General features: G+C 70.2%; 45 protein-coding genes and 1 pseudogene (1 of these 46 cut by a window edge). 23 read left to right on the top strand and 23 right to left on the bottom strand.

Features of this window, described 5'->3' with window-relative positions; all coding sequences use genetic code 11:
* The 3 genes from AWC03_RS18580 to AWC03_RS18590 all read right to left on the bottom strand — a co-directional run.
* Positions 1-947 carry the 5' portion of a glycosyltransferase gene (locus AWC03_RS18580; protein ID WP_244275513.1) on the bottom strand. 154 nt of this gene lie to the left of the window's left edge, so only the first 947 of its 1101 coding nucleotides appear in the window; the start codon lies at positions 945-947; the stop codon falls past the left edge of the window.
* 211 nt (positions 948-1158) lie between these two features.
* Positions 1159-1734 carry a hypothetical protein gene (locus tag AWC03_RS18585; RefSeq protein ID WP_142278432.1) on the bottom strand — a complete coding sequence of 192 codons (576 nt, stop codon included), beginning with the start codon at positions 1732-1734 and terminating at the stop codon, positions 1159-1161.
* 128 nt (positions 1735-1862) lie between these two features.
* Entirely contained in the window at positions 1863-2690 is an 828-nt protein-coding gene (locus tag AWC03_RS18590; RefSeq protein ID WP_085242186.1) for a GAF and ANTAR domain-containing protein, read from the bottom strand.
* Positions 2691-3005: 315 nt separating this feature from the next.
* On the opposite strand from AWC03_RS18590, the gene AWC03_RS18595 reads away from it, so the two are divergent.
* Both AWC03_RS18595 and AWC03_RS18600 read left to right on the top strand, forming a co-directional pair.
* Complete coding sequence (locus AWC03_RS18595) at positions 3006-3470, top strand: STAS domain-containing protein (protein ID WP_085242227.1); 465 nt, start codon at positions 3006-3008, stop codon at positions 3468-3470.
* Positions 3424-6429, top strand: coding sequence for an AMP-binding protein (locus AWC03_RS18600; protein WP_085242187.1), 3006 nt, complete (start codon positions 3424-3426; stop codon positions 6427-6429). Before AWC03_RS18595 ends, AWC03_RS18600 begins: the two co-directional genes overlap by 47 nt.
* 358 nt (positions 6430-6787) lie before the next feature.
* Here the strand turns inward: AWC03_RS18600 and AWC03_RS18605 are convergent, their stop codons facing one another.
* The 4 genes from AWC03_RS18605 to whiB3 all read right to left on the bottom strand — a co-directional run bounded on the left by AWC03_RS18605 (position 6788) and on the right by whiB3 (position 9116).
* Positions 6788-7441, bottom strand: a complete 654-nt coding sequence (locus tag AWC03_RS18605; RefSeq protein WP_085242188.1) for a DUF1345 domain-containing protein — start codon at positions 7439-7441, stop codon at positions 6788-6790.
* A 78-nt stretch (positions 7442-7519) separates the two neighbouring features.
* Positions 7520-7924, bottom strand: coding sequence for a styrene oxide isomerase (locus AWC03_RS18610; protein ID WP_085242189.1), 405 nt, complete (start codon positions 7922-7924; stop codon positions 7520-7522).
* A gap of 30 nt (positions 7925-7954) precedes the next feature.
* Positions 7955-8731 carry a superoxide dismutase family protein gene (locus tag AWC03_RS18615; RefSeq protein ID WP_085242190.1) on the bottom strand — a complete coding sequence of 259 codons (777 nt, stop codon included), beginning with the start codon at positions 8729-8731 and terminating at the stop codon, positions 7955-7957.
* Between the two features lie 76 nt (positions 8732-8807).
* Positions 8808-9116 (bottom strand): redox-responsive transcriptional regulator WhiB3, encoded by a 309-nt coding sequence (gene whiB3, locus AWC03_RS18620; RefSeq protein ID WP_085242191.1) that lies wholly within the window; start codon positions 9114-9116, stop codon positions 8808-8810.
* Between the two features lie 355 nt (positions 9117-9471).
* Here whiB3 and AWC03_RS18625 point away from each other — a divergent pair, with 355 nt between their 5' ends.
* The 3 genes from AWC03_RS18625 (at position 9472) to AWC03_RS18635 (ending at position 11707) form a co-directional block, all read left to right on the top strand.
* Positions 9472-10299, top strand: a complete 828-nt coding sequence (locus AWC03_RS18625) for a hypothetical protein (protein WP_090423390.1) — start codon at positions 9472-9474, stop codon at positions 10297-10299.
* A gap of 90 nt (positions 10300-10389) precedes the next feature.
* Positions 10390-10965: a sigma-70 family RNA polymerase sigma factor gene (locus AWC03_RS18630; RefSeq protein ID WP_085242193.1), complete on the top strand. Its 576-nt coding sequence runs from the start codon at positions 10390-10392 to the stop codon at positions 10963-10965.
* A complete protein-coding gene (locus AWC03_RS18635) occupies positions 10952-11707 on the top strand; it encodes an anti-sigma-D factor RsdA (protein ID WP_211279253.1) in 756 nt (251 codons plus the stop codon). Before AWC03_RS18630 ends, AWC03_RS18635 begins: the two co-directional genes overlap by 14 nt.
* A 13-nt stretch (positions 11708-11720) precedes the next feature.
* On the opposite strand, the gene AWC03_RS18640 is transcribed toward AWC03_RS18635, so the two are convergent.
* On the bottom strand, positions 11721-12128 hold the full coding sequence (locus AWC03_RS18640) for a DUF5319 domain-containing protein (protein WP_046186907.1): 408 nt from the start codon (positions 12126-12128) through the stop codon (positions 11721-11723).
* Between the two features lie 163 nt (positions 12129-12291).
* On the opposite strand from AWC03_RS18640, the gene guaB reads away from it, so the two are divergent.
* From guaB to AWC03_RS18655, 3 genes are all read left to right on the top strand, one after another.
* Entirely contained in the window at positions 12292-13890 is a 1599-nt protein-coding gene (guaB, locus tag AWC03_RS18645; protein ID WP_085242195.1) for an IMP dehydrogenase, read from the top strand.
* Between the two features lie 7 nt (positions 13891-13897).
* The gene (locus tag AWC03_RS18650) at positions 13898-15025 is read left to right on the top strand and encodes a GuaB3 family IMP dehydrogenase-related protein (RefSeq protein ID WP_085242196.1); all 1128 of its coding nucleotides are present in this window, start codon (positions 13898-13900) and stop codon (positions 15023-15025) included.
* Positions 15026-15156: 131 nt separating this feature from the next.
* On the top strand, positions 15157-16902 hold the full coding sequence (locus AWC03_RS18655) for a GMC oxidoreductase (RefSeq protein WP_085242197.1): 1746 nt from the start codon (positions 15157-15159) through the stop codon (positions 16900-16902).
* A 64-nt stretch (positions 16903-16966) separates the two neighbouring features.
* On the opposite strand, the gene AWC03_RS18660 is transcribed toward AWC03_RS18655, so the two are convergent.
* Positions 16967-17869, bottom strand: coding sequence for a TauD/TfdA dioxygenase family protein (locus AWC03_RS18660; protein ID WP_085242198.1), 903 nt, complete (start codon positions 17867-17869; stop codon positions 16967-16969).
* A gap of 60 nt (positions 17870-17929) precedes the next feature.
* On the opposite strand from AWC03_RS18660, the gene AWC03_RS18665 reads away from it, so the two are divergent.
* The gene (locus tag AWC03_RS18665) at positions 17930-18496 is read left to right on the top strand and encodes a TetR/AcrR family transcriptional regulator (RefSeq protein ID WP_085242199.1); all 567 of its coding nucleotides are present in this window, start codon (positions 17930-17932) and stop codon (positions 18494-18496) included.
* Positions 18497-18499: 3 nt separating this feature from the next.
* Here the strand turns inward: AWC03_RS18665 and AWC03_RS18670 are convergent, their stop codons facing one another.
* Both AWC03_RS18670 and AWC03_RS18675 read right to left on the bottom strand, forming a co-directional pair.
* A complete protein-coding gene (locus AWC03_RS18670) occupies positions 18500-20866 on the bottom strand; it encodes a glycoside hydrolase family 65 protein (RefSeq protein ID WP_085242200.1) in 2367 nt (788 codons plus the stop codon).
* Positions 20863-21603 carry a beta-phosphoglucomutase family hydrolase gene (locus AWC03_RS18675; protein ID WP_085242201.1) on the bottom strand — a complete coding sequence of 247 codons (741 nt, stop codon included), beginning with the start codon at positions 21601-21603 and terminating at the stop codon, positions 20863-20865. Before AWC03_RS18675 ends, AWC03_RS18670 begins: the two co-directional genes overlap by 4 nt.
* 60 nt (positions 21604-21663) lie before the next feature.
* Between AWC03_RS18675 and guaA the strand changes: the two genes are divergently transcribed.
* The 3 genes from guaA (at position 21664) to AWC03_RS18690 (ending at position 25824) form a co-directional block, all read left to right on the top strand.
* Positions 21664-23277 carry a glutamine-hydrolyzing GMP synthase gene (gene guaA, locus AWC03_RS18680; RefSeq protein ID WP_208859432.1) on the top strand — a complete coding sequence of 538 codons (1614 nt, stop codon included), beginning with the start codon at positions 21664-21666 and terminating at the stop codon, positions 23275-23277.
* A gap of 274 nt (positions 23278-23551) precedes the next feature.
* Positions 23552-24241, top strand: a complete 690-nt coding sequence (locus AWC03_RS18685) for a hypothetical protein (RefSeq protein WP_085242203.1) — start codon at positions 23552-23554, stop codon at positions 24239-24241.
* 38 nt (positions 24242-24279) lie between these two features.
* Complete coding sequence (locus tag AWC03_RS18690; protein ID WP_085242228.1) at positions 24280-25824, top strand: DNA polymerase Y family protein; 1545 nt, start codon at positions 24280-24282, stop codon at positions 25822-25824.
* A gap of 4 nt (positions 25825-25828) precedes the next feature.
* Here the strand turns inward: AWC03_RS18690 and AWC03_RS18695 are convergent.
* The 4 genes and pseudogenes from AWC03_RS18695 to AWC03_RS18705 all read right to left on the bottom strand — a co-directional run.
* Positions 25829-26247, bottom strand: a pseudogene (locus AWC03_RS18695) (alpha-hydroxy-acid oxidizing protein); the annotation flags it as partial.
* Positions 26220-26444 carry a hypothetical protein gene (locus AWC03_RS28345; RefSeq protein WP_420845682.1) on the bottom strand — a complete coding sequence of 75 codons (225 nt, stop codon included), beginning with the start codon at positions 26442-26444 and terminating at the stop codon, positions 26220-26222. The gene AWC03_RS28345 and the pseudogene AWC03_RS18695, both read right to left, overlap by 28 nt.
* A 45-nt stretch (positions 26445-26489) precedes the next feature.
* Entirely contained in the window at positions 26490-26948 is a 459-nt protein-coding gene (locus tag AWC03_RS18700) for a hypothetical protein (protein ID WP_085242204.1), read from the bottom strand.
* Positions 26929-27978: a nucleoside hydrolase gene (locus AWC03_RS18705; RefSeq protein ID WP_085242229.1), complete on the bottom strand. Its 1050-nt coding sequence runs from the start codon at positions 27976-27978 to the stop codon at positions 26929-26931. Before AWC03_RS18705 ends, AWC03_RS18700 begins: the two co-directional genes overlap by 20 nt.
* Before the next feature lie 39 nt (positions 27979-28017).
* Here AWC03_RS18705 and cmaA1 point away from each other — a divergent pair, with 39 nt between their 5' ends.
* The gene (gene cmaA1 / locus AWC03_RS18710) at positions 28018-28905 is read left to right on the top strand and encodes a cyclopropane mycolic acid synthase CmaA1 (protein WP_085242205.1); all 888 of its coding nucleotides are present in this window, start codon (positions 28018-28020) and stop codon (positions 28903-28905) included.
* 25 nt (positions 28906-28930) lie between these two features.
* Here cmaA1 and AWC03_RS18715 read toward each other — a convergent pair whose 3' ends face one another.
* The 3 genes from AWC03_RS18715 to AWC03_RS18725 all read right to left on the bottom strand — a co-directional run bounded on the left by AWC03_RS18715 (position 28931) and on the right by AWC03_RS18725 (position 32238).
* The gene (locus AWC03_RS18715) at positions 28931-29386 is read right to left on the bottom strand and encodes a 2OG-Fe dioxygenase family protein (protein WP_085242206.1); all 456 of its coding nucleotides are present in this window, start codon (positions 29384-29386) and stop codon (positions 28931-28933) included.
* A complete protein-coding gene (locus AWC03_RS18720; RefSeq protein WP_085242207.1) occupies positions 29379-31376 on the bottom strand; it encodes an SDR family oxidoreductase in 1998 nt (665 codons plus the stop codon). Before AWC03_RS18720 ends, AWC03_RS18715 begins: the two co-directional genes overlap by 8 nt.
* A gap of 148 nt (positions 31377-31524) precedes the next feature.
* Positions 31525-32238, bottom strand: coding sequence for a histidine phosphatase family protein (locus AWC03_RS18725; RefSeq protein WP_085242208.1), 714 nt, complete (start codon positions 32236-32238; stop codon positions 31525-31527).
* Positions 32239-32322: 84 nt separating this feature from the next.
* Between AWC03_RS18725 and AWC03_RS18730 the strand changes: the two genes are divergently transcribed.
* Positions 32323-33195 (top strand): MaoC/PaaZ C-terminal domain-containing protein, encoded by an 873-nt coding sequence (locus AWC03_RS18730; RefSeq protein WP_085242209.1) that lies wholly within the window; start codon positions 32323-32325, stop codon positions 33193-33195.
* On the opposite strand, the gene otsB is transcribed toward AWC03_RS18730, so the two are convergent.
* Both otsB and AWC03_RS18740 read right to left on the bottom strand, forming a co-directional pair.
* Positions 33192-34319, bottom strand: coding sequence for a trehalose-phosphatase (otsB, locus tag AWC03_RS18735; RefSeq protein WP_085242210.1), 1128 nt, complete (start codon positions 34317-34319; stop codon positions 33192-33194). The two genes, AWC03_RS18730 and otsB, sit on opposite strands and share 4 nt — an antisense overlap.
* Positions 34320-34360: 41 nt before the next feature.
* Positions 34361-35704 (bottom strand): wax ester/triacylglycerol synthase domain-containing protein, encoded by a 1344-nt coding sequence (locus AWC03_RS18740; protein WP_085242211.1) that lies wholly within the window; start codon positions 35702-35704, stop codon positions 34361-34363.
* Between the two features lie 167 nt (positions 35705-35871).
* Between AWC03_RS18740 and AWC03_RS18745 the strand changes: the two genes are divergently transcribed.
* The 3 genes from AWC03_RS18745 to AWC03_RS18755 all read left to right on the top strand — a co-directional run bounded on the left by AWC03_RS18745 (position 35872) and on the right by AWC03_RS18755 (position 40527).
* Positions 35872-39153, top strand: coding sequence for an error-prone DNA polymerase (locus AWC03_RS18745; RefSeq protein WP_085242212.1), 3282 nt, complete (start codon positions 35872-35874; stop codon positions 39151-39153).
* A 281-nt stretch (positions 39154-39434) separates the two neighbouring features.
* Positions 39435-39794, top strand: coding sequence for a hypothetical protein (locus tag AWC03_RS18750; RefSeq protein WP_085242230.1), 360 nt, complete (start codon positions 39435-39437; stop codon positions 39792-39794).
* Positions 39795-39882: 88 nt separating this feature from the next.
* Positions 39883-40527, top strand: coding sequence for a nitroreductase family protein (locus tag AWC03_RS18755; RefSeq protein ID WP_085242213.1), 645 nt, complete (start codon positions 39883-39885; stop codon positions 40525-40527).
* Between the two features lie 9 nt (positions 40528-40536).
* On the opposite strand, the gene AWC03_RS18760 is transcribed toward AWC03_RS18755, so the two are convergent.
* Positions 40537-41001: a tRNA (cytidine(34)-2'-O)-methyltransferase gene (locus AWC03_RS18760; RefSeq protein WP_085242214.1), complete on the bottom strand. Its 465-nt coding sequence runs from the start codon at positions 40999-41001 to the stop codon at positions 40537-40539.
* 17 nt (positions 41002-41018) lie between these two features.
* Here AWC03_RS18760 and AWC03_RS18765 point away from each other — a divergent pair, with 17 nt between their 5' ends.
* From AWC03_RS18765 to AWC03_RS18790, 6 genes are all read left to right on the top strand, one after another.
* Positions 41019-41624, top strand: a complete 606-nt coding sequence (locus AWC03_RS18765; RefSeq protein ID WP_085242215.1) for a class I SAM-dependent methyltransferase — start codon at positions 41019-41021, stop codon at positions 41622-41624.
* 250 nt (positions 41625-41874) lie between these two features.
* Positions 41875-44604: an ATP-binding protein gene (locus AWC03_RS18770; protein WP_211279255.1), complete on the top strand. Its 2730-nt coding sequence runs from the start codon at positions 41875-41877 to the stop codon at positions 44602-44604.
* Positions 44601-45023: a roadblock/LC7 domain-containing protein gene (locus AWC03_RS18775; RefSeq protein ID WP_085242217.1), complete on the top strand. Its 423-nt coding sequence runs from the start codon at positions 44601-44603 to the stop codon at positions 45021-45023. The genes AWC03_RS18770 and AWC03_RS18775 overlap by 4 nt, the downstream gene beginning before the upstream one ends.
* Positions 45024-45029: 6 nt before the next feature.
* Complete coding sequence (locus AWC03_RS18780) at positions 45030-45407, top strand: DUF742 domain-containing protein (RefSeq protein ID WP_085242218.1); 378 nt, start codon at positions 45030-45032, stop codon at positions 45405-45407.
* Positions 45388-45984: a GTP-binding protein gene (locus tag AWC03_RS18785; protein WP_085242219.1), complete on the top strand. Its 597-nt coding sequence runs from the start codon at positions 45388-45390 to the stop codon at positions 45982-45984. The genes AWC03_RS18780 and AWC03_RS18785 overlap by 20 nt, the downstream gene beginning before the upstream one ends.
* Entirely contained in the window at positions 45981-46544 is a 564-nt protein-coding gene (locus AWC03_RS18790) for a pentapeptide repeat-containing protein (protein WP_085242220.1), read from the top strand. Before AWC03_RS18785 ends, AWC03_RS18790 begins: the two co-directional genes overlap by 4 nt.
* A 2-nt stretch (positions 46545-46546) precedes the next feature.
* Here AWC03_RS18790 and AWC03_RS18795 read toward each other — a convergent pair whose 3' ends face one another.
* Entirely contained in the window at positions 46547-49075 is a 2529-nt protein-coding gene (locus tag AWC03_RS18795; protein WP_085242231.1) for an ATP-binding cassette domain-containing protein, read from the bottom strand.
* A 17-nt stretch (positions 49076-49092) separates the two neighbouring features.
* Positions 49093-51234: ATP-binding cassette domain-containing protein (locus AWC03_RS18800; protein ID WP_211279254.1), on the bottom strand; the 2142-nt coding region annotated here is incomplete at its 5' end.

A 51234-nucleotide genomic window follows, 5' to 3' on the forward strand; every position in this document is an offset into this window, starting at 1 on the left:
GATACCAGCGCATCGGAATCGTCGTGATCGACGACGATGCCCGCCCCGCTACCGAGGAGTTCGACGGCGTGGGGGAAGGCGGTGGCGACGACCGGCCGCCCGCTTGCGATTGCGTCGACCAGGACGCCGGAAGTGACCTGATCCCTGGAGTCGTAGGGCAGGACGACCACGGCCGAGGACTGAACCAGCGCAGTCAGCGACGACACGTCGCGGTAGTTGGCATCGAAGCACACCGAGTCCGCTACGCCGGTGCGCCGCGCCTGTTCGGCACGGGCCTCGCGGTATGCCTCACCGTCGACGGCCAAAACCTTTGGGTGCGTCCGGCCGGCAACCAGGTAACGCGGCCGGCCATGGAGTTCATGCAGCGATGCCATCGCCTCGATGACCCGCTCGATGCCCTTCCCGGGACCCAGCAGACCCCACGTCAACAGGGTCGGTCTGCCCGAGCGCAGTACCGACGTGTTTGTCCGGACGATCGCACCATGCGCGATCGTGGTGACTTTTCGGCGATCGACGTCGAAACCGAGGCACAGGCGTTGCCTGGCCGCCTCCGACATGACGACCACCCGAGCCGCCGTCGCCGCGATCGCCTCAAGCACAAAACGCTGATGCGGGGTCGGGTCTTTGAGGACCGTGTGGGCGACCACGATCGACGGGATGCGCAGCCCCCCGATGATGTCCACCACCTCGTCTCCGTCGACACCGCCGTAGATGCCGTACTCATGCTGCACGATCGCGATATCGCTCTCATTCAGCAAATCGGAGGCTGCTGCCACGGATGTCGCGGAACCGTTGACCAGCTCTCCGATCACGCGGGCATCAGAAGATGACGACCCGTCGGCAATCCGCAGGACGCTGACGTCAGATCCATTTGCGCACAACCCTTCCGACAAGGCTGCACTGAACGTCGCCAACCCGCACGGTGTCGGTGGATACGTACTGAGGATGCCGAAACTCGTCGCGCCGCAACGATCTCGCCCAACAAGGGGGGCATTCGATGTTTCAGGGGTGGACAAAGCGCTCAAGGTGATCCCGACGGACGGTTGTCACCGGTGTGTCCGGCGCGAGCGGCTGCTCTGCGAGATCAGCAGCGGACGGCTGACTTCACCACGGACTTGCTGGGTTCCCAACCTCACAAAGGCTACACCCAATGAGCGGCTACCGCGCATTGAGCCCCGCCAGGATGCGCAGGCCGACGGCGTGCCGACTGAGGCCGGCGGCGGCACCTTCAGACGTGAGGTGCCGCTCGGCTTGCTCGGGCGTGTAGCCCTGGCCGATGAGGGCCCCGATTGCCTGGTTGATGATTGAACTCTCGAAAAGATTTGTGGCAGAACACTGCTCGGCGAGGGCTGGCAGGTGCTGATCGAGGACGAAGTCACTCAGCGGCCGGGCGGTGAGCCACGCGAGGTCCGCGGCGAGATCGACAAGGGTTCCTGGCGACCCCGCATACAAGACGAGAACCACAGCGGGGAGAAGACCGACGTCACCGACACCTGACAGCGTCAGCCGCAGCGAGGTGCGGACATCACCCGTCCCTGCACCCTCGACGAATGCGGTGAGGGTGAACGGCGAGTCACTGCCGGCGACGGCCACGCTCAGACCCAGGAAGGTGGGTACTGCTGCGGTGGCATCGGCCGCGAGCTGGCGCAGACTTTGGGCGACATCGACGCCGGGCTCATCCAAAGCCGCAGTGAGAATGCCCAGGTCTGCGGCAAGGGCCGCGGTGAGCTTCACGAGAGGACTGCTCCGCTGTACGCTCCCGAGCGCGATCACCTACCGGCACCGCGCATGGCCAGTCGCTGTGCGCGGTGAGGACCCCGAGACGCGAGTCAGGACCGGTCTCGTGACTAGTTCCTCACCCGTTACGGTACGCCGGCTGGGCTGTCCGGCTTAGGTCGGGCGCGGGCGCGGGCGCGGCGCACCGCTTCGTCGACCAGGTGTTGCGCCACATCGGCCAACTTGCGGTGCTCAGATTGGCTCATCGCCCTCAGCTGGGTGAACGCGTCCTCGGCGCTGCGCCCGGTACGTCCGCGGATGAGGCCAATCGCTTGATCGATCACCGGGCGGGTGGACAACGCCGTCTGCAACTGGACGGTTAGAGCAAGCGCGTCCGCGAGGATCTGCGCGTTGTATACAGCGACAGCAGCTGGTTTGGCGAACAGCTCCCCGAATTCGGCGGCATGTTCATCGAAAACGTCTTTGGCGTAGGCATATACGTTGATCGCCCCGACCACCCGATCAGGCAGCAACAGCGGTAGCGACAGCGCACTGTGCACCCCCAACCTGCCTACGCGTGGACCGAACCGCGGCCACATCTTCTCCCCACCCAACGACCCTGAGCGCACCGTGCGACGTTCCAGCGCCGCGGTGATGCAGGGCCCTTCATTGAGGGTGACATACTGAATTTCATCAATCTCGCTGACAAAGGGAGCGCTGGCCGCCAACGCCGCGACCATGTCGTCCACCCGGTCGACATTCAGCAACGTCACTCCAGCACCGTCGGCTCCTGGTATCGCGCGGACAGCGAACGTGGCTACCTCCGCCAGCAACTCGGGCAAGCGTCGATGACCGGCGACCAGACCCGCGAGATTGCTGATCGCCGCCCGCAAATCGGCGTCATCACTACTGAGCTGCTCCGATGTCCGCGACGCTCGGGGCGGCCCCTCAGTGCCCTCGGTGAACTCCACCATCGCCGGTACCTGTTCCTATCTTGCTGGAGTCCGACATCACCGGCGACCAGCCATGTACCCAGGGCGTAGCCGCCGCGAGATCACTCCCATCCTAGGGCGAAGCCGGCGGGCGCGTCTAAGGCGAAGGTGGCCGGCCACGTCCTGATTTTGGACTCGAGGGCTGCCACCTGCGCGGACGCGCCCAACCGGTGTAGTGTCGTAGCTGCTGAGCATCTCAGCTGGTCCGGACCGGTTTTGGCCGTACGCTGCTGAATCCTAGGAGCGCGTTAGCTCCGAGCCTGACATGCCGGTGATCGTCCGTCCGACGGGGTCACCATGACCGACTCTTTGATGTCCCCTTCCGCCCTGCCGGGTGATGCCATTTCCAGCGCGCCGCGCAAAGGCCAATTGGCGCGATTGGATGCTCACTGGCTGAAGTCGTCGGTGGCCATTGTCAGCGCCGACGGCGACATCGACCAGACGAACGTACGCACCTTCACCGAGTACGCACTCGCCCAGCTGGCGCGCTGCCGTGGGCTGATCCTTGATCTGACCCGTCTGGAATTCTTTGGCGCCGCGGGTTTCTCGGCGCTGCACAGAATCTCGGTGAGCTGCGCGTGCGCTGGACTGGACTGGGCGTTGGTGCCCGGTGCTGCGGTATCTCTGCTGCTACGAATCTGCGATCCGGACGGCTGGCTGCCGGCCGTCAACACCGTCAGTGCGGCGCTGGCCAGCCTCCAAGGGTCGGCGTCCGATGCGGAGCATCCCGAAAAGACGTGTGGTCTCAGTGAAATGGGGTAGCGACCTGATTACCGGTCCCGCTAGCCGGGTGATCGCGACCGTGCAGAACGGTGTCGAGGTGCTGCGGTTCGGTGGCCTCGAGACCGGATCCCGTACGTCGCCGTTTCAGACCGTGGAACGATGCGACATGTACCGGCTTCGACGCTACTTCCCCGATAGCGCGAACGACCCGTCACGGCCAACGGTAATACTTGTGCCGCCGATGATGATGTCGGCCAACGTGTTTGACGTCACCAGAGACCAGGGCGCGGTCGGAGTCCTGCATGATCTCGGTGTGGACCCGTGGGTGGTGGACTTCGGTTCACCGGACCGGGAAACCGGTGGGCTCGAACGCACTTTGAGCGACCATGTCGTCGCGCTGAGCCGGGTCATCGACTCGGTAAACGCCCACACCGGCCGCAAGGTGCATTTGGCGGGCTACTCGCAGGGCGGCATGTTCTGCTATCAAACCGCGGCCTACCGACGTTCCGAGGGCCTGGCCAGCGTCATCACATTCGGTAGCTCCGTCGATTCGCTCAGCGGTCTGCCGTTCGGAATTCCCGCGGCCCTGGCGGGCCGCGGCGCCCAGCTGATCGCCGACCACGTCTTCAACCGTCTCTCGGTGTCCGGATGGATGGCCCGGACCGGGTTTCAACTTCTGGACCCGATCAAGACGGTCCGGGCCAGGTGGGACTTTCTCCGGCAACTCCATGACCGAGAGGCGTTGCTGCCCAGGGAACAGCAACGTCGTTTCCTCGAGGTGGAGGGCTGGGTGGCATGGTCGGGTCCCGCCGTCGCCGAACTGTTACGGCAGTTCGTGGTCCATAACCGCATGATGGCCGGCGGCGCGGTGATCGATGGCACGTTGATCACGCTCGCTGAAATCACTTGTCCGGTCCTTGCTTTCATCGGCGAGATCGACGGCATCGGCCGGCCCGCGTCCGTGCGGGGAATCCGGCGGGCCGCGCCTCGCGCCGGGGTATTCGAGGTGCTTTTGCGCACCGGTCATTTCGGGCTCGTTGTCGGATCGACCGCCGCCACGCAGACGTGGCCCACCGTCGGACAGTGGATGCTGTGGCGAGACGGTCGAGGGCCGAGGCCGGACGGCGTGCATGCGATGGAGGCCGTCCGCGGCGTCGGGATCGACGGCGGTGTCGGGCTGTCGTCGCGTATCGGTCACTCGGCGGGTGCGCTGGCCGAACTTGGCATCGGTGTGAGCCTGGGGTTGACCGACGCCGCGGTGGGGGCGGTGCGCAGCGGCAGGGAGATCGCAGGGGAGGCCGTGCGTACCCTGCCCCGGCTCGCCCGCCTGGGGGGACTGCAGCCCCATACCCGGGTGTCGTTGGGCGGGTTGATGGCCGAACAGGCGACCAAAGCGCCGGAGGAAGAATGCTTTCTCTTCGAGGATCGGGTTCACACCAACGCGGCGGTTGATCACTGCATCGACGACGCGGTGCGCGGCCTCATCGCCGCCGGTATCCGCCAGGGAGCCCACATCGGTGTGTTGATGGACACCAGCCCCAGCGCCGTGACCGCGATCGCGGCACTGTCGCGGCTCGGCGCGGTGGCGGTGCTGCTGCCCCCAGACGCCGACCTCGCCGCCGCCGTCCAGTTGTGCGAGGTGGCCGACATCGTCACGGACCCAAACCATCTGGCGGCGGCCGTCGCGATCGGCGCGAGGGTGCTCGTCCTCGGTCATCGAAGCACCGCGGAGCTCGGCCGGACGGAGTCGGACCAGATCGTCGAGCTAGACCGCCTCGATCCGTCCGCCGAGCCGCTCCCCCAGTGGTATCGGCCGAACCCTGGCCGGGCAAGTGATCTCGCCTTCGTGTTCTTCAGCACGACGGGAGGACGCCGGGTGATCAAGGAGGTCACCAATCATCGGTGGGCGCTGTCGGCCTACGGCACGGCCGCTGCCGCCGCGCTCGGCCGCGGTGACACGATCTATTGCCTGACCCCGCTGCACCATCCGTCGGGTCTGATGGTCGGCCTCGGCGGCGCGATCGCCGGCGGGTCGCGCATCGCGTTGACCCGGGGCGTCGACCCAACGCGGTTCGCCGACGAGGTTCACCGGTACGGGGTGACGGTGGTGACCTACACCTGGGCCATGCTGCTCGAACTGGTGGAGGCGACGTCGCCCGAGCTTGCCGAACATCATCCGATCCGCCTGTTCATCGGAGCCGGGATGCCAATCGGGCTGTGGCACAAGGTCACCGACCGTTTCGCCCCGGCCCGGGTGTTGGAATTCTATGCCTCCACCGAGGGGGACGCGGTGCTGGCCAATGTCGCCGGCACGAAGACCGGCGCCAAGGGTCGGCCGCTGCCGGGCAGCACCGAGATTCGGCTCGGACGCTACGACGCCGCGACGGGCCGCTTCATCGAGGATGACCACGGCTTCGTGTGCCCTTGCGCAGACGACGAGGTGGGCGTGCTGCTAGCGAAGCCGCGCTCCGGACTCGATACCGCACGCGTGTCGATGCGCGGGGTATTCGCCGAGGGGGACACGTGGATCACCACGGACCACCTGTTTCGCCGCGACGGCGACGGCGACTACTGGTTCGTCGACAACAGGAACACGGTGATCCAGTCGAGTCGCGGACCGGTCTTCTGCCAGCCGATCTGCGACGCCCTAGGCGACATCGCCGCGATCGACCTGGCCGTGGTCTACCCCGTTGCGACCGACACGCACGACGTCGCGGTTGCGGCCGTGGCGCTCGACACGGGCGCCACCCTCACCGGGGCTGCCCTGACCACCGCATTATGCGGCCTTCCCCGGGATCAGCGTCCCGCCATCGTCCACATCGTTGACCGCATACCGCTCACGCCCTCCTACCGCCCGCTGTCGGTCGCATTGCGGGAGGCCGGGTTGCCGGGGCCCGGGAAAAGCACCTGGTACCACGACGTCACTGACGGCCAGTACCGACAATCGGCCACCATCGGCCACGAGATACGGCGGCACCTAACCCGGGAGATTGAGTAAGGCGCCCAGTCGGAGTGGTCAGTAGGCCGCGGCGGTGTTGTACCCCGGCAGTCGCCATTTTTGCTGTCGGGCCCATCCGCTGGGCGTGTGCCAACGCACCCTGGGGTTGGCCGGCAAGATTCGTGGCCGACGCCACGTTTGGTGCGGATGGTTTTGGTGCGGCATTCATTCAGCTGATCACGGTGAGCACCTATAGCTGTAATTCCGTACCACCGAGACGGCGATCGTCGACAAGCCCGGTCGACGCCCACGATGACCACCGCCACGGGCATCACGACCACCACCAGAACCGTTTGGGACGAAACACCCCAGGCTCGGTGCCGAGGGTATTTCGTTCTCTGAGCCTGCCGCCATGAGGTCACGACAACTTGGAGCCCAACCCCGCGATCAGGTTGATGGTGACCGCCAGGACGACCGCGCCGAGGAGATAGGACAGCAACGCATGGCGCAACACCGTCGCCCTGATGGATGTCAGTCCGATCTCGGTGTCTGACACCTGATAGGTCATGCCAACGGTGAAAGCCACGTACGCAAAGTCCCGAAAGTTGGGCCGCTCCGGGTCGTGGAAGTTGATTCCACCCGCCTCGTCCGAGTAATACAGCCGCGCGTAGTGGACGGTGAACAACGTGTGTACGGCAAACCAGGATGCGGCGACGGTCAGGACGCCGACAACAGCGGCTTCTACGGCTCCGGGGCCCGAGCGCGACGAGGCGGCTACCACGTAACCGACGCCGCCCAGGCTCGCGACGCTCGCCGACACGATGACCGCGTCGGCTACCCACCGGGTGGGGTCCTCCCTCGTCACGTACTCGCAGGTTTGATCGGCATCCATGCCGCCCAGAAGGATCCGCGTCCACACCACGTAGATGCCAGCGGTAACGATCCAACCGGCGAGCGCGAATCGCCAGCCGACCGTGTTACCCACCCCGAGGGCGACGGCGACTCCGAACACGGCGGCAACCACTATCCGAGCCGCGACCGTGTCGCGAAACAGCTCAGCGAGGGATTTCACAATCCCGACCTAAGCACGTGCACATATCGTCCGGAAGCACGGCCAACACTTCCACGGACACGTCGGGCGAGCGGCCGCCTAACAGAGCCCCACGACGACGATGCCCACACCGACCACGATCGCCACCGCGAGTGACACCAACAGGAAGCTGACGATCCGCTCCTTGGCCGCGGCGGCCTCGTGGTCGGCCGCCGCGATGGGCGCGAGTCTGCGGCCGGCGCCCCAGGCCGCCGCGAGCAGGGTCGCCAGCCAGTTCGCGTAGGCGGAGTAGACGATCAGCACGACCGCCGTGGCCCCCCACGCCGCGGGCAGGCGGATGTGCGGCCAGAGCAGCCCGAGCAGCACGAGGAACATGCCGTTGAGGACTGCCTCGAGGTGGCTCGACAGCGCCATGCGTGGGTTTTTCAGCGCGGGGACGGCGAAGCCGGTGAACAAGCCGAGCAGGAACAGGACCAACCCGAGCATGAACAGCACCTTCTGCATGTCAGCAGGGTAGGCGCCGGACTGCGTGTGTCAGGGGCTGGGCGGAAGGCTTGGCGGAGTGGTCCCCGTCGTGGTCGGCAGCGTGGACGTGGACGGCGGGCCGCTGGTGACCGTGACGGTGCTCGTGCTCGTGCTCGTACTCGTCGACGGCGGCGGCACGGCGGTCGTGGTGGTGATCGTCGTGACGCTGGTCGTCGTCGAGGTGGACGAGGTCGTCGTCGCGGAGGCCGCGGCCAGCACACCGCAGGCCACCCGCTTGCCGGACTCACCGGTGGCGCCGTTGCTCAGGTTGTCCGCGGTCTGGTGGACGATGAGCGCGGTACCCGAGCTGCTGCGCAGGTCCGAGGCCGTCAACAGGTTGGTGGTGGTGACGAGCTTCGCCGAGCCGTCGTTGCGCACCTGCAATGCGGTCAGGTCGCCGCTGGCCGGGAAACCGGTGTGATCCGGCGCCTGGTAGACGCTTCCCGCGGAGTCGAAGTCCCCGGTCGAGCCCCCCGCGGGCGGGGCCGAATTGGCCTCGCACTTGCCCACGGAATGGATTTCCAGCCCGTGGAAGCCGGGACTGAGAACCTGGTTGGGTCCGGTCTCCACGGTGACCGTGGCATAACCGTTAGCGAAATCGATGGTGGCGGTGCCGACCTGGTTTCCGTCGGCGCTCTTCAACTGCGTCGTCATCCGCTCCGTGCCGGGCGGCGCGCTCGAGGACGTCGAGCTGGTGGCCTGGCCACCCTGCTGATTTGCGCATGCGGCCAACGGCGCAACGGCTGCGGCAAGCATTGCGGTCGCGAAGGATACGCCCCTTTTCATGGGCCGGGCCTACCCGCATTGGCCGCAGCCCAAACGGGCCGGCCGCGCACGGCGGCAGGCCCGCTCGGGCCCGGGCTCAGGCCGAACGGCGGATGCCGCGGGTGCGGCCGATGTCGCCCTTCAGCAGCAGGTCGCGCTCCGACTCGGACAAACCACCCCAAACCCCATAGGGCTCACCGACTTCCAGCGCATGGGAGCGGCAGGCCTCGATCACGGGGCACCGCCGGCACATCTCCTTGGCGCGCTGCTCGCGCTGCATGCGGGCGCGGCCGCGCTCGCCGTCGGGATGGAAGAACATCGACGAGTCCACGCCACGGCACAAGCCCTGAAGTTGCCAGTTCCAGATGTCGGCGTTGGGTCCAGGTAGCTGCTCCAGCTGTGGCATTGGTGTTTCCCTCTCTGCACGGCACGCCCAGTAAGGTCATGATCGCGAAGCGATTGTGCAACTGAAAATGAAGCGGCGTCACCGATGACTACCCGTCATGCGTAGACGTTAGGGCGGACGGCGAATTTGCGTCAATAGCCACTTAGCCCGACAAAGTATGTAATGGTTATAAAAGAATTAACGTCGCGTTCATCTGCCGCCCGAAGACGAAACGCGCACCGTGCTATCAGGCACTTGACCGAAACAAGATTTCCCAGCTCACGGGCCAAGGGGCAGCCAACCGCGATTAGTACAGGACCTATCGTGATTAACAGTTCGGTAACGCGAACAGCACAAACTGTTTACTCCCATCGTGGTGATTGAAACTCGTCACACTTCCGTGATTGGGCAAACGTTGGCCGCCGCCGCCTTCGGTGACCGGCCCGGGACTTGGCCGCTGCCGTCGGCGCAAACGCCGCGCGACTTGTGGCTGCGGGCCGTGGCCGCGGGCGGGCAGGGCCACTACGGCAGCGCCTACCGCGATCTGGCGGTGCTGCGGCGCAGCGCCCCCGCCGGTCCGCTGGTCTCCCTGGCCCACAGCACACAGGGATCCTTTCTGCGCCAACTCGGTTGGCATTCCGTGGCGCGCGGCTGGGACGGCCGCGCCCTGGCGCTGGCGGGTGGGGGCGACGACGCCGCCGAGGCGCGGGCCGACGCCCTGATCGGGTTGGCGGCCGACGCCTTGGGTGTCGGCCGTTTCCCGGCCGCGGCGGCACTGCTGGCCCGCGCGGACACCGAGCTCGGCGCCGCCCCGGTGCCCGACCGGCAGCCGGTGCGCCGCGCGTGGGTGGCCGCCGAGCTGGCGATGGCCCGCGGCGACGGGGCCCTCGCCGTCCGGCAGGCCAACGAAGCGGTGCAACTCGCGGGAGCCATGGCCATCCCGTCGGAGCGGCACGCGGTCAAGAGCCAGGTGGTGCTGGCGGCCGCCCTGTGCAGCGCCGGGGCCGTCCAGCGCGCCCGCGCGGTGGCGGAGGCCGCCGCGGACGCCGCGGGCGCGCTCGGGCTCGTCCCGCTGCGGTGGGCGTTGGCGTGCTTGCTGATTGATGTCGGTAGCGTCACGTATTCGACACAACAGCTGCGCGAAATTCGCGATGTCTGCGCAGGCCAAGTGCGGCGCGCCGGTGGGACGTGGCGTTCCGCTTGAAATGGCCCTGTGCCCGTTATTGTCATTTAGTTAGTTAGCCCGGTTAGCCCGCGATGTGCCCGGTTCGTAACGTTGGAGATACCGCCGTCGATGACAATTCAAGGGGATCGTCTCGACGCCGTGGTGGCCAAGGCCGTGGCGGGGGACAGCAACGCACTACGGGAGGTGCTGGAGACCATCCGTCCGATTGTCGTGCGATATTGCCGCGCGCGGGTCGGGACAGTCGAGCGGGGTGGCCTGTCAGCGGATGATGTGGCACAGGAGGTGTGCTTGGCGACTATCACGGCGCTGCCGCGTTACCGGGACCGGGGACGTCCCTTTCTCGCCTTCCTGTACGGCATCGCGGCGCACAAGGTCGCGGACGCCCATCGCGCCGCCGGCCGCGATCTGTCCTACCCCACCGAGGTGATCCCCGAGCGCTGGTCGTCCGAAGCGGGCCCGGAACAGCGGGCCATCGAGGCGGATTCGGTCAGCCGGATGAGTGAACTGCTGGAAATCCTGCCCGCCAAGCAGCGGGAGATCCTGATCCTGCGTGTCGTCGTCGGCCTGTCCGCCGAGGAGACCGCGTCCGCCGTCGGCAGCACCACCGGAGCGGTCCGGGTGGCCCAGCACCGCGCGCTGTCGCGGTTGAAGTCCGAGATGATCGCGGCAGGTGACTGTGCCTGAACCCCTGGACGAATTCGCCCGCACCGATCTGCTCCTCGACGCACTCGCCGAGCGGCGTCCGGTGCACGTGGGTGACCCCGACGTCGACGCGATGGCCACCTTGCTGGAGGACTGGCGCGACAACCTGCGGTGGCCGCCGGCCAGCGCGCTGGTGTCGGCCGAAGAGGCGGTCACCGCCCTGCGCACCGGGTTGGCCGACCGCCGCCGCGGTCGCCGCGGCCTCGCGACGATCGGTTCGGTGGCCGCCGCGCTGCTGGTCCTGAGCGGCTTCGGCGCGATGGTGGTCGAGGCCCGCCCCGGGACGACGCTGTACGGGATGCACGCGATGTTCTTCGACCAGCCCCGGGTCAACGAGAAGCATCAGGCCCTGCTGTCGGCCAGGGCGGACCTGGCCAAGGTGCAGGAATCGATCGACCAGGGCCGCTGGGACGAGGCCAAGAATCAGCTGACCGAGGTGAGCAGCCTGGTCCAGTCGATCGACGACCCGGCCGGCAAACAGGAGCTGACCAATCAACTGAAGCTGTTGAATCTCAGGGTCGCGTCGCGCAACCCCCACGCGACGCTGCCGCCCCCGGCGAACACGCCGTCGGCCTGGTCGACACCGCCCACCCCGGTCCCGACGGCGGCCGCTACGCCGTCCGAGGGTTCCCCGGCCGCGTCAGCGACGCCGTCGCCGAGTCAGTCGTGGAGCAAGCACCGGCATCATGGCCAGACTTCAACGGTGACGCCGAACACTCCCTGACGGGGCCCAGCCGTTAGCGGCGGTAGCCGTCGGCGTCTGAGGTGGCCTCGTTGAGCGAGGCGTCCGCGTATCCCCGGCAGTAGTCCCACGTGACGTAGGCGTCCGGTTCGGGGTCGTAGGCCGGCTCGTGCGGGCGCACGGTGCCGTCGATCAGCAGCTGCAACAGGTTCGCCCGGAGCATGTCCCAGTCGTGGTAGTGGTCCTGCTGGCATTCGTCGCAGCACACCACCAGCCCGCGGATGCCCTTGTGCGCCAACAGGGCTTCGTACACCGCCAGGTCGGCGAGGTCGGCCTCGACCGCCATCCGCTCCTGGGCGTCCAGGGGCTGCCCCGGCTCTACGGCTTCCAGCGCCGCCGACGGATCGCAGGGGTCGTCGGCGAAGGGATCGGGTGGCAAGCCCGGCGGGAGGTGATCGCGCACGCACACTAGCCTACGCAGCCGGGCCCGGATAACGCCAGCAGGCAGGCCGCCCGCCGTTTCCGTGCGGGTTGGCCGCCGCGGCGCGCCCCGGCAAGCGGTGGGACGGGGTGGCCGAGCCGATAGGATGGGGTTCTCGCGCCGCATCGTATGGAGGGCCCCACCGATGACCCGTGGCATGTCCCACCTGGAAGACAGCTCCGACCTCGTCGGCGGCCCCTACATGCGCGATCCACGCATCGGCGGGCTGGTCGACGACCCGGTGCCCACCGGGGGTGACAACCCGCACAAGGTCGCGATGCTGGGCCTCACCTTCGACGACGTCTTGCTGCTGCCCGCGGCTTCCGACGTAGTCCCCGCCAGCGCGGACACGTCCAGCCAGCTCACCAAGAAGATCCGGCTCAAGGTGCCGCTGGTCAGCTCGGCCATGGACACGGTCACCGAGTCGCGGATGGCCATCGCGATGGCCCGGGCGGGCGGCATGGGCGTGCTGCACCGCAACCTGCCCGTCGCCGAACAGGCCGGCCAGGTCGAGATGGTGAAGCGCTCCGAGGCCGGTATGGTGACCGACCCCGTCACCTGCCGCCCGGACGACACCCTGGCCCAGGTCGACGCGCTGTGCGCCCGCTTCCGCATCTCGGGCCTGCCGGTGGTCGACGACACCGGGGCGCTGGTCGGCATCATCACCAACCGCGACATGCGCTTCGAGGTCGACCAGACCCGCAAGGTCGCCGAGGTGATGACCAAGGCCCCGCTGATCACCGCCCAGGAGGGCGTGAGCGCCGACGCCGCGCTGGGGCTGTTGCGGCGCAACAAGATCGAGAAGCTGCCCGTCGTCGACGGCCACGGCCGGCTCACCGGGCTGATCACCGTCAAGGACTTCGTCAAGACCGAGCAGCACCCGCTGGCCACCAAGGACAGCGACGGACGGCTGCTGGTCGGCGCCGCGGTCGGCGTCGGCGGCGACGCCTGGGTCCGGGCGATGATGCTCGTCGACGCCGGGGCCGACGTGTTGATCGTCGACACCGCGCACGCGCACAACCGGCTGGTGCTCGACATGGTCGGCAAGCTCAAGGCCGAGGTGGGCGAGAAGGTCGAGGTGATCGGCGGGAACGTCGCCACCCGCTCCGCGGCCCTGGCGCTGATCCACGCCGGTGCCGACGCGGTCAAGGTCGGCGTGGGGCCGGGCTCGATCTGCACCACCCGGGTGGTGGCCGGGGTCGGCGCGCCACAGATCACGGCGATCCTGGAGGCCGTCGCGGTGTGCGGGCCGGCGGGCGTGCCGGTGATCGCCGACGGCGGGCTGCAGTATTCCGGCGACATCGCCAAGGCGCTGGCCGCCGGCGCCTCCACGGCCATGCTGGGCTCGCTGCTGGCCGGCACCGCCGAGGCGCCCGGCGAGCTGATCTTCGTCAACGGCAAGCAATTCAAGAGCTACCGCGGCATGGGTTCGCTGGGCGCGATGCAGGGCAGGGGCGGGGCGAAGTCGTACTCCAAGGACCGCTACTTCGCCGACGACGCCCTGAGTGAGGACAAGTTGGTGCCGGAGGGAATCGAGGGCCGGGTGCCGTTCCGCGGCCCGCTGTCCTCGGTGATCCACCAGCTCACCGGCGGCCTGCGCGCCGCGATGGGCTACACCGGCTCGGCCACCATCGAGGCGCTGCAACAGGCGCAGTTCGTCCGGATCACCTCGGCCGGGCTGCGCGAAAGCCATCCGCACGACGTCGCCATGACCGTCGAAGCGCCGAACTACTTTGCGCGCTGAGGGCGGCATGGTCGAGATCGGCATGGGCCGTAACGCCCGTCGCACCTATGAGCTGAGCGAAGTCAGCATCGTGCCGTCGCGGCGCACCCGGTCGTCGCAGGACGTGTCGACCGCCTGGCAGCTGGACGCCTACCGGTTCGAGATCCCGGTGGTGGCCCACCCGACCGACGCGCTGGTGTCCCCGGAGTTCGCCATCGAGCTCGGCCGCCTCGGCGGGCTGGGCGTGCTCAACGGCGAGGGGTTGATCGGCCGGCACGCCGACGTGCAGGCCAAGATCGCCCAGCTCGTCGAGGCCGCCAGCAAGGAGCCCGAACCGTCGGCGTCGATCCGGCTGCTGCAGGAACTGCACGCCGCGCCGCTGAACCCCGACCTGCTGGGGTCCGCGGTCGCCCGCATCCGGGAGGCCGGGGTGACCACGGCGGTGCGGGTCAGCCCGCAAAACGCCCAGGCGCTGACCCCGGTGCTGCTGCAGGCAGGCATCGACCTGCTCGTCATCCAGGGCACCATCGTGTCGGCGGAGCGGGTGGCCAGCGACGGGGAACCGCTGAACCTCAAGACCTTCATCTCCGAGCTCGACGTCCCGGTGGTGGCCGGCGGGGTGCTCGATCACCGCACCGCGCTGCACCTGATGCGCACCGGCGCCGCCGGCGTCATCGTGGGCTACGGCTCCACCCGGGGCGTGACCACCAGCGACGAGGTGCTGGGCATCAGCGTGCCGATGGCCACCGCCATCGCCGACGCCGCCGCCGCGCGGCGCGAATACCTCGACGAGACCGGCGGCCGTTACGTGCACGTGCTGGCCGACGGCGACATCCACACCTCCGGCGAGCTGGCCAAGGCGATCGCCTGCGGGGCCGACGCGGTGGTGCTCGGCACGCCGCTCGCCGAATCCGCCGAGGCCCTCGGCGAGGGCTGGTTCTGGCCGGCCGCGGCGGCGCACCCGTCGCTGCCGCGCGGGGCGTTGCTGCAGATCGCCCTCGGCGAGCGCCCGCCGCTGCAGCGGGTGCTCAACGGGCCCTCCGACGACCCGTTCGGTTCCCTCAACCTGGTCGGCGGCCTGCGCCGGTCCATGGCCAAGGCGGGCTATTGCGACCTCAAGGAGTTCCAGAAGGTCGGGCTGACGGTCGGCGGCTGACGGCCCGGGGGTCGCTCCGCCGAGCGTGCAGCTAGCCTCACATTCGGCGCCCAGTGTGCGGCTGGGCGCGCACTCGCGGCGGGGCCGGGGGCCGCTGGCTAGTTACCTGTGAGTAAGGCCATACTGGTGCGATGAGGCCGGATTACGACGTTCTGATCATCGGTTCGGGGTTCGGGGGCAGCGTCAGCGCGCTGCGGCTGACCGAAAAGGGCTACCGCGTAGGCGTATTGGAGGCCGGGCGGCGGTTCGCCGACGAGGACTTCGCCGAGACGTCCTGGGACCTGCGCAAGTTCCTGTGGGCGCCGAGGCTGGGTTGCTACGGCATTCAGCGCATCCACCCGCTGCGCAACGTGATGATCCTGGCCGGAGCCGGGGTGGGCGGCGGCTCCCTCAACTACGCCAACACGCTCTACGTGCCGCCGGAGCCGTTCTTCAAGGACCGACAGTGGTCGCACATCACCGACTGGCGCGACGAGTTGATGCCGCACTACGAGCAGGCGAAACGCATGCTCGGGGTGGTCACGAACCCCACCTTCACCGACGCCGACCGCATCCTGAAGGAGGTCGCCGACGAGATGGGCTGCGGCGACACCTTCGTGCCCACCCCGGTCGGGGTGTTCTTCGGCCCCGACGGCAGCAAGACGCCGGGCAAGACCGTGCCGGACCCGTACTTCGGTGGCGCGGGACCGGAGCGCACCGGCTGCCTGGAGTGCGGTTGCTGCATGACGGGCTGCCGCTACGGCGCCAAGAACACGCTGCTGAAGAACTACCTCGGCCTAGCCGAATCGGCTGGGGCGCAAGTGATCCCGATGACCACGGTCAAGGGCTTCGGTCAGCGGTCCGACGGGATGTGGGAGGTCCGCACCGTGCGCACCGGCAGCTGGCTGCGCAGGGACCGGCGCACCTACACCGCGACGCACCTGATCCTGGCGGCGGGCACGTGGGGCACGCAGCACCTGCTGTTCAAGATGCGCGACAAGGGCAAGCTGCCGCGGCTCTCCGAGAGGCTGGGCGTGCTGACCCGCACCAACTCCGAGTCCATCGTCGGCGCCGGCAAGCTCGAGGTCGACCCCAACCTGGACCTGACGCACGGGGTGGCGATCACGTCGTCGATCCATCCGACCTCGGACACCCACATCGAACCCTGCCGCTACGGCAAGGGCTCCAACGCGATGGGCTTGTTGCAGACGCTGATGACCGACGGCCCTGGGCCCGAGGGGCCCGATGAAACCTTCGTGCCGCGCTGGAAGCAGTTGCTGGACCAGGCCCGCGAGGACCCGCGCCGCATGATGCGGATGCTCAACGTCCACCAGTGGAGCGAGCGCACCCTGATCGCCCTGGTCATGCAGCACCTGGACAACTCGATCACCACTTACACCAAGCGCGGGAAGCTCGGCATCCGCTGGTACACCAGCAAGCAGGGACACGGGGAGCCCAACCCGACCTGGATCCCGGTCGGGAACAGGGTCACCCGGCGCATCGCCGAGAAGGTCGACGGCGTGGCCGGCGGCACCTGGGGCGAGCTGTTCAACATCCCGCTGACCGCGCACTTCCTCGGCGGCGCGGCGATCGGCGACGGCCCCGAGCACGGCGTGATCGACCCCTACCACCGGGTCTACGGCTACCCCACGATGTTCGTGGTGGACGGCGCGGCGATCTCGGCGAACATGGGCGTCAACCCGTCGCTGTCGATCACCGCGCAGGCCGAACGGGCCGCGTCGCTGTGGCCGAACAAGGGCGAGAGCGATCAGCGCCCGCCGCAGGGCCAGCCGTATCGCCGGTTGGACCCGATCGCGCCGGAACACCCGGTCGTGCCGGCCACCGCGCCCGGTGCGCTGCGCTGGTTGCCGATCACGCCGGTGTCCTCGGCCGGCTAGCTGCGCCTAGCTCGCGATCGCCTCGCTGGTTGGTCGGTCGGCGACCCGCCGCGCTCGGCTGCGCCTAGCTCGCGATCGCCTCGAGGGGTGCGCCGCTGACCACGCGGCTGCGCTGTCCGTGCACGTCCACGGGCACGTCGCCCATCAGCGTGACGCGGTGCATCAGCCGGGGCTGGTCGTCGTAGTCGTCGATGGCCCGGTGCTGGGTGGCCCGGTTGTCCCAGATGGCGACGTCACCCGGTGCCCAGTTCCAGCGAATCGTGTTCTCCGGCTGGGTGATTCGCCGCTGCAGCAGTTCCAGCAGCACGCTTGATTCGTAGCTGTCCAGGCCGACGAAGCTGCGCACGAAGTCGCCGGCCAGCAGGGTGCGTTCGCCGGTCTCCGGGTGCACCCGCACCACCGGGTGTTCGGTCCGGAAGTCCGGCTTCTCGAAGGCCTGGCGGAACGCGCGCTGCGCGTCGCTCATCGCCGGCACGGATTCGCCGGTCACGTAGTCGTAGCGGTTGGTGTGCAGCGCCCACAGGTCTTCGACCAGGCCCTTGAGCGCCTCGGGCAGGTGCTCGTAGGCGGCGGCGGTGTTCGTCCACAGCGTGGAGCCGCCGTAGCGGGGCAGGGTGACGGCGCGCAGGATCGATGCCGCGGGGTAGTTGGCGACGAACGTGACGTCGGTGTGCCAGCGGTTGGCCTTGCCGTACTCGGAGTTGATCGGCGTGATGACCGGCGCGTTCTTGGCGGCGAGCACCTCGGCGGCCGGGTGGCCGACGGGCGTGCCCAGCAGGCCGGCGAAGGCCAACTGCGCCTGGTCGTCGAGGTGGTGCTGGTGGCGGAAGAAGATCACCTTGTGGGCCAACAGCGCCTGGCGGATCTTTTCGATCGCCTCGGGGGCGAGGTCGCCGCCGAGGCGCACGCCGTCGATCCTGGCGCCGATGCGGCTCCCCAGCTTGGTGACTGTGATCTGACCTGTCATTTTCTTCGATCCTAGTGTGATGGTCTGTAGTCAACTGACTACATCGAGTACTGTAGTCACATGACTACGGGTTCCGCAAGTGGCCGCGCGAACATGCCCACGGGGCGCGCCGAGGTGGCTGCGGCCATCCTCGAGGCCGCCACCGACCTGTTCGCCGAACGCGGGCCCGCCGCGACCTCGATCCGCGACATCGCCGCCCGGTCCAACGTCAATCATGGGCTGGTGTTCCGGCACTTCGGCACCAAGGAGAATCTGGTCGGCGCCGTGCTCGATCACCTGGGCACCAACCTGACCGCGCTGCTCGACGCCGGGGCGCCCGCCGACGAACTGGACCGGGCGCTGGACCGGCAGATGCGCGTGATGGCCCGCACCGTGCTCGACGGGTATCCGGCGGGGCAGCTGCAGAAGCGCTTCCCCAACATCGCGGCGCTCCTCGAGTGGGTGCTCCCGCTCTACCACAACGAGACCGAGGGACGGCTGGCCGTCGCCAACGCCCTTGCGCTGCAATTCGGTTGGCGGCTCTTCGCGCCGATCCTGCGGTCGGCGACCGGAATCGAGGAGTTGACGGACGCCGAGATCCGTCAGGCCACCGGCGCCGAGGTGGGGCGGATCCTCAATCCGGGCTGACGCTCACTTGTCGCGGGTGAGCGCCCGGCGGTGGAGTGGCTCGCGGCCCGGTGGCTGCTGTGGCGGCGGCAACAGCGGCTTGCGCGGTTGCACGGCAATGGTTTTCGGCGCGTCGGTGCTCAGGGTGACCTCCTCGCCCGCGTGCCGGATGGTCAGCTGGCCGCCCGGGCCGTCGCGCACCGTGTAGGTGACTTCGGAATGGTTCACGTCGACGGTCACCCGGAAGTCGCGCCACCTAAGCCGGAACCGCAGCCGTGAAATGCCGTCGGGCAGGGCGGGATTCAGTGACAGGATGCCCTCGTCGTCGCGCAGGCCGCCGAAGCCGCCCACCAGCGCCGTCCAGGCGCCGGCGAGCGAGGCCATGTGCAGGCCGTCGCGGGTGTTGTGGTGCAGATCGCGCAGGTCGATCAGCCCGGCCTCGTACGCATAGTCGTGCGCCAGTTCCAGGTGCCCGACCTCGGCGCACATCACCGCCTGGGTGCAGGCGGACAACGACGAGTCGCGCACCATGCGCCGCTCGTAGTAGTCGACGTTGCGCGCCTTCTGCTCCGGGGTGAACGCGTGGCTCTGCCACTGCATCGCCAGCACCAGGTCGGCCTGCTTGATCACCTGCGCGGGATAGAGCCGCACGTAGGGGTCGTGCAGCAGCAACGGGTAGGCGTGGTTCTCCTTGAAGTCCCATTCGGCCAGGGTGGTGAAGCCCTCGCACTGCTGATGGACCCCCAGGCCGGTGTCGTAGGGGACGTTGGCGGCGTCGGCGGCGTCGCGCCACGACGCCGTCTCCTCGGTGGTGACGCCCATCGCCTCCGCGGCCTCGGGGTGGCGGTTGCAGGCCTCGGCCGCGGTGCGCAGGTTGTGCGCGGCCATCAGGTTGGTGAAGACGTTGTCGCGCACGATCGCCGTGTACTCGTCGGGGCCGGTGACGCCGTCGAGGTGCCAGACGCCGTGCCGGTCGTGATGGCCGAGGGAGACCCAGAGCCGGGCGGTCTCCACGAGTACCCCGAGGCCGCAACATTTTTCGAGTTCCTCGTCGCCGGTGACGATGCGGTACCGCTCGAAGGCCATGGCGATGTCGGCGTTGATGTGCCAGGCCGCGGTGCCGGCGGGCCAATAGGCCGAGCACTCCTGCCCGCGGATGGTCCGCCACGGGAAGCTGGCGCCGCGCAGGCCGAGCTCGGCCGCCCGCTCCTTGGCCAGGTCCAGGGTGGACGCCCGCCACCGCAGGGCGTCGGCCACCGCATGCGGCGCGGTGTAGGTGAGCACCGGCAGCACGTAACTCTCGGTGTCCCAGAAGGCGTGACCGTCATAGCCGGTTCCGGTGAGCCCCTTGGCCGGGATCGCGCGGCGCTCGGCGCGCGCGCTGGCCTGCAACAGGTGGAAAAGCCCGAACCGCACCGCTTGCTGGGATTCGGGGTCGCCCTCGACCTCGACGTCCGCGCTGTCCCAGAAGTCGTCCAGATATTTCCGCTGCGCGTCCAGCAGGCCCTGCCATCCGCTGTAGCGGGCGCTGTGGATGGCGGCGGCGGCCTGGTCGCGCAGCGCGGGGCGCGACCGCATGCTGGACCAGCCGTACGCCAGGTACTTGACGATGCGCAGCTTCTGCCCGGCGCGCAGCCCGCAGATGACCGTGGTCCGCGCCAGGTCGTCGCGGGCGTCGGTGCTGAACTCGACGCGGCCGGGCACGTCGATCTCGTGATCCATCGCGGCCGCCATCATCAGGGCGCTGCTACGGGTGCGGTGCATGAGAAGCGCGCCGGTCTCGGTGTTCTCGTGGTCGACGGCCACCAGCGGACTCTCCAGAATCGCCGACACCCGCGGGTCACCCGAGGTCTGGGGCTGGTCCTCGTTGGTGACCAGTTCGGACTGCACCGTCACGCGCACGAACTCGCCGACCGCCTCCACGACGTATTCGAGGGCGGCGACGCCGCGCTGCACCAGCGACACCAGCCGGGTGGACACCAGCCTGATCTCCTTGCCCGCGGGGGAGCGCCAGTGCGCGCTGCGCGTCATCGTCCCCGCGCGCATGTCGAGAACCCTTTCGTGCGAAAGCAATTCGCCGTACCGGACGTCGAACGGCTCGTCCTCGACCAGCAGGCGGATGATCTTGCCGTTGGTGACGTCGACGATGGTCTGGCCGGCTTCGGGGTAGCCGTAGCCGGCCTCGGCGTAGGGCAGCGGCCGGATCTCGTAGAAGGAGTTCAGGTAGGTGCCGGGCAGGCCGTAGGGCTCGCCCTCGTCGAGGTTGCCGCGCAGCCCGATGTGCCCGTTGGACAGGGTGAACAGGGACTCGGACTGGGCCAACAAGTTCAGGTCGAGCTGCGTTTCAGAGACGTGCCAGGGGTCGACGGGAAAGGCTTCGTCGGTGATCATGACGGCAGCAGCTCGGCGAGGTCGGTGACCACCACGTCGGCGCCGTTGCGGCGCAGATCCTCGGCCTGGCCCACCCGGTCGACGCCCACCACGTAGCCGAAGTTTCCGGCGTGCCCGGCCTGCACGCCCGAGATCGCGTCCTCGAACACGGCCGCGGCGTCGGCGCCGACGCCGAGCAACTCGGCCCCGCGTAGGTAGGAGTCGGGGGCCGGCTTGCCGGCGATGTGCTCGTCGCGCAGCGTCACACCGTCCACCCGCTTCTGGATGAACCGGTCCAGACCGGTGATCTCGAGGACGTCGCGGGTGTTGGCGCTCGAGGACACCACCGCGATGCCCAGGCCGGCCGCCGAGGCCGCCTCCAGGTATCGCCGCGACCCCTCGAAAACCTCGACGCCGTCCTTGCGCAGGATCCGTTGGAACATCTCGTTCTTGCGGTTGCCCAGGCCGTAGATGGTCTCGGCGTCCCCCGGATCGTCGGGATCGCCGTCGGGCAGCTCGATCCCGCGGCTCTGCAGAAACGACCGGACCCCGTCCTCGCGCTTCTTGCCGTCCACGTATTTGCGGTAGTCGGCGGCCGCGTCGAAGGGGACGAATTCCTCCCCGGTGCGCTTGGCCCGCTCCGACAGGTAGTCGTCGAACATGGCCTTCCAGGCCTTGGTGTGCACGCTGGCGGTGTCGGTGAGCACACCGTCGAGGTCGAACAGACAGGCGTGCACCTTCTCGGGCAGACCCAGCATGGGGACTCGCTTCCTGGTCTGAGCGGACTAGTCAAGCGATACCCACTCCATCATGCCGACATGTCTGTCGCCAGCGTTGGGGGGCGGACAACGGCGGCCACTAAGCTGGCTGCCGTGGAAACACCCTCGCCGCGGCCCGTGTTGGTGGTCGACTTCGGCGCCCAATATGCGCAGTTGATCGCCCGGCGCGTCCGGGAGGCGCGGGTCTTCTCCGAGGTCATCCCGCACACCGCCTCGATCGAGGAGATCAAGGCCCGCGAGCCGGCGGCGCTGGTGCTGTCCGGGGGGCCCTCCAGCGTGTACGAACCGGGCGCCCCACAGCTCGATCCTGCGGTGTTCGACCTCGGGGTGCCCGTGTTCGGCATCTGCTACGGGTTCCAGGCCATGGCGCAGGCACTGGGCGGAACCGTCGCCCACACCGGAACCAGCGAGTACGGCCGCACCGAGCTGAAAGTCGTTGGCGGCGAACTGCATTCGGGGCTGCCCAGCGTCCAGCCGGTGTGGATGAGCCACGGTGACGCGGTCACGGCCGCGCCGGACGGGTTCGAGGTGGTCGCCAGCACCGCGGGTGCGGCGGTGGCCGCCTTCGAGAACCGGGGCCGCCGCCTGGCCGGGGTGCAGTATCACCCGGAGGTCATGCACACCCCGCACGGGCAGCAGGTGCTCAGCCGATTCCTGCACGACTTCGCCGGCCTGGACGCGGAGTGGACGCCGGCCAACATCGCCAGTGCCCTGGTGGAGCAGGTGCGCGAGCAGATCGGCGACGGCCACGCGATCTGCGGGCTGTCCGGCGGCGTGGACTCGGCGGTGGCCGCCGCGCTGGTGCAGCGCGCCATCGGCGACAAGCTGACCTGTGTCTTCGTCGACCACGGGCTGCTGCGCGCCGGCGAGCGTGACCAGGTGCAGCGCGACTTCGTCGCCGCCACCGGCGCCAACCTGGTCACCGTCGATGCCGCGGACACCTTCCTGCGGGCGCTGTCGGGGGTGACCAATCCCGAGGGAAAGCGCAAGATCATCGGCCGCCAGTTCATCCGCGCGTTCGAGGGCGCGGTGCGAGACATCCTGAGCGACACCGGGTCTGAGGTCGAGTTCCTGGTGCAGGGCACGCTGTACCCCGACGTGGTGGAATCCGGCGGCGGCAGCGGGACCGCCAACATCAAGAGCCACCACAACGTCGGCGGCCTGCCCGACGACCTGAAGTTCAAGCTCGTCGAGCCGCTGCGGCTGCTGTTCAAGGACGAGGTGCGCGCGGTCGGGCGGGAGCTGGGCCTGCCGGAGGAAATCGTTGCGCGCCAGCCGTTCCCGGGCCCCGGCCTGGGTATCCGGATCGTCGGCGAGATCACCGCGGCGCGGTTGGAGACCCTGCGTCGCGCCGACTCGATCGCGCGCGAGGAACTCACCGCCGCCGGCCTGGACAAGCTGATCTGGCAGTGCCCGGTGGTGCTGTTGGCCGACGTCCGCTCGGTCGGCGTGCAGGGCGACAACCGCACCTATGGGCACCCGATCGTGCTGCGGCCGGTGTCCAGCGAGGACGCCATGACCGCTGACTGGACCCGGGTGCCCTACGAGGTGCTGGAGCGGATCTCGACGCGGATCACCAACGAGGTGGCCGAGGTCAACCGCGTGGTGCTGGACATCACCAGCAAACCCCCCGGCACCATCGAGTGGGAGTAGGTTTCGCGCCGCTGACGGGTTGCTTCGCGACACATAACCGGTTCGCGCCTGCCGGCCTTCGTCGCGACATTGCCGCCACGGTTGCGGAGTGAGCCCCGATCGCGACCATAGCGGCAATCTCGCCGCATTCTGGGCCCCATTCGCCCCATCCGTACCGATCGCATAAAGCGCCCCTTTCGTTTCTTGACGGTTGTCGGAGGGCGGGTGTTTACTCTCCATCAGATCGAACATACTTTCGAAAATAGTCGTGCGAGCGCGGTGCGAGGAGGCTGACATGACTGCGGCTTTCGCGCCCGATCGCCGCCCGGAAAACCGGGCTGAGCAGCTGGAATCGCTGCGCCGACGGATGGCCGTGATCACCGGCAAGGCGCCGGGGCCCGCATCCTGCCCGGCCTCCCGCGACGACGACCTGCTGCCGGAATCGGAAGCCCGGCTGGCGCTGCCGGGGTGGCTGGCGGAGTCGCTTCCCGCGCCGTTGCCCAGGGGGACGGTGGCGGTGCTCTCGGGCGCCCGGTCGCTGCTGCTGGGCATGGTGGCCGCGGTGACGGCGGCGGGCGGCAACGCGGCAATCGTCGGCCAGCCGGACATCGGGCTGCTGGCCGCCGCGGAGATGGGTGCGGACCTGAGCCGCGTCGCCGTGATACCGGATCCCGGCAACGATCCGGTGGAGGTGGCCGCGGTGCTCGTCGACGGCATGGATCTGGTGGTCCTCGGCCTGGGCGGGCGCCGGGTGCCGCACTCCCGGGCGCGGGCGGTGGTGGCGCGGGCCCGCACCAAGGGATGCACCGTGCTGGTCACCGACGGCGACTGGCAGGGGGCGCCCACGCGGCTTCAGGCCCGGGTCTGCGGCTACGAGATCACCCCGGGAAGCCGCCCCGGATTCGGCCGGATCAGCCGGGTGCGGCTGCAGGTCAGCGGGGTGTGTGCGGGACGACGGGTGACCGCCCGGGCGCGAGCCGGGTGAATTCTCCGGTGGCGTCCCGGGTGTTGGCCATCTGGTGCATGGACTGGCCCGCGGTCGCGGCGGCCGCCGCCGCCGGTCTGTCCGCGACGGCTCCGGTGGCGGTCACGTTGGCCAACCGGGTGATCGCCTGCTCGGCGGCCGCCCGTGCGGCCGGGGTGCGGCGGGGCCTGCGGCGCCGGGAGGCGGCGGCCCGGTGCCCGCAACTGCACGTCGGCGCCGCCGACGCGGACCGCGACGCCCGCTTCTTCGAAGCGGTCATCGCGGCGGTGGACGACCTGGTGCCGCGCGCCGAGGTGCTGCGGCCCGGGCTCCTGGTGCTGCCGGTGCGCGGGGCGGCCCGCTATTTCGGCTCCGAGGCCGACGCCGCCGAGCGGCTGATCGACGCGGTGGCCGCAGCCGGCGCCGAGTGCCAGGCCGGAATCGCCGACCGGTTGTCCACCGCGGTCTTCGCCGCGCGGGCGGGCCGGGTGGTCCCGCCGGGCGGTGACGCGAAGTTTCTGTCGGCGCTGTCGATCCGCCAACTCGCCACCGAGCCCAGCCTGTGCGGTCCGGGACGCGAAGAGCTGACGGACCTGTTGTGGCGGTTGGGGATTCGCACCATCGGCCAGTTCGCCGCGCTGCCGGCCACCGACGTGGCGTCCCGGTTCGGCGCCGAGGGGGTGACCGCGCACCGGATGGCCCGCGGCGAACCCGAGCGGGGACCGTCCGGGCGGGAACCGCCCGAGGAGCTGGAGGCCGTGCTGGACTGCGACCCGCCGATCGACCGGGTCGACGCGGCGGCCTTTGCCGGGCGCTCGCTGGCCGGCGCGCTGCATCGGACGCTGATGGCCGCCGGGGTGGGCTGCACCCGGCTGGCCATCCACGCCGTCACCGCCAACGGCGAAGAGCTGAACCGGGTGTGGCGGTGCGCCGAGCCGCTGACCGAGGACGCCACCTCCGACCGGGTGCGCTGGCAACTGGACGGCTGGTTGAGCAGCCGGACCGCGCGCAACCCGCGGCCGACGGCGGCGGTGACGCTATTGCGGCTGCGGGCGGTCGAGGTGGTGTCGGCCGAGGCGCTGCAGTTGCCGCTGTGGGGCGGTTTGGGTGAAGAGGACCGGTTGCGGGCCCGCCGGGCCCTGGTGCGGGTGCAGGGCCTGCTCGGCCCGGAGGCGGTGCGGGTGCCGGTGCTGTCCGGCGGGCGCGGGCCGGCCGAACGCATCACGTTGACCCCGCTGGGCGACGAAGTCCTCCCGCTGGCCGACCCGGGCCTGCCGTGGCCCGGCCGGCTGCCCGAGCCGTCACCGGCGGTGTTGCTCGACGATCCGGTGGAAATCCTTGATGCCCAAGGGAATCCGGTGCGGGTGACCAACCGGGGGCTGTTCTCCGCCGACCCGGTGCGGCTGACCGTGCGCGGTCGGGACGAGCGACTGGACTGGTGGGCCGGGCCGTGGCCGGTCGACGAGCGGTGGTGGGACGACCGATCTGAGGGCGGTCAAGGGGGTGGTCGCACCGCCCGCGCGCAGGTCCTGCTGGAAGGCGAGCGGGCGTTCCTGCTGTGCTACCGCCAGCGGCGCTGGTACCTCGAGGGCAGCTACGAGTAGCGGCTCATCCGACGGGCCGCAACGCGTCCGGCGCCAGGTCCTTGATGCAGGGATACCCGTCGACGGCCATGATCAGGTCCGCCTCGGCCAGCAGCGAGCGCAGCACGTGCACGATGCCGTCGACCCCGCCGAGGGCCAGGCCGTAGGCGTAGGGGCGGCCGATGCCCACCGCGGTCGCCCCCATCGCCAGGGCCTTGACGATGTGGGCGCCGCGCGCACACCCGAGTCGAACAGCACCGGCAAGCCCTCGGCCGCCTCCAGCGCACCGGGCAGGCAATCGAGGGCGGGCAGGCCGCCGTTGGCCTGCCGGCCACCATGGTTGGAGCAGTAAATGCCATCCACCCCAATGTCTTTCGCACGCCGAACGTCGTCGGGGTGGCAGATGCCCTTGACCATCAGCGGCAGGTTGGCCTCCGACCGCAACCCCACCGCTTGAAGGCCTCGCAGTTCGCGCGCTGGGTGTGCTCGTCGCCGGCGCCGCCCGCGACGTACTGCAGCACTTTCGGCGTCATGGCCGCCGACGCTTTTGCCTCCAGCTCCTCGAATCTGATCGGGTACTGCGGCTGATTGCCGTGCAGCGATTGGTCGTACAACTCGTTTTGGTAATCGGCGAAGGCCATGACCGGGGCAGTACCCGGCGCCCCGAGGGCCAAACGAATCGCCGCCTAGGGTCGCCGGGCACGCACCGCCTGCGCCCGAGCCATCAGCCCGGCCCCGCCGGGCAGCGCGCCCACGACCGTGGCGGCCAACCGGTCGCGCCCGCGGACGCCGTCGGTCCTGGCCTGGCCGGTGCGCAGGTGGCGCCAGCCCAGGCCCGCCCACGCCGCCGCGACGGCGGCATCGGTCACCCCGCCGCGCGCCCGGCGCCGGTCGACGGCGGCCAGGCCCAGCGCGGTGGCGGAGTGCACCGCGTCGACCCAGACGCCCGCCGCCAGCACCTCCGGCCCGGGGTTGATGCCCGAGAGCACCGCCTGCCCGAGATGGCGGGCGCCCAGGATCCGGGTGACGACGAGCGCCTTGCGGTCGACCTCTACCCCGTGGATGTGATCGAGCACTTGGGACGGGGCGGCCAGCAGCACGGCGCCCCAGCCAGCGCGCAGGACTTCAATGAACCGAATCTTCATGCGACCTGGATAGCCCGCGCGCGAAGGACCCAACCCGGTCGATGAACCGGTCGAAGAAGGCCGCCGCGTCCACGTCGACGCCGATCAGCGCGTTGGGTTCGCGCCGGCCGGACCAGTCGGTCACCGTCATGGCGCGGGTCAGGGTGCCCGTCAGCTCGATGTCCACCGCCGCGGGACGGGTCGCGACGAGACCCGGGTCCAGCGCCACGGCGGCGGCCAGCGGATCGTGCAGGTGCGCCTGATATCCGTGGCCGATGTCGTGGTAGGCCTCCAGGTAGAACCGCATCGCGTCCTCGATCACCCGAACCAACGGGTTGGACGCCGTCGAGCGGGTGCCCGGCTCGTCGGCCGCGCTCATCGGCGTCGCGCTCGATCCGGCGACGGCCGCCAGCCTGGCCAGGTGGCTGGGCGTCATCGCCACCTTGCGGGTCAGGTCCAGGCCGCAGAGGATCGGAAGGCGCTCTTGCCCAACGACTTCGGGGTCCCAGGCGGCCAGCACCTCGGCCGCGGCCTCGGGGTCCACGCTGATGTTCCATTCCGCCACCGCGGTGGTGTTGCCCCGGTGATCGTAGGAACCGCCCATGACGACCAGCCGGCGCAGCAGCGTCGGCAGCGCCGGCTCGGCGCGCAGCGCCAGCGCCAGATTGGTCAGCGGCCCGGTCGCCACGCCGACGAGCTCGCCGGGAAACGCGTGCGCGGCGCGCACCCAGGCGGTCGCCGAGTCGTGACTCGTCAGCCGCCCATCGGTGGGCGGCAGGTCGGCATAGCCCAAACCCCTGGGGCCGTGCACCTTTGACGGCAGGCGCATCGGACCGGTCAGGGTCTCGTCGGAGCCCTTGGAGACCGGGACGCCGGTGACGCCGCACAGCTGCAGCAGGCCCAGGTTGTTCTCGCAAACCTGTTGCACCGCAACGTTTCCCCCGGTGGAGGCGATGCCGACCACATCCGCGTCCGGGCTGGCGAACAGGTACATCAGCGCGAGCGCATCATCGACGCCGGTGTCGACGTCAACGAAGACGGGAGCGTTCATTGTGTCCAACATACTCATTTCGGCGATTAGGCTGAAACGATGCCAACGACGTCGGAGCCCCCCGAGGGGACTGATCTAACGCCGCGCTTCGACGATGTGCAGGCGCACTACGACTTGTCGGACGATTTCTTCCGGCTATTCCTCGACCCGACGCAGACCTACAGCTGCGCCTACTTCGAGCGCGACGACATGACGCTCGAAGAAGCGCAGATCGCCAAGATCGATCTCGCCCTGGGCAAACTTGGGCTGCAGCCGGGCATGACGTTGCTCGACGTCGGCTGCGGTTGGGGCGCCACCATGATGCGCGCGCTGGAAAAGTACGACGTGAACGTCATCGGCCTCACGCTGAGCCGCAACCAGGCCGAGCACGTCGAGCGACTGATCGCCCAGTCCGGGAGCCCGCGTTCGGCCCGTGTCCTGCTGCAGGGCTGGGAGCAGTTCGACGAGCCCGTCGACCGGATCGTCAGCATCGGTGCCTTCGAGCACTTCGGACACGAGCGCTACGACGCGTTCTTCACCCTGGCGCATGACCTGCTGCCCGACGACGGGGTCATGCTGCTGCACACCATCACCGGGCTGCACCCGACGGAGATGGCGGAACGCGGCATGCCCATCTCGTTCACGTTCGCCCGATTCATCAAATTCATTGTCACCGAGATATTCCCGGGTGGGCGGCTACCGTCGATCCAGATGGTCCAGGAGCGCGCGACCGCCAACGGCTTCACCGTGAGCCGCGTGCAGTCGCTGCAGCCGCACTACGCGAAGACCCTCGACCTCTGGGCCGCCGCGCTGCAAGCCCACAAGGACGAGGCCATCGCGGTGCAGTCCGAGGAAGTCTACGAGCGGTACATGAAGTACCTCACCGGTTGCGCCGACGCATTTCGGGTCGGATACATCGACGTCAATCAGTTCACGCTGCAGAAGTAACCACCGGCGCACCACGCCGGCGGTACTACGGCCAGGCCGAGGCGAAGGTGATGACCAGGACGTCGCGCTGCGCGGGTCCCGAGCCGTCGATCGGGCGGATCGGGGAGACCCCGTGCAGGGTGCGCCGATCGTCGCCGAGCATCAGCGTGCCGGGCACGGCCAGCGTGGTCGCCAGCAGCTGCCGGCCGTCGAGGTCGCACACCGTGCTCTGGCCGCCGATCGCGTTGCGCCGGCCGACCAGCAGCGAGCTCACCAGGGTGACGCCGTCGCGGTGCATGCCCTCGGGCGTGGGGTGGCCGCCCTTATCCGTCGACCGGGTCCGGAACGGATGCACCTTGACGTTCCAGGCCGCCACGTCGTCGAGGGCCCCCGCCACCCGGGCCAACAGGCTGATCAGCTTGTGCAGCAACCGATCCCGGACGAACGCGTCGGTCAGCGGCTCGAAGTCGCGGTCCCTGCCGATGTATTTTGGCCTACCAATGCACCCCGGGCACCAACCGCACCAGCCGCTTGACTCCCCGCGGTGTCCGGATGCCCGCGGTGACCGCGCGGACCGGTCGCCGCGGCTTGCGCGGCGCGGGGGTGGTGGGCGCGGGCGGTTCGGTGGTCAGGCCGCGCGCGGCGGCCGAGTCGGGATAGCCCAGGTAGAGCTGGTGCAGGATGCGTCGCGACGTGCGCGGCGCGAAGTAGTTGCCGGCTTCGGCGAGCGTGCCCAGCGGGGTGTCGATCCGCGCGGGCTTGTCGACGAGGCCGCGGACCACCATCGCGGCCGCGTGCTCCGGGCTGATCGCGGGCACCGGGTTGAGCCGGTGCGACGGCGCGATCATCGGCGTGCGGACCAGCGGCATATGGATGTTGGTGAACGTGATGTGGTCGGACAGCGTCTCGGACCCCACCACGTCGGCGAACGCGTCCAGCGCCGCCTTGGTGGGCAGGTACGAGCTGTATTTCGGGTTGCGGGCCTGCACACCGGCGCTGGAGACGTTGACCACGTGGCCGAAGCGGCGCTCGCGCCAGTGCGGCAGCAGCGCCAGCACCATCCGCACCGCGCCGAAGTAGTTGACCGCCATCACCCGCTCGTAGTCGTGCAACCGATCGGTCGAGTTGACCACCGACCGGCGGATCGACCGCCCGGCGTTGTTCACCAGGTAGTCGACGTGGTCGAAGCGGCCCAGGATGTCCTTGATGGTGTGCTCGACCGAGGTGGAATCGGTGACGTCGCAAGTGAAGGCGTGCGCGTCGCCGCCGCCCGCGCGGATCTCGGCGACCAGCTGGTCCAGCGCGTCGGCGTTGCGGGCCAGGGCGAAGACCGTCGCGCCGCGCTCCGCGACCGCGATCGCCGCCGCCCGGCCGATCCCGCTGGAGGCGCCGGTGATGATCACGTGCCGGCCGCGCAGCGGATCGCTACGGCGGGCGCGGTCGGGGTCGAGGTGCTCGGCCCAGTACCGCCACAGCCCGGGCGCGTAGGAGGCGAAATCGGGTACGTCAATGCCGTTACCGCACAACGCTTCTCGGGTCTTGTCGCTGACGAACGTCGGCTTGAGGTCGACCAGGTCGAAGATCTCGGCGGGGAGACCGAGCTGGGTGGCCGCCATGTCGCGCAGCACCTTGGCGCGCCCGCGCACCTTCAGCACCGGGGCGGCGAACGAGCCCGGCAGCGAGCCGCGCAGCGGCGGCAGGCCGGCGGCCTTGGCGACGCCGCGGTAAATGCCGCGCAGCCCAACGGTTTTCGGCGCGGTGAGGTGGAACGCCTGACCGTCGCGCCCCTCGGCGTGCATCAGGGCGACCAGCGCGTCGGCGACGTAGTCGACCGGCACGATGTTGGTGCGGCCGGTGTCGGGCAGCAGGATGGGCGTCAACTTCGGCAGGACGGCCAGCGCCGACAAGACGCCGAAGAAGTAGTACGGCCCGTCGATCTTGTCCATCTCGCCGGTTCGCGAGTCGCCCACCACCACCGCCGGGCGGTAGATCCGGTAGCGCAGGCCGGGCGCCGACCGCACCAGCAGCTCGGCCTCGAACTTGGTCCGGTGGTACGGGGTCGGCAGCTGCTGGCCGACGTCGAAGTCGTCCTCGGTGTACTCGCCCGGAAAGTCGCCCGCCACCGCGATCGAGGACACGTGATGCAGCGTCGCGTCCAGCCGCCGCGCCAGCTCGATCACGGCACGGGTGCCCTCGACGTTGACGGCCCTCTGCTCGGCTTCGCCGGCGGTGATGTCGTAGACGGCGGCACAGTGCACGACGTGGTCGACCCGCCCCAGCTCGGCGAGGGTCTGGTCGCTCAGGTCCAGCTCCGGCAGGGCCGCGACCAGCGGTTTCGCCCGCTCGCCCCAGTCGGCCGCGAGGCGTTCGAAGCGGCCCAGCGACTGCCGGCGGACCAGCACCCACACCTGCGCATCGGCCCGGGTTTCCAGCAGACGATCCACGACGCGGCGACCAATAAACCCGGTACCGCCGGTAACGACATACCGCATGCAGCCATCGTGGCGGCTGGCTGGGGCCGCGTCAACCCCGTGGCGATCGCAAGCGCGGCGTCAGCCGGGCGCGGCGGGTCGCCACCCATCGACCCCGTGGCGATCGCAAGCGCGGCGTCAGCCGGGCGCGGCGGGTCGCCGCCGTCAACTAGCTGTGGAAGTCGCGGATGCCGTCCCAGTCCACCAGGGTCCAGCCGGTCATCGGGTTACCCGTGATCACCACGCGCCCGATGTTGGGCAGCGGGTGGGTGGTCAGCAGCGTGTCCTTGGCGTTCTTGGTGTTCATCAGCGTCCAGTACTCGATGGCGAACTTGTGCGAGAACAGCACCGGGTTGTGCTGGCCGCTGTTGTAGACCTTCTGGATGGCCGCGGTGAAGCTGTCGTTGAACTCCTTGCCGTCGACCGACCCGGGGATGCTGTCGTGCATGTCGCCACGGAGCCAGTCCGCCGGCGCCAGCAGGTACGTCGCACCCTCCTGGGCAACCGGCTTGCCCTCGAACCAGCCGGCATAGATCTCCTGAATGCCTTGCAGCACCTCGACCTGCCTGCCCAGCTCGGCGGCCAACGGCGCGGCGGTCTGCTGGGCCCTGGCCATGGTGGAGGCGTAGACGCCGTCGTAGTCCTTGTGGCCCGCCTGGTGGGCGACCTGCTGGGCCTGCCCCTTGCCCTCGGGGCTCAGGCCGGGCCCGGGCACCGACGTGTCGATGATCCCGCTGGCGTTGGCTTCGGACTCGGCGTGCCGGATGAACGTCACCGTGATGCTGCGTGCCTGGGGCGATCCGCCACAGGCGCCGACGATTACGGCCGCGGTGAGCGCCGCGACCGCCTTCGAGACGTTGGAGACCAAGCTGCGCTTCGGCATGGGAGATAGCCTGCCCTGCCGACGGTGTCGGGGGGAAGGGTTTGCGATGGTTAGGTGGAGAAAATACGTCAGAAGGAGACTCAGATGGCGATTGACCCGAGTGCCGTCGGCGCGGTGACCGAACCCATGCTGTTCGAATGGACCGACCGGGACACCATGCTCTATGCGCTCGGTGTCGGCGCCGGCCTCGACGACCTGTCCTTCACCACCGAGAACAGCCACGGCATCGACCAGCAGGTGCTGCCCACCTACGCGGTGATCTGCTCCCCGGCATTTGCGGCGGCGGGCAAGATCGGGTCGTTCAACCACGCCCTGCTGCTGCACGGTTCGCAGGGCATCCGGCTGCACGCGCCGCTGCCGCCCGCCGGGAAGCTGTCCGTGGTCTCGGAGGTCGCCGATATTCAGGACAAGGGCGAGGGCAAGAATGCCATCATCGTGCTGCGCGGCCGGGGCACCGATCCGAAGTCGGGCGAGCTGATCGCCGAGACGCTGACCACGCTGGTCATCCGCCAGGCGGGCGGGTTCGGCGGGTCGCCGGGCCAGCGCCCGATCGCCCCGGAGTTCCCGGACCGCGAGCCGGACGCCCGCATCGCCCTGCCGACCCGCGAGGATCAGGCCCTGATCTACCGGCTCTCCGGTGACCGCAACCCGCTGCACAGCGACCCCTGGTTCGCCAGGGAGCTGGCCGGATTCCCCAAGCCGATCCTGCACGGGCTGTGCAGCTACGGGGTGGCGGGCCGCGCGCTGGTCGCCGAGCTCGGCGAGGGCGTCGCGGCCAACGTCACGGCGATCGACGCGCGGTTCACCTCGCCGGTGTTCCCCGGCGAGACGCTGACCACGCTGATCTGGCGCACCGAGCCGGGCAAGGCGGTGTTCCGCACCGAGGCGTCGGGAGCGGAGGGCAGCGGCGTGCGGGTGGTGCTCGACGACGGCGCGGTGGAATACGCCCAGACCTAGCCGGACAGCCGGTTTGCCAGGCGGGCGGTGAACTCGCCGGCTTTCGCGGGGCTGTCCAGCGCGAACCGCGCCGCGGTGGCACGGTCGCCGTCGTCGTAGTGCCGCACCAGGATAGGGACCCCACCGTCGCGCACCGCGTCGAACGCGTCCTCGTCGGTGATGTCGTCGCCGAGGTAGACCGGCGTCAAGGCGCCGGTCTCGGCCTCGGTCAGGTGATCGAGCACCCAGCGCAGCGTTTTTCCCTTGTCCCAGTCCAAGTCCGGGCGCAGCTCGATGACCTCGCGGCCGGTGGTCACCCGAAGGCCGTCGCGCCGGCCCGCCGCGCGCACCGCGGCCGCCACGTCGCCGACGCGGTCGCGCGCGGCGTTGCGGTAGTGCACGGCGACCCCGAACCGCTTGTGCTCCACCACCACACCGGGGATGGAGCCCAGCCGCTCCCGCAGCTCGCCGGCCGCGCGCTCGAGCACCGGCACGGCCGTCGCCGCCTCGTCGTTCTGGTGGTGCGCGCCGTCGGGCGCGGTCAGCTCGAAACCGTGGCTGCCGGCATACCAAATGCCTTGCACTCCAACGCGTTTGGTGACGTCGGCCAGGTCGCGGCCGGACAGCACCGCTACCGGGCACCGGGCCGCCAGCTGCCGCAGCGCCTCGGTGGCACCGGGGACCGGGATGGCGGCGTCGGGGTCGTTGACGATGTCGGACAGCGTGCCGTCGAAGTCGAAGAACACCGCCGGCCGGCGTTCGGCGAGCTCGTCGAGGACCGTCAGCGCGTCGGGCAGCTGCGACATCCGCAGGTCCCCGGTGTGCACGGTGACGTCGTGAAGGTCGGCGACGACCGCATCCGCGCCGGCGTCTCGCAGCGCGTCGCCGTGGCCGACGCCGATCACCAACGCGAATCCGCCGGCGCGCGCCGCCTCGACGACCGCTTCGTCGGCGGTGACGACCACGCACCGTCCGGGTCGCACGCCCAGGTCGGCGGCCGCCCTCGCCGGGCCCTCGGGTGAGGAGAAAACCGCGGTGGCCATGTCGATCTCACGCAGCCGCCCGTCCAGCGCGGGCCCGGGCGCGTCGAACAGCACCGCGTCGTGGCGACGCGGGTCGATGACGACCGGGCCCGACTGTGACATGACCCAACCCTCTCACGAGGCCCGGTCCGGCCGGGAGTGGGTCAGTGCCGCGCTTGGCCCGGGAAAGGCGGGCGCGGCCCCGGTGCGCGACGGGCGGCGGCGCGGGGCGACCGCTTGCGGCGACGATCGCCGAACAGCAGGACCGAGTCCTCGCTGAGAGCGATGAGGCGTGCCATGCCCAGTTCGATGCCGGCGGCCAATTCCTTGGCACCGAACGCGGCGCGGGGCTCGGCCGTGATGCCGAACACGAGCTCGTCGCCGTAGCTGAGCACCGCGACCCCGGTGCTCAGCGCAACGGCGGTCGGCGGGATGGGCAGCACGCGCTCCATCGTCTGGCCCATGAGCCGCAGTGGGTGCCGCGGCCCGGGGGCGTTGGTGGCCAACGACACGACGGGGCGCCGCGGCAGTAGCGACAGCAATTGGATCACGCCGTCCCGCACCATCTTTGGCAGGGAATCGAGCGCCGAGTCGACGATGCCGCCGGATCGTGGGCCGGCTTCCCCGGCGACCCAGCGAGCCTGCACGGCGCGCAGCCGCCGCACCGGGTCGTCGTGTTCGACGGGCAGGTACGGTGACCGGACCGGCGTCGGCACCAGGGCGCGCAGCGAGTCCGCCCGCGGCTCCTCGCCGCGGCCGAGCAGCACCGTCCGGAACCCCTCGGTGGTGGCGGCCAGCGCGACGTCGTTGACGCTGGCGCCGAACCTGCGGCAGGCGCGGTCGACGTCGGCGATCGGGACGCGCACCGTGGCGTAGCGCCGCAGGACGGCGGCCCGGTCGTGCGTCCGCAGCCCGGGCCAGACCGCACCGAGGACGGCGCCGGTCGCGGCCCAGGACGCCCGCCACAGCGCGTCGGGCCAGCCCGGTCGCGGCCCCGCGTCCGACGGAACCCGTTCGGCGGCACGGACGTTGGTGAATGCGGTACTGTCGGCGTCGTCGCACAGCCGGGTGAGCAGGTAGGCGGGCGAGTTGCCGTCCAGCAGGCGGTGATGGGTCTTCATCAGGATCGCCCAGCGGTTGCCCTTCAGGCCCTCGATCACCCAGCATTCCCACGGCGGACGGTCCGGGCGCAGCGGTTGCTCGAGGGCGCGGGCGATGGCCTCGGCCAGCTCGGCTTCGTCACCGGGCCGGGGGACCGCCACCCGGCGCACGTGCCGGGCGAGGTCGAAACCCGGGCAGTCGACCCATTCGTGGCGCGTCGGGTGCGGCCGCAGCACCTGCGTGCAGCGCGGCATCGACGGAATGCGTTCGGCCAGAAGGTGTTCGAGGCGGCGGTAATCGGGTGCGCCGCCATCGACGATGGCCACCGCGCCGATGGCCAGGCCGGCGTGCTGGTCGGGATCCTGAGCTTTCAGGAGTGCCGTATCCAGTGCCCTCACCTGCGCCATGCTCGCCCCCGCCGGAAAACCTCGCCCTGTGTTACCAGTGTCTGCCCGGCCCGGTGTCCGCGGTAGGCACGCGGCGTTAAGACCTTGTTTAGGAGTTGAAGATCGGTTTAACAGCGGTTGGACAGGACCGTAGGCGATTCGAACACATATTCGATAGACTACGGGGCGTGGGTTGGTTCAACGGCCCGCCGAGCTGGGCGGAAATGGAGCGGGTGCTCAACGGCAAGCCGCGCCACGCCGGCGTGCCGGTGACGCCGGGTGAGGACGCCCCGCTGTCGCCCAGGCGCGGAACGTACCGGCCGCCCGACCGCGCCCGGGCGGCCGGCTCGTCCGTTCCATACGCCGAACTGCACGCGCATTCGGCATTCAGCTTTCTCGACGGGGCCAGCACACCGGAGGAGCTGGTGGAGGAGGCCGCCCGGCTGGGGCTGCGCGCCCTGGCGCTGACCGACCACGACGGCCTGTACGGCGCGGTGCGGTTCGCCGAAGCGGCCGCCGAGCTCGAGCTGCGCACCGTGTTCGGCGCGGAACTGTCCTTGGGTCCCGGGGCGCGCACCGAGACGCCCGACCCGCCCGGCCCGCACCTGCTGGTGCTGGCCCGCGGCCCGGAAGGCTACCGGCGGCTGTCGCGGCAGCTGGCCGCCGCGCACCTGGCCGGCGGGGAGAAGGGCAAGCCGCGCTATGACCTCGACGCGCTGACCGAGGCCGCCGGCGGGCACTGGCACATCCTGACCGGATGCCGCAAAGGCCATGTCCGCCGGGCGCTTTGCGACGGCGGCCCGGACGCGGCGCAGCGGGCGCTGGCCGACCTGGTGGACCGGTTCGGCGCCGGGCGGGTCAGCATCGAGCTGACCTACCACGGTCAACCGCTCGACGACGAACGCAACGCCGCGCTGGCCGGGATCGCGCCGCGCTTCGGCGTCGGTGTCGTCGCCACCACCGGGGCGCACTTCGCGGGCCCGTCGCGGCGCCGGCTGGCCATGGCGATGGGCGCCATCCGGGCGCGGCAGTCCCTGGACGCCGCCGCCGGCTGGCTGGCCCCGCTGGGCGGCTCGCACCTGCGGTCCGGCGAGGAGATGGCCCGGCTGTTCGCTTGGCGCCCCGACGCGGTGAGCGCCGCCGCCGAGCTCGGCGAGCAGTGCGCGTTCGGGCTGGCGTTGATCGCCCCGCAGCTGCCGCCCTTCGACGTGCCCGCCGGGCACACCGAGGACAGCTGGCTGCGGCAGCTGACCATGACGGGGGCGCGGGAGCGCTACGGGCTCCCCGATGCCGCGCCGCGCGCGTACGCCCAGATCGAGCGCGAGCTGAAAGTCATTGCCCAGCTGACGTTTCCCGGATATTTCCTGGTGGTGCACGACATCGCCCGGTTCTGCCGGGAGAACGGCATCCTGTGCCAGGGCAGGGGATCGGCGGCCAACTCCGCGGTCTGTTACGCCCTGGGCGTCACCGCGGTGGATCCGGTGGCCAACGAACTGCTGTTCGAGCGCTTCCTGTCGCCCGCCCGCGACGGGCCGCCCGACATCGACATGGACATCGAGTCCGACCAACGTGAAAAGGTCATCCAGTACGTCTACGATCGCTACGGCCGCGATTATGCCGCCCAGGTCGCCAACGTCATCACCTACCGGGGCCGGATCGCGGTGCGCGACATGGCCCGCGCCCTGGGCTTCTCGCAGGGGCAGCAGGACGCCTGGAGCAAGCAGCTCGGCCACTGGAACGGCCTGGCCGACTCCGCTGACGTCGAGGGCATCCCGCCGCAAGTGGTCGATCTGGCCAACCAGATCCGGAACCTGCCGCGGCACATGGGAATCCATTCCGGCGGCATGGTGATCTGCGACCGCCCGATCGCCGACGTGTGCCCGGTGGAGTGGGCGCGCATGGCGAACCGCAGTGTGTTGCAGTGGGACAAGGACGACTGCGCGGCAATCGGTCTGGTGAAATTCGACCTGCTCGGGCTGGGCATGCTCAGCGCGCTGCACTACGCCATCGACCTGGTGGCCGAGCACAAGGGCATCGAGGTCGACCTGGCCCGGCTCGACCTCGCCGAGCCGGCGGTCTACGAGATGCTGGCCCGCGCGGATTCCGTCGGCGTGTTCCAGGTGGAGTCGCGCGCGCAGATGGCCACCCTGCCGCGGCTGAAGCCGCGGATCTTCTACGACCTGGTGGTCGAGGTCGCGCTGATCCGGCCCGGTCCCATCCAGGGCGGGTCGGTGCACCCCTACATCCGGCGGCGCAACGGGCTGGACCCGGTGACCTACGACCACCCGTCGATGGAGCCGGCGCTGCGAAAGACGCTGGGGGTGCCGCTGTTTCAGGAGCAGCTGATGCAGCTTGCCGTCGACTGCGCCGGCTTTAGCGCCGCCGAGGCCGACCAGCTGCGCCGCGCCATGGGCTCCAAGCGCTCGACCGAACGCATGCGGCGGCTGCGCGGGCGGTTCTACGACGGCATGCGGGAGCTGCACGGTGCCCCCGACGAGGTGATCGACCGGACCTACGAAAAGCTGGAGGCGTTCGCTAATTTCGGCTTCCCGGAAAGCCACGCGCTGAGTTTCGCGTCGCTGGTGTTCTACTCCTCGTGGTTCAAGCTGCACCACCCGGCGGCGTTCTGCGCGGCGCTGCTGCGCGCCCAGCCGATGGGTTTCTATTCGCCGCAGTCGCTGGTGGCCGACGCGCGCCGGCACGGCGTGACGGTGCACGGGCCGGACGTCAACGCCAGCCTGGCCCACGCCACGCTCGAGAACGCGGGAACCGAGGTCCGCCTCGGGCTGGGTGCCGTGCGCCACATCGGCGACGACCTCGCCGAGCGCCTCGTCGACGAGCGAAAAGCCAACGGCGCGTTCGCCTCCCTGCTGGACCTGACGGCTCGGCTGCAACTGAGCGTGCCGCAGACCGAGGCGCTGGCCACGGCCGGCGCGCTGGGCTGCTTCGGCATGTCGCGGCGGGAGGCGCTGTGGGCGGCCGGGGCCGCGGCCACCCAGCGGCCGGACCGGTTGCCCGGCGTGGGCTCGTCGTCGCACGTGCCGGCGCTGCCCGGGATGAGCGAGCTGGAGCTGGCCGCCGCCGACGTGTGGGCCACCGGCGTCTCCCCGGACAGCTATCCGACGCAGTTCCTGCGGGAAGACCTGGACGCCTTGGGCGTGGTGCCCGCCGGGAGGCTGCTGGACGTGCCCGACGGCGACCGCGTGCTGATCGCCGGCGCGGTGACCCACCGGCAGCGGCCCGGGACGGCCCAGGGGGTGACGTTTCTCAACCTGGAGGACGAGACGGGGATGGTCAACGTGCTCTGCACGCCGGCGGTGTGGGCGCGGCACCGCAAGCTGGCCAACGCCGCGCCGGCGATGCTGGTGCGCGGCCAGGTCCAAAACGCCAGCGGCGCCGTCACCGTCGTCGCCGAGCGGCTGGGCCGCATCACCCTGGCCGTCGGGTCGAAGTCCCGCGACTTCCGGTGAGCCGTGGGTCGCCGCGGCGGCTCGCCGCCTCGCCGCCTCGCGCGCCGAACGTGCACTGGCTGCGAAGTTTTGGCGAAATTCTCGCCGTGGGTGCACGTTCGGCGAGATCCCGCAGGCCGCACGTCTCGGCGGGGGAACGGCACGGCTTCGCGTATCCGGTTGCTGAAACGCCGAAAGTTGACACCCGCAAATCCGCCGCGTCGTAAACTACCGTGCCTGCTCTCGACCAGAAGGAGCCGGACTTGAAATTGTCCTCGGGACGGCTCGTCCGCCCGCGCTTCATGGCTGCGGCTCATCCACAAGTGACGTTCAGGCTTGCTCGCCACGGCGCTGCAATATTGGGTTGTACTGCGGCGTTTGTGTTTCTCCCTGCGGTCGCGAGCGCAGACCCGCCCGACCCGCACCAGCCGGACATGACGAAGGGCTACTGCCCGGGTGGGCGGTGGGGCTACGGCAATCTGGCCGTGTGCGACGGCGAGAAGTACCCGGACGGGTCGTTTTGGCACCAGTGGATGAAGACCTGGATAGCCGGGCCTCAGTTCTACTACGACTGCGTCGGCGGAGACGAACCTCTCCCGGGCCCGCCGCCGCCCGGTGGATGCGACGGGGCGATTCCGCGCGACCAGCCGGCACCGTCCTAGAAACCCGACCTCGGCCGGAGGGGGCCGCGGCAGCCCGCGGAACCTCTTGTGTCAGTTCGGCGCTCATGTACCCGGGTAGTCTCCGAGCATGACCCTCAACCTGTCCGTCGACGAAGTCCTGACCACCACCCGCTCGGTCCGCAAACGCCTCGACTTCGACAAGTCGGTGCCACGCGAAGTGCTGATGGAATGTCTCGAGCTGGCGTTGCAGGCCCCCACCGGATCGAACTCGCAGGGCTGGCAATGGGTGTTCGTCGAGGACGCCGACAAGAAGAAGGCGATCGCCGACGTGTACCTGGCCAACGCCCGCGGCTACCTGAGCGCGCCGGCGCCGCAGTACGGCGAGGGGGACACCCGCGGCGAGCGGATGGGCAAGGTCCGCGACTCCGCGACCTACCTCGCCGAGCACATGCACGAGGCGCCGGTGCTGCTGATCCCCTGCATCGAAGGCCGCGACGACCAGACCCCGTTGGGTGGGGTGTCGTTCTGGGCGTCGCTGTTTCCCGCGGTCTGGAGTTTCTGCCTGGCGCTGCGGTCCCGTGGGCTGGGCTCGTGCTGGACGACGTTGCACCTGCTCCGCGACGGCGAGCAGCAGGTGGCCGACGTGCTGGGCATTCCCTACGACAAGTACAGCCAGGGCGGGCTGTTCCCGATCGCCTACACCAAGGGCACCGACTTCCGCCCCGCCAAGCGGTTGCCCGCCGAGCAGGTCACGCACTGGAACGCCTGGTAGCCGTCCGGCTCAGACCGCCCCGTCATAGCCGCGCTGCCGCCAGGCCTCGTAGACGGCGACGGCCGCGGCGTTGGACAGGTTCAGCGAGCGGCGGCCGGCCAGCATCGGGATGCGCACCCGCTCGGTGACGTGCGGGTCGGCCAGCGTGGCGTCGTCCAGCCCGTCGGGTTCGGGCCCGAACATCAACACGTCGCCGGGCCGGTAGCCGATGTCGGAGAACCGCGTGCTGGATTGCGCGGTGAACGCGAACACCCGCGCCGGCATGAGCGCGTCCCACGCGGCCGGTAACGAGGGGTGGACCGTGACCGACGCCAGGTCGTGGTAGTCCAGCCCGGCCCGCCGGAGCTGGGGCTCGGACAGGTCGAACCCCAGGGGCTCGACCAAATGCAGTTCGCAGCCGGTGGCCGCCGCCGTCCGGATGGCGTTGCCCGTGTTCGGGGGGATGCGCGGGGAGTAGAACATCAGCTTGAACACAACGCGATAATGGTCGCATGGTCGAGCAGAGCCTCTGGATGCAGAAAGTCGCTGCCGATCCAGGACATTCGCAGTGGTATATCGAGCGGTTCCGGGCGATGGCCCGCGCGGGTGACGACCTGGCCGGCGAGGCCCGTTTCGTGGACGCGATGGCGCCCCGCGGCGCCCGGATCCTCGACGCCGGCTGCGGCCCCGGCCGGCTGGGCGGGCACCTGGCCGCCGCCGGTCACCACGTCGTCGGCGTCGACGTCGACCCGGCGCTCATCGAGGCGGCCGAGCACGATCACCCCGGCCCGCGCTGGCTCGTCGGCGACCTCGCCGAGCTCGATCTGCCCGCCCGCGGCATCGCCGAGCCGTTCGACGTCATCGTGTCCGCCGGCAACGTCATGGCGTTCCTCGCGCCGAGCACCCGGGGCCGGGTGCTGAGCCGGCTGCGGGCCCACCTCGCCGACGAGGGCCGGGCGGCGATCGGCTTCGGCGCCGGCCGCGACTATGCGTTCGCCGAGTTCCTCGACGACGCGGCGGCGGCCGGGTTCGCGCCCGATCTGCTGCTGTCCACCTGGGACCTGCGCCCGTTCACCGATGACTCCGATTTCCTCGTCGCGGTCCTCCGGGCGGCGTAGACCGTCTCGCCGCGGTTTGCCAGGGTCGTGCGTCCGCGCGGGGGTGCGCCTTGGGGCGGCCGGTCTGCTCAGTACGGATTCTGGTGACCTGGGCCGCGGGCTGTCATACTCGTCGGATTGCCACGTTGACGCGCTCGCGCCCATCTGGCGTGGCACGGGTGGATAAAGCAGGAAGTCTCATGAGCCTCTCGATTTCTCGAGCGCTGACCATCAGCGCGGCGGCCGGTCGCCCGGCCGCGGCGACGTGACCATGTTCGCCCGCCCGGCCGCCCCGGCCGAGGCGGCCGCACCCGAGTCCGTACCGCCCCGCAGCGCCGGCGCGGCCCCGGGCAAACGCCCGCCGGCCTGGTCGCTGAGCAACTGGCCGGTCGGGTGGAAAGTCCTGGCCATCGTGCTGGTCCCGCTGGCGTTGGCAACGGTGTTCGGGGCGCTGCGCATCGAGGGCGCGATGGCGAACTCGAGTGGTCTGCGGCTGGCCGCGGCCCGCGCCGACCTGGTCCCGGTGATCACCAAGTACATGTCGGCCCTGGACGTCGCCCTGGTGGCGGGCGGCACCGGGCGCGACGTCGAGGGGGCCAAGAAGAACTTCGACGCGCGCAAGTACGAGCTGGACACGCGGGTGCGCGACACCGACGTGAGCCCCGAGGTCCAGTCGGGGGTGAACAACCTGCTCGACGGCGGTCAGATGCTGGTGAACAAGGCGACCGACAACGGGCTCGGGTTGCGGGAGCGGGTGACCCTCTACGCCCCCATCCTGCTGACCGCGGAGGACGTCATCAACGCGTCGGTGCGCGTCGACGACGAGAAGATCCGCGCCCAGACCCAGGGCCTGAGCCGGGCGGTCGGGGCCCGCGGCCAGATGACGATGCAGAAGATCCTCGTCACCCGCGGCGCCGACCTGCCCGAGCCGCAACTGCGGACGTCGATGATCACCCTGGCCGGGACCGAGCCGTCGACGCTGTTCGGGATGAGCGAAGTCCTCGGCGCGGGCTCGCCCGAGGCCAAGACGCTGCAGCAGCAGCTGGTGACCCGGATGGCGATCATGTCCGATCCGGCCAGCGTGCTCGTCGACGACGCCGACCTGCTGCGCTCGATCCAGACCACCGACGAGATCGCCGAGCAGGTCATCAAGGACGCCACCGCGTCGGTGACGAAATCCGTGCACGCCCAGGCCGCCGACAAGCGCAACTCCGCGATCATCGACACGGTCGTGGTGCTGGCCGCCATCGTGATCGCGCTGGTCGTCGTGCTGCTGGTGGCGCGCGCCCTGGTGCGGCCGCTGCGCGTCCTGCGTGACGGCGCCCTCAAGGTGGCCCACACCGACCTCGAGGAGGAGATCGCCCGGGTCAAGGCGGGCGGCGCCGAGCCGACGCCGCAACCGCTGCCCGTGTACACCACCGAGGAGATCGGCCAGGTCGCCCACGCCGTCGACGAACTGCACACCCAGGCCCTGCTGCTGGCCGGCGACGAGGCGCGGCTGCGGCTGCTGGTCAACGACATGTTCGAGACCATGTCGCGGCGCAGCCGCTCGCTGGTCGACCAGCAGCTGTCGCTCATCGACCGGCTCGAGCGCAACGAGGAGGACCCCGAACGCCTGGACAGCCTGTTCCGGCTGGACCACCTCGCGGCCCGGCTGCGCCGCAACAGCGCCAACCTGCTGGTGCTGGCCGGCGCGCAGCTCGCCCGCGACCAGCGCGACCCGGTGCCGCTGGCGACCGTGCTCAACGCGGCGGTGTCGGAGGTCGAGGACTACCGGCGCGTCGAGATCGCGGGGCTGCCGGACAACAGCACGCTGATCGGCGCGGCCGCCGGTGGCGCCATCCACCTCTTCGCCGAGCTGATCGACAACGCCCTGCGCTATTCGCCGCCCTCGACGCCCGTGCGGGTCTCGGCGGCCCGCGGCGGCGACGGCGGAGTCGTGGTGCGGATCGCCGACTCCGGGCTGGGCATGAACGACACCGATCGGCGCATCGCCAACATGCGGCTGCAGGCCGGGGGCGAGGTCAGCCCGGACAACGCCCGCCACATGGGCCTGTTCGTGGTCGGCCGGATCGCGGCCCGGCACGGCATCCGGGTCGGGCTGCGCGGCCCGGCGGCCAACGAGGCGGGCCCCGGCACCACCGCCGAGATCTACCTGCCGCCGGCCATCCTCGAGGGCACCGGCCAGCCGGTTCGCGTCGCGCGGATCAGGGCCGTCTCGTCACCCAGCGCGCAACCCGCCGCTGGGGACGCCCCCGAGGAACGCGCGCCCGAGCCGGCGGTGCGCGCCGCCGCGGCCGACTCCGTGCCACCGGTCACGCTGTTGCCGCGCCGCAACCCCGGGTCCAGCGGCATCACCGACGTGCCTGCCCCACCCGCCGAGCAACAGCCCCGGCGGCCCCGGCGCGAACTGCCCACCCCGTGGTGGGAGAGCGGGACCCCGGCGCAACCGGCCGCCCCGGCGGCCCCCGCCGAGCCGGAGCCCAAACCCGCCCGGACCGCGTCGGACACGTCGGCGTTCTTCGCCGCGCGGTCGCGGGAGGCCGACAAGCCGGCCGCCTCCGCACCGAGCGCACCCGGCCTGTCGATCCCGGCCGCCCCGCAGGGTGCGGCCACCCCGGCCGACGACGACGTGATCTACCGGCGGATGCTGTCGGAGATGCTCGGCGATCCGCACGACCTGGTCAACAGCCCCGACCTGGACTGGCAGTCGGTATGGGACCGCGGCTGGACACTGGCCGCGGCGGCCGAGGACAAGCCCGTCGAGGCGCGCACCGCCGAGCACGGCCTGCCGGTCCGCACTCCCGGGGCCCGGCTGGTGCCCGGCGCGGCCAACGGAACCGACCTGCCCGAGCAGGACCGGCCCGACTCCGCCCGGGAGCCGCAGCACGCGGCCGCCGCGCGCGATCCCGAGGCGGTTCGCGCCTCCTTCAGCAGTCACTTCGGCGGGGTGCGCACCGGCCGGTCGCACGCCCGCGAAGAAGGGTCCGATCAGCAATGACCTCACCCGGTATTCCCCCGCGAGCGGGCGGTGCCCCCCCACTGGACTGGCTGGTGACGCGGTTCGCCCGCGAGGTCCCCGGCGTGGCGCACGCCCTGCTGGTCTCCGTCGACGGCCTGCCCATCGCCGCCAGCGAGCATCTCCCGCGCGAGCGCGCCGACCAGCTGGCCGCCGTCGCCTCCGGCCTGGCCAGCCTCGCGACCGGCGCCGCGCAGCTGTTCGAGGGCGGCCAGGTGCTGCAGTCCGTGGTCGAGATGCAGCACGGCTACCTGCTGTTGATGCGCGTCGGCGACGGCTCCCATCTGGCCACCCTGGCCGCGACGTCGTGCGACATCGGTCAAATCGGCTACGAGATGGCCATCCTGGTCGAGCGGGTCGGGGGCGTGGTCCAGTCCACCCGCCGGTCCGGCGTCTCGTGAGCCGCGATGGACGAACCCGAGCCCCGGCCGACGACCACACGTAGAGGAAATCTGGTCCGCCCGTACACCCTGACGGCCGGGCGGACCGGCACCGACGTCGAGCTTCCCGTGGAAGCGCCGATTCAGACGCTGCAGGCCGGCCTGGCCCACCGGTGGCCCGCTGAGGATGCGAAAGGCAGGATCATCCAGTTGTGCGTCGGCAGCCCGTCGGTCGCGGAAATCTCTGCCCGGCTGGATCTTCCGCTCGGCGTCACGCGCGTCCTGGTCGGCGATCTGGTGTTGTCCGGCTACCTTCGGGTGCACAGGACGTTGTCCGAGCGTTCGACCAGAGATGAGCGCCACGAACTGATAGGAAGGACGCTGCGTGGCCTTAAGGCACTCTGAGGTACACCCCGAGATGCAGCAAGGCGGAGCCCACGCCTCGACCAAGATCGTCATCGCGGGCGGCTTCGGCGCCGGCAAGACGACGTTCGTCGGCGCGGTGTCGGAGATCATGCCGTTGCGCACCGAGGCGATGCTCACCGACGCCTCGACCGCCGTCGACGCGCTGGAGGCCACCCCCGACAAGCGGACCACCACCGTCGCGATGGACTTCGGCCGGATCACCCTGGACGAAGACCTGGTGCTCTATCTGTTCGGCACGCCGGGCCAGCGCCGGTTCTGGTTCATGTGGGACGACCTGGTGCGCGGCGCCATCGGGGCGATCGTCCTGGTGGACTGCCGGCGGCTGGAGGACAGCTTCGCCGCGGTCGACTTCTTCGAGCACCGCAACCTGCCGTTTCTGGTCGCGGTCAACGAATTCGACGATGCGCCGCGCTATCCCGTCGCGGAGGTGCGCGAGGCGCTGACCCTGCCCGCGCACATCCCGGTGATCACCGTCGACGCCCGGGATCGCCGGTCGGCGACCGACGCGCTGATCGCGGTCAGCGAATACGCCCTGGCCACCCTGACCGCCAATTGACCGGGCGGTGGGTCGACCGCCAATTCTTGGGCCACGACTTCACCGACGAGGACCTCAGCCGGCTGCACACCGAACGGGTGGTGTTCGACGAGTGCAACTTCGGCGGCGCCAACCTGGCCGAGTCGCAACACCGCGGGTCGGCTTTCCGCAATTGCACGTTTCGGCGGACGTCGTTATGGCACAGCTCGTTTGCACAGTGCAGCATGCTGGGCTCGGTCTTCGTCGAGTGCCGGATGCGGCCGATCACCTTCGACGAGGTCGACTTCACGCTGGCGGTGCTGGGCGGTAACGACCTGCGCGGCGTCGACCTGAGCGGCTCCCGGTTGCGCGAGGCCAGCCTGGTGGAGGCCGACCTGCGCAAGGCGGTGCTGCGCGGCGCCGACCTGTCCGGCGCCCGGGCGACGGGCGCCCGGCTGGACGACGCCGACCTGCGGGGGGCGACCGTGGATCCCTCGTTGTGGCGAACCGCATCGCTGGCGGGCGCCCGCGTCGACGTCGGCCAGGCGGTGGCCTACGCGGCGGCGCACGGCCTGCGCCTCGGGGAGACCCTGGACGGCTGAGGTCAGTGTTTGAGCCGGATGCGCCACCGCACCAGGCCGGCGTAGGCGATCGACAACGCCGCGAGCATGCCCATGTCGAACAGCCAGGCGGACGGCGTGTGCTGGAAGTGGCTGTCCCGCGGGTTCTGCGGGCCGGGCGCCACCGTCCACAGGTCGACCGTCGACGCCTGCGCGGCGTACCCCCACCGCGACGGCACCGCCCAGGACAGCTGGTCGAGGAAGACCCGGTTGGTGACCGGCACCATCCCGCCGGACAGCACCATCTGGCCCATCAGCGACACCACCAGCAGCGGCATGATCTGCTCGTTGGAGCGCGCCAGCGCCGACAGCAGCAGACCCAGCATCGCCGCGGCCACACAGGTCGCGGCGACGGCGACGAACAGCTCGAGCGTCGGGTTGCCGAGCAGCACGGCCGGGCGCGTCGGCGTGCCCTTGCCGATCACCACGATGGCCGTGGCGATCGCCGCCTGGGCGACGGCGAACACGCAGAACACCGCGATCTTGGCCAGCAGGTAGGCCGTGGTCGACAGCCCGACCGCCTGCTCGCGCCGGAAGATCGGCCGCTCGCCGATCAGGTCGCGGATGGTCAGTGCGGTGCCCATGAAGGCCGCGGCCATGGTGAGCAGCGTCAGGATCGTCGCGGCCTCGCCGGCCGAGTCGCTCGTCGGATCGGCGTAGCCGAAACCGGTGTGGCCGGGAACGGTCAGCGACAGCGCGCCCATCACGAACGGCAGCAGCGCCAGGAACACGAAGTAGGCGCGGTCGGCGACCACCAGGCGCACCTGGCGGCGGGCGACGGTGGAGAACTGGCGACGGGTGCTGGTGCGCGGCGGGACACCGAGGTCGGCCGGCGCCTCCGTCTGGACGGCCGGCGGCGGTTTGTTCTGCGCCAGGAAACGGCGGTTGGCCTCGTCGGGGTCGGCGCCGACCTTCGCGAAGATCTGCGCCCAGTTGGTGGTCCCCATGGCGGCGCCGATCTGGTCCGGCGGCCCGAGGAAGGCGGTCTTGCCGCCGGGCGCCATCAACAGCACCTGGTCGCACACGTCGAGGTAGGTCAGCGAGTGGGTGACCACCAGCACCACCCGGCCCGCGTCGGCCAGCTGGCGCAGCATGGTCATCACCTGCAGGTCCAGCGCCGGGTCCAGCCCCGACGTCGGCTCGTCGAGGATCAGCAGCGACGGCCCGGTCAGCAACTCGAGCGCCACCGAGGCGCGCTTGCGCTGCCCGCCGGAGAGCTTGTCGACCCGGGTGCCCGCGTGCTGGGTCAGGCCGAGTTCGTCGAGCACCTGCGCGACGACCTCTTCGCGGTCGGCCTTGGTGGTGTCCGGCGGCAGCCGCAGCTCGGCCGCGTAGCAGAGGGCCTGGTTGACCGTGAGCTGGCGGTGCACCACGTCGTCCTGCGGGACCATCCCGATCCGGGTCCGCAGCGACGCGTACTCGGTGTGGATGTTGTGGCCCTCGAAGGTGACCAACCCGGAGGTCGGGGTGGCGTACCCGGCGATCAGCCGCGACAGCGTGGTCTTGCCCGCACCCGACCCGCCGATGAGGGCGGTCAGCGTGCCCGGGCGGGCGGTCAGCGAGATCCGTTCCAGCAGATTCTTGCCGCCGACACTGAAGTCGACGCCGCGCACCTCCAGGCCGCCGGTGCGCGCCGCCGCCTCCTGGCGGCGGACCAGGATGCCGCCGGAGAACACCAGGTCGACGTTCCCGATGGTCACCACGTCGCCTTCGGACAGCACCGCCGCCGCCACCTTGAGCCCGTTGACGAAGGTTCCGTTGCTGCTGTTGGCGTCGCGGATCTCGGTGCCCGCCGGCGTCGGCGTGAGAAACGCGTGATGGCGTGACGCCAGCACGTCGTGGATGACGATGTCGTTGTCGAGCGCGCGGCCGATCCAGGCGGCGCGGCCCGGTCGGTCGGTCACCCGCTCGGATTCGGGTCCGAGGTTCTGCACCCGCGTGGTCGGGAACTCGGCGACCTGGCCGCTCACGCCGATCTCGGTCGGCGGATTCGCCTGGGGCGGGCCGCCGGTCTGCGGCACCGACCGTGTCGCGGCGTCGGGCCGCACGATCGGCACGGCGGTGGTGCGGTTCGGGCCCTGCCAGGGGCGCGGCGGTGGGGCCGGTGGCCGCTGGCCGGTCGGGGGGGCCGGGTGCGCGTCGCCGGGCGGTGTGATGACCGGGATCGACTCCGTGGTCGGCGGGAGCATGCCCACGGTCCCGGTGTGGTGGCCGATTTCGAACGTGATCCGGGGGCCGTCGGGCTTGCCGATGTTGAGGGTCTGGCCGTCCTCGATGTCGACCAGGGGCACCCGCTGGCCGTTGAGGTAGATCCCGTTCAGCGAATGGTTGTCCAGCGCGACCCACTTGCCGCGGTCGAACCTCAGCAGCAGGTGTGCGCGCCCGATCAGCGGGTGCGCCACCCGCAGGTCCGCGCGCAGGTCGCTCCCGACCACCACGTCGCGGCCGGCCGCGAAGCTGCCCTTCGATCGGTCCGATCGAACGGTCAGCACGGGCTCGGCGGCTTGTGTCATCGGACCGGCCCGCGAGTTCAGCGCTTCAGCCGGATGTGCCACCGGACGAAGCCGGTGTAGGCGGCGGACAGGAACGCCAGCATGGCCATGTCGAACACGAAGATGTGCTTCGAGTGCTGCCAGATCGGGTCGTTGGTCGGGATCTGTTTCACCTTCACCAGCGACGGAAAGTCGATCGAGGAGGCGCCCGCGGCGTAACCCCAGCGGGCGGGCGTCAGCCAGGCGAGCTCCTCGAGGCCGAAGCGCTGATAGACCGGGATCATGCCGCTGGAGAACACCAGCTGCGACATGATCGACACCACGAGCAGCGGCATGATCTGCTCGTTGGACTGCGCCAGGGCGGACAGCAACAGGCCCAGCATCGCCGACGCCACACAGGTTCCGGCGACGGTGACGAACAGCGAGAACGTGGAGTTGTCGAAGAACGGGGGGTGTGCCGTCGGCGCACCCTTGCCCAGCCGCACGATGATGGTCGCCACCGCCGCCTGGCCCGTGGCGAAGACGCAGAACACCGCGATCTTGGCCAGCAGATAGGCGGTGGTGGACAGGCCGACGGCCTGCTCGCGCCGGAAGATCGGGCGCTCGCCGATCAGGTCCCGGATGGTCAGCGCGGTCCCCATGAAGACGGCGCCGATGTTCAACAGCACCATGATGTACTGCGGCTGCGTGGGCGCGGGACCGAGCGGGTCGGCCGGGCCGAGGCCGGGGTGGGGACCCTTCACGGTCAGCGACAACGCGCCGATGAGGAACGGCAGGACTGCGAGGAAGACCGTGTAGCCCCGGTCGGACACGACCAGGCGAACCTGGCGGCGCGCGATCGTGGACAGCTGCTTCCAGATGTCGGTCCTCGGGGGCTCGCCCAGGTCGGCCGGGCTTTGCGGCGACGGCGGCTTGGACGCTTGCTGGTTGCGCTCCTGGAAGCGGCGGTTGGCCTCGTCGGGATCGGCGCCCACCTTGGCGAAGATGTCGGCCCAGTTGCGGGTGCCCATGGCCGCCTCGACCTGGTCGGGTGGCCCGCAGAACGCGGTCTTGCCGCCGGGTGCGACCAGCAGGATCTGGTCGCAGACGTCCAGGTAGGACACCGAGTGCGTCACCACCAGCACCACACGGCCGGCGTCGGCGAGCTGGCGCAGCATCAGCATGACCTGACGGTCCAGCGCCGGGTCCAGGCCGGAAGTCGGCTCGTCGAGCAGCAGCAGCGACGGCTGGGTGAGCAGCTCCAGGGCCACCGAGGCGCGCTTGCGCTGCCCGCCCGACAGCTTGTCCACCCGGGTCTCGGCGTGCTTGGTCATGTCCAGTTCTTCGAGCACCTGGGCGACGATCTGAGCCCGCTCGGCTTTGCTGGTGTCGGGCGGCAGCCGCAGCTCGGCGGCGTAGTTCAGGGCCTGGTTGACGGTCAGCTGGCGGTGCACGACGTCGTCCTGCGGGACCATCCCGATCCTGCTGCGCATCGACGCGTATTCGGCGTGGATGTCGTGGCCCTCGAACGTCACCGAGCCCGACGTGGGGCTGGTGTAGCCCACGATCAGCCGCGACAGCGTGGTCTTGCCGGCGCCCGAACCGCCGATGATGGCCGTCAGCGTGCCGGGCCGGGCGGTCAGCGAGATGTGGTCGATCAGCTGCTTTCCGTGGTCCACGGTGAAGCAGACGGAGTTGACTTCCAGGCCGCCGGTGCGCGTCGCCGCCTCGGTGCGGCGGAGCAGCTCGCCGCGGGTGAACACCAGGTCGACGTTGCCGATGGTGACCAGGTCGCCCTCGGTCAGCACCGCGGACCCCACCCGCACGCCGTTGACGAAGGTGCCGTTGACGCTGTGGGCGTCGCGGATCTCGGTGCCCAGCGGCGTCTGGATCAAGAACGCGTGATGGCGGGAGGCGAGGACGTCCTGGATGACGACGTCGTTGTCGGTGGCGCGGCCGATCGTCAGGGCGCCGGAGGGCTTGTGCAGCGCCCCGGACCGCGACGGCCTGAGCGCCTGGAACATCTTGGTCGCCAGGTTCGCCACCTCGGGGCCCCTGGCGGCGCCGGGCGACATCTCGGTGTGCGGGGATGCCTGCGCGGGCGGCTGGAAACTCAGCGGCGGCGGCGGCGGGGCGGGCGTCACCGTCACGGTCTGGGTCTCCGTTGCTGTCGGGGGCGGCGGTTCGGTCGTGGGCGGTGG

The sequence above is a fragment of the Mycobacterium europaeum genome, from assembly GCF_002102155.1.
GTDB lineage: Bacteria > Actinomycetota > Actinomycetes > Mycobacteriales > Mycobacteriaceae > Mycobacterium > Mycobacterium europaeum.

Coding starts and splice junctions, on each gene's coding strand:
- AWC03_RS18770 (WP_211279255.1), top strand. CDS start 41,875: ATGTTCGCCCGCCCGGCCGCCCCGGCCGAGGCGGCCGCACCCGAGTCC.
- AWC03_RS18615 (WP_085242190.1), bottom strand. CDS start 8,731: ATGAAAAGGGGCGTATCCTTCGCGACCGCAATGCTTGCCGCAGCCGTT.
- cmaA1 (WP_085242205.1), top strand. CDS start 28,018: ATGCCAACGACGTCGGAGCCCCCCGAGGGGACTGATCTAACGCCGCGC.
- AWC03_RS18775 (WP_085242217.1), top strand. CDS start 44,601: ATGACCTCACCCGGTATTCCCCCGCGAGCGGGCGGTGCCCCCCCACTG.
- AWC03_RS18600 (WP_085242187.1), top strand. CDS start 3,424: ATGCGGAGCATCCCGAAAAGACGTGTGGTCTCAGTGAAATGGGGTAGC.
- whiB3 (WP_085242191.1), bottom strand. CDS start 9,116: ATGCCACAGCTGGAGCAGCTACCTGGACCCAACGCCGACATCTGGAAC.
- AWC03_RS18665 (WP_085242199.1), top strand. CDS start 17,930: ATGACTACGGGTTCCGCAAGTGGCCGCGCGAACATGCCCACGGGGCGC.
- AWC03_RS18725 (WP_085242208.1), bottom strand. CDS start 32,238: ATGCCGAAGCGCAGCTTGGTCTCCAACGTCTCGAAGGCGGTCGCGGCG.
- AWC03_RS18740 (WP_085242211.1), bottom strand. CDS start 35,704: ATGGCGCAGGTGAGGGCACTGGATACGGCACTCCTGAAAGCTCAGGAT.
- AWC03_RS18610 (WP_085242189.1), bottom strand. CDS start 7,924: ATGCAGAAGGTGCTGTTCATGCTCGGGTTGGTCCTGTTCCTGCTCGGC.
- AWC03_RS28345 (WP_420845682.1), bottom strand. CDS start 26,444: ATGGCCTTCGCCGATTACCAAAACGAGTTGTACGACCAATCGCTGCAC.
- otsB (WP_085242210.1), bottom strand. CDS start 34,319: ATGTCACAGTCGGGCCCGGTCGTCATCGACCCGCGTCGCCACGACGCG.
- guaB (WP_085242195.1), top strand. CDS start 12,292: ATGACCCGTGGCATGTCCCACCTGGAAGACAGCTCCGACCTCGTCGGC.
- AWC03_RS18755 (WP_085242213.1), top strand. CDS start 39,883: ATGACCCTCAACCTGTCCGTCGACGAAGTCCTGACCACCACCCGCTCG.
- AWC03_RS18700 (WP_085242204.1), bottom strand. CDS start 26,948: ATGAAGATTCGGTTCATTGAAGTCCTGCGCGCTGGCTGGGGCGCCGTG.
- AWC03_RS18720 (WP_085242207.1), bottom strand. CDS start 31,376: ATGCGGTATGTCGTTACCGGCGGTACCGGGTTTATTGGTCGCCGCGTC.
- AWC03_RS18595 (WP_085242227.1), top strand. CDS start 3,006: ATGACCGACTCTTTGATGTCCCCTTCCGCCCTGCCGGGTGATGCCATT.
- AWC03_RS18660 (WP_085242198.1), bottom strand. CDS start 17,869: ATGACAGGTCAGATCACAGTCACCAAGCTGGGGAGCCGCATCGGCGCC.
- AWC03_RS18690 (WP_085242228.1), top strand. CDS start 24,280: ATGGACTGGCCCGCGGTCGCGGCGGCCGCCGCCGCCGGTCTGTCCGCG.
- AWC03_RS18590 (WP_085242186.1), bottom strand. CDS start 2,690: ATGGTGGAGTTCACCGAGGGCACTGAGGGGCCGCCCCGAGCGTCGCGG.
- guaA (WP_208859432.1), top strand. CDS start 21,664: ATGTCTGTCGCCAGCGTTGGGGGGCGGACAACGGCGGCCACTAAGCTG.
- AWC03_RS18780 (WP_085242218.1), top strand. CDS start 45,030: ATGGACGAACCCGAGCCCCGGCCGACGACCACACGTAGAGGAAATCTG.
- AWC03_RS18675 (WP_085242201.1), bottom strand. CDS start 21,603: ATGCTGGGTCTGCCCGAGAAGGTGCACGCCTGTCTGTTCGACCTCGAC.
- AWC03_RS18730 (WP_085242209.1), top strand. CDS start 32,323: ATGGCGATTGACCCGAGTGCCGTCGGCGCGGTGACCGAACCCATGCTG.
- AWC03_RS18630 (WP_085242193.1), top strand. CDS start 10,390: ATGACAATTCAAGGGGATCGTCTCGACGCCGTGGTGGCCAAGGCCGTG.
- AWC03_RS18655 (WP_085242197.1), top strand. CDS start 15,157: ATGAGGCCGGATTACGACGTTCTGATCATCGGTTCGGGGTTCGGGGGC.
- AWC03_RS18795 (WP_085242231.1), bottom strand. CDS start 49,075: ATGACACAAGCCGCCGAGCCCGTGCTGACCGTTCGATCGGACCGATCG.
- AWC03_RS18705 (WP_085242229.1), bottom strand. CDS start 27,978: ATGAACGCTCCCGTCTTCGTTGACGTCGACACCGGCGTCGATGATGCG.
- AWC03_RS18670 (WP_085242200.1), bottom strand. CDS start 20,866: ATGATCACCGACGAAGCCTTTCCCGTCGACCCCTGGCACGTCTCTGAA.
- AWC03_RS18685 (WP_085242203.1), top strand. CDS start 23,552: ATGACTGCGGCTTTCGCGCCCGATCGCCGCCCGGAAAACCGGGCTGAG.
- AWC03_RS18650 (WP_085242196.1), top strand. CDS start 13,898: ATGGTCGAGATCGGCATGGGCCGTAACGCCCGTCGCACCTATGAGCTG.
- AWC03_RS18765 (WP_085242215.1), top strand. CDS start 41,019: ATGGTCGAGCAGAGCCTCTGGATGCAGAAAGTCGCTGCCGATCCAGGA.
- AWC03_RS18750 (WP_085242230.1), top strand. CDS start 39,435: ATGGCTGCGGCTCATCCACAAGTGACGTTCAGGCTTGCTCGCCACGGC.